Genomic DNA, 53,817 nt, shown 5'->3' on the forward strand with positions numbered 1-53,817 from the left:
GGGCTTCTGGTGGCGGCCTTTGCGGGCGGCAGTGCGGCGGGCTATGGCGTGCGCAGCTATCTGTCACGGGACAGGGACGGGTATACCGGGCCAGAGGTTATCACGATGGAGTCCGATAATGGCCCCGCTCGGCGCATCGGGGGCAGGCGCCAGAAATTCCTGAAACGCCCCGGCACCTGACGGACAGACCGGCAATTTGGGATGGGGCGGGACCACCACAACCGTTGAGGCAACTCATTCCCGAGGACCTGTATATACAGGTGGGCGCCAGGTAACCGGGCCAGGACCCGGACAGAGCCAGCTCCCTCGGATTTGCTTAAGGCCACCGGAATTTGACCTCGTCACGAGAAGGGCAGAACCCGCCTGATCACAGACATAGGGCGGTGGTCGGGGTCGCGCAAGGCTTGTCAGATGTTCCCGAATTGTTCAAACTGTCCCCATGCCTGACGACAGCGCCTTGACCCTGCTTCCCGGCCAGCTTCTGGCCCGTGGCGTCTGTCGTCACCTGCGCGATCTGGGCTTTGCCTGTGTGGAAGAACTGGTGCCGACCCCGGGGCTTCGGGTGGACGTGATGGCCCTTGGGCCAAAGGGCGAGATTTGGGTGGTGGAATGCAAGTCGAGCCGCGCGGATTTCACGTCAGACCGCAAATGGCAGGGCTATCTTGACTGGTGCGACCGGTTCTTCTGGGCGGTCGATTCAGGCTTCCCGGCCGAAATTCTGCCCGACGACACAGGGCTGATCTTCGCCGATGCCTATGGCGCCGAACTGGTGCGCGAGGGGCCAGAGGCGCGTCTTGCGGCCGCCCGGCGCAAGGCGGTGATCCAGAAATTCGCCGTCCACGCGGCCTTGCGTTTGCAGGCGTTGCGCGATCCGGGGGTCAGCCCCGCGGCGTTTTAGGCGGTTTGGCGCCCTTGTCCGCGACGGCCCGCGCCCGGGCCGCGGCCGCCCGGATCTCTTCCGCGATCTCCTCGGCCTCTTCGGGCGAGAAATCCATTGGAAGCTCCACGCCGTCGCTTTCGACATAAAAGCGCACCATGCCAAGGCTCGTCGGCCCGATCTGGAGATTGGCGGCGAATTCGCTTTGCTTGTCGATGCTCATGGCGCGGCACCTTCCGGTTGTTGTGGCGATTTCGCCTAGCGCGTTGCCGGGCTGCTGGCAAGAGCAGGGGGCAGGTCAGGGTGATATTGTCCTCGGGAACAAGGCGCAGGGGACGCCCGGCCAACAGTCTTTTCTGTGGCAAACGGGGCTTGCATATGCGGCGCAGGAACGGTAAATCGCCCGAACAGTGCCGCCTTAGCTCAGTTGGTTAGAGCGCTGGATTGTGGATCCAGAGGTCCCCCGTTCAAGCCGGGGAGGCGGTACCATTCCCTCAGTTTCTGGCGAGTTGTCTTGCGCGGCGGGACGTTTCGTTGGACATCTTCCGATGAAGGGAGATGCCGATGCTGGACGGTGCGATGCGCAGGCTGATTGACCCGCCCCTCAACCGTTTGGGGCAGGGGCTGGCGCGGAAGGGCGTGACGGCGGATGCGGTGACGCTGACGGGCCTTGTGTTGGGGTTGAGTGCGGCGGGGGTGATCGCGCTGGGGGCGCCGGGACTGGCCCTCTTGCCTTTGCTGGCCAGTCGGGTTGCCGATGGTCTGGACGGTGCCGTGGCGCGGGCCACGCGGAAAACCGATTTCGGCGGATACCTCGATATCGTCTGCGATTTCCTGTTCTACGGCGCGGTGCCGCTGGGATTCGTGGTGCTGGATCCCACCGCCAACGGCGCGGCAGGGGCGTTCCTTCTGACGAGTTTCTATTTCAACGGCGCGACTTTTCTGGGCTTTGCCATCCTCGCCGAGCGTCGGAAGATGGAGACAGCAGCGCGCGGGGTGAAATCGCTCTACTTCACCGGCGGCCTGCTGGAAGGGACGGAGACCATTGCCTTCTTCGTCGCGCTTTGCCTGTTCCCGGGGTGGTTCGCGCCGTTGGCGTGGGGCTTCGGGAGCTTGTGCTTTGTCACCGCGGTTTCACGGGTGCTGCTGGCGCGGAAGGTGTTTCCGGCGGGGTGAGCTTCTCCAGGCCGATTGGCGCAGTGCTTGCCCCTCAGGGCCTCCACCCCAGAAAGTTCGCAATCAGCCGCAGCCCTGTCGCCTGGCTTTTCTCCGGGTGGAATTGGGTGCCGATCATGGTGCCGCGGCCGACGATGGCGGTGACCGGGCCGCCATAGTCGCAATGGGCCAGAAGATGCGCCGGGTCCGCCACGCGGAAGTGGTAGGAGTGGACGAAATAGGCGTGATCGCCCGTCGCGATGCCCTCCAGCACCGGGTGGGCGGCATCCACCACCAGATCGTTCCAGCCCATATGCGGGACCTTCATCGCCGGATCCGAAGGTTCGATCCGGACGACCTCTCCCCCGATCCAGTCGAAGCCGGAGGTTTCTTCGTATTCCAGCCCGCGGGTCGCCATCATCTGCATGCCGATGCAGATGCCGATGAACGGGCGGCCGCCGGCTACGACGGCCTCTTCGATCGCCTCGAACACCCCGCGATGATCAAACAGCGCCCGGCGGCAGGCAGGAAAGGCACCGTCACCGGGCAGGACGATCCGGTCGGCGCGGCGGATTTTGTCGGGGTCCGAGGTGACGGTGACTTCCCCCGCGCCGGTTTCACGCGCGACACGCTCAAACGCCTTCTGGGCCGAGTGCAGGTTGCCGGATTCATAATCGACGATAGCCGTCAGCATCGGTTATAGCGCCCCCTTGGTAGACGGGATCGCATCGGCCTTGCGCGGGTCGGTTTCAACCGCTTCCCGCAGGGCGCGGGCGACGGATTTGAAGGCGGCCTCGGCAATGTGGTGGCTGTTGAGCCCGTGCAGCGCATCCACGTGCAACGTGATCCCGCCATGGGTGGACAGCGCCTGAAAGAACTCCCGCACCAGTTCGGTATCGAACCTGCCAATCTTCTGGGTCGGGAAGTCCACGTTCCAGATCAGGTAGGGACGGCCGGAAAGATCCAGCGCCGCGCGCACCAGCGCATCGTCCATCGGCAGCAGGCAGGACCCGTAGCGGCGGATGCCCCGCTTGTCGCCCAGCGCCTGTGTCAGGGCCTGGCCCAGCGCTATCCCTGTATCCTCCACGCTGTGGTGGTCGTCGATATGGGTGTCGCCGGTACAACGGATGGTCATGTCGATCAGCGAGTGGCGGGCAAGCTGGTCCAGCATGTGATCGAAGAAGCCCACGCCCGTGGCCATGTCATAGACGCCCGTTCCGTCGAGATTGACCTCGACCGCGATGTCCGTCTCCGCTGTCTTGCGCGTGATCTTCGCCGTCCGCATGGGGCCTCCACCGTGTTTGCCGGGCGCTTATAGGCTGCGCGGAAGGCTTATCCAAGGCTCTCCTTTCGCGTTCCTTCTGCCGCTGTGGGGGGCATCATCCGGGCGCAGCGCGTGCGACTTATTTCTTTCGCGGTTCGCCGGTACCCTGCATAGTTGAACCATGGGTGGGTGATACACATGACCTTGTTCTTTGCGTCATCTCGTTGGCGGGGGCCCTGTCGGGCTCTGTCACCCCAGACTACGAAACCGACGTCGTGTCTTGATCGTAAGGCGCAGGAGATCGGGCGGAACGTCGATACTACCGGGCTGGACGCGCTTCAGTAAGGCGCGGTGCGGGTCGAGAGACTGCTACTATTCGAAGGAGAGATTTGATGCTGGATGCCGTGAAAACCGTGCTTTCGAAGTACGCCACCTTTTCAGGCCGTGCACCGCGCGGCGAATATTGGTGGTGGGTGCTGTTTGTCTTCATCGTGCTGTTCATCACCGGGATGATCGATGCCGTCATCTTCGCGCCCATGACGGGGGGCGGGCCGGATGCTGGGCAGCCTTTGTCGTTCCTCGTGTCTCTGGGGCTGCTGCTGCCGAACCTCGCTGTGGGTGTCCGGCGCCTGCATGACATCGACAAGTCGGGCTGGTGGTTGCTGATCGGGCTGATCCCGATCCTCGGTGCGCTGGTGCTGATCTACTTCTTCGTTCAGAAGGGCACCGAAGGTGGCAACCGCTTTGGCTGAGGGCGTATTCGGCTTGATGGCGGGCGGCACTCTGCTACCGTCGCCCGGCATCACGCCGAAGGAGAAGCGCCATGACCACCTGCGTTTTCGTGCAATTGCAGTGCCGCCCGGGCAAGACCTACGAGGTGGCCGAGGAAATCGTGCTGCGCGAGATCCATTCAGAGTTGTACTCGACCAGCGGTGAGTTCGACCTGCTGCTAAAGCTCTACATCCCCAAGGATCAGGATGTCGGCAAGTTCGTGAACGAAAAGCTGCTGGATATTCCCGGCATCGAACGCTCTTTGACCACGCTGACCTTCAACGCGTTCTGAGGTCGGGCTTCTCAGACGGCGATATCTTCGCGGGGGACAGGGCGCGACCGGCCGTCTTCGTCGATGGCCACGAAGGTAAAGACCGCTTGCGTCACCTGTTCGCACCATTCCTGGCAGCGGGGGCGGTGCCATGCACGCACCTCGATCTTCATCGAACTGGTGCCAAGCTTGACGAGCTTGGCGTAAAGCGAGACCTCATCGCCGACCTTGACGGGTTTGAGGAACTGCATGCTGTCCACGGCGATGGTTGCCGCGCGTCCGCGTGAGACGCGCGCCGCCACGTTGCCGGCGGCAAGGTCCATCTGCGACATCAGCCATCCCCCGAAAATGTCGCCTGCGGGGTTGGTGTCGGCGGGCATGGCGATGGTGCGGATCACCGGTTCGCCGCCTTCGGGGGTCAGATCGCTCATGCGTGGGTTTCCCTGTCTGCACGGTTCGGGGGGCCTATACCCGGTTGATGCGGTGCCGCCAAGACGATGATGGCCCGTGGCGCCCGCAGGGCGGTGATGTCGCAAGCAAAAAGGGGCGCGGCAAAGCCGCACCCCGCAATAATTTCATCCTGAAGGTAGATCAGGCTGACCGGCGCCTGGCATGGGCATAAAGACCGCCCAGCCCGAGCAGGAGCAACGGCAGGCTTGCCGGCACCGGGACGTCCACAGAACCTTCGCCCAGCCAGTCGGCAATGTTCTGGGCGAAGATGCGGTTGTCATAGTCGTTGAGGTAGAGCGTATCGTCGTTCCAGTTGCTGTCGAGGATCACCAGGACCTCTCCCGCGCCCACGCTGTAAAGCGCGGCCAGCCCGTTGCTGAAGAGCATCGTCGGACTGCCGGTGTTGTTGAGCACGCTGCCGCACCCATTCAAAACGCTCGTCACGCCGGCCGTCAGGGTGTTGGCAACGAGGGTCGAGCCGACGTCAGTGTTGCAGGCGGGGGAGTAGCCGCCGCCGACAACGCTCATCAAAGAGTTGTTCCAGCTGGTCCAAGAGCTGTTCTCGCCGAACATCACCGCCTTCTTGCCGCCGGAAACGAACGCCTGAATCGAGGCGATTTCAGTGCCAGACAGGCTGCCGCCAAGTTCCTGGTCGACAAGCAGGGCATCATAGGCCCCGATGGTGTCAAAGCTTGCTACGCTTGTCACGCTGTGCTGGGCGTCGATCATGCCGGTGAAGGTTGCCCAGCGGAACCCGCCGTAGATATTGTCTGCATAACCGCCCTGCGGAGTCTGGGTCAGAATGCTGGCCGCCTCGGCCGCCGTCCCGGACCCGATGGCGAGACCTGCTGCGACAGCAGCGGAAGGAACTGTGCTGTTAAGCAGCGTCTTGATGTATTTCATGGTTTTTCCCCCGATCAGGCTTAATGCAGCCAGCTTACACCAATAGCTTACCATGATTTAAGCAAGTCGGCCAATTCTGATTCTCTGGTGAGAGGCGCCGCGGTGACAGGCCTGATGTGGCGACGTTGGCAGGAAAGAGATGCCGGATGGGCCGCACCGGTACAAAGAAACGCCCGGTCGGTCGACCGGGCGTATTCCGCCTGTGAATCGCGGTGTTTGGGGAAAGGCCGTTCTGCAGTGGGCATGCGTCCCGCGGACCGCGTGTTGGGGGTCAGGCGTCGACGGGTTGTTTCACGACCGCCTTTTTGCGGGCCGTCCGGGGTTTGGCTGCGGCCTTCGGTTTCGCGGCCTTGCTGCGCGACGCGGTCTTGGCAGGCCGGTCGGTGGCCAGACGGTTGCGGGCGGCTTCCCAGTGATCGAGGTCGCGTCCCTCTGGCTGGCCCTCTTCCAGCCACAGGTAAAAGGCGGCGGTGCGGATGTGGTCTTCGGGGATCTGAGATGTGGACATGTCATTCACCAGATTTGCGTTCGGCATCAAGGCGCGCCGCATCGCGCGCGCTATCGCAACCTTAAGGCGAGCCTTGGCGAACTGTCTATTGCAATCTCTGGTGATTTCTGGAGCGGGCGATGAGATTCGAACTCACGACCCTTACCTTGGCAAGGTAATGCTCTACCCCTGAGCTACGCCCGCATCCGCGAAATGACCGCGGGGTTTTGCCCCGCATGGCAACCGCTTTTCGCAGTTACCCTCTCTGGAGCGGGCGATGAGATTCGAACTCACGACCCTTACCTTGGCAAGGTAATGCTCTACCCCTGAGCTACGCCCGCATCCGAGAGTGGGGTGCGGTCTAAACGTGAATTGCGAGGGCTTCAAGAGAAAAAATGACCCGTCGCGGACGATCCGTTGGGCGTGGGCGGCGCGACCTTGCGGGGTCGTCGCCGCCATCGCCATTTGTCCCGTCACTCGAATTCGATCAGCAGGTCCTTGGCGTCGATCTGGGCGCCGGGGCTGACATGGACGGCCTTGATGGTGCCATCGCGTTCCGCATGCAGGCCGGTTTCCATCTTCATTGCCTCGATGGTCAACAACAGATCGCCGTCCTTGACCGTCTGACCCGGGGAGACAACGACCGAGGCCACCGCACCGGGCATCGGCGCGCCGACATGGGCCGTATTGCCAAGCTCGACCTTGGGGCGTTTGGCAACGGTGGCCTTGGCCTTGCGGTCGGGAACGCGGATCACGCGCGGCTGGCCGTTCAGTTCGAAGAACACCCGCGCCTCGCCGTCCTCGTTCGTGTCACCCACGGCCTGCAGGCGGATTTCCAGCGTCTTGCCGGGATCGATTTCCGCCGTGATCTCCTCGCCCGAATCCATCCCGTAGAAGAAGGTTCGCGTGGGCAGGGTGCGCACGGGGCCGTATTGCGAATGGCGTGCGGTGTAGTCGGTGAAGACCTTGGGATACATCAGGTATCCGTGCACATCCTCACTGTCGAAGTCGAGTTCGGGGAACTTCTCTTTCAACTCGCCCCGGATGGCCTCGTAGTCGGCCGGGTCCAGATGCTTGCCCGGCCGTTCCAGGTTCGGGGCCTCGCCCTTGAGAATCTTCTTCTGGATGCCTTCCGGGAACCCGCCCGGCGGCTGCCCCAGATTGCCGCGCATCATGTCGACGACGGAATCGGGGAAGGCGACGTCCTTGTCAGGGTCTTCCACCTCGGCACGGCTCAGGCCCTGGCTGACCATCATCAGCGCCATGTCGCCCACAACCTTGGATGACGGTGTCACCTTCACGATGTCGCCGAACATCTGGTTTACGTCGGCATAGGTTTCGGCCACCTCGTGCCAGCGATCCTCCAGCCCCAGACTGCGCGCCTGTGCCTTGAGGTTGGTGAACTGCCCGCCCGGCATCTCGTGCAGGTAGACCTCGGACGCCGGGGCCATAAGGCCCGATTCAAACGCGGCGTATTGCGCGCGCACCTGTTCCCAATAGTCGGAGATCTCGCGCACCGCCTCCATCTCGATGCCCGTATCGCGGTCGGTATTGCGAAGGGCTTCCACGATTGAGCCGAGGCAGGGCTGGGACGTCCCGCCCGAGAACGCGTCCATCGCGGCGTCGACCGCATCCACCCCCGCATCGGCCGCCGCCAGAATCGTGGCGCCCGAAATCCCGCTGGTGTCATGGGTGTGGAAATGGATCGGCAGCCCGACCTCTTCCTTCAGCGCCTTGACCAGAAGCGTGGCCGAGGCGGGTTTCAGAAGGCCCGCCATGTCCTTCAGCCCGAGGATATGGGCGCCCGCATCGCGCAGCGCCTTGCCCATCGCGACATAGTATTTCAGGTCGTATTTCGCGCGCGCGGGGTCGAGGATATCGCCGGTGTAGCAAATCGACCCCTCGCAGACCTTGTTGTTCTCGATCACCGCGTCCATCGCGACGCGCATGTTTTCGACCCAGTTCAGGCTGTCGAACACGCGGAAGACATCGACACCGGTTTCGGCCGCCTGCTTGACGAAGCCACGCACGACATTGTCGGGATAGTTCGTATAGCCAACGCCGTTGGAGCCCCGCAAGAGCATCTGCGTCATCAGGTTGGGCATCCGTGCGCGCAAGTCGCGCAGGCGCTGCCACGGGCATTCCTGAAGGAACCGATAGGCCACGTCGAAGGTGGCGCCGCCCCAGCATTCGACGCTGAAAAGCTGGTGCAGGTTGTGGGCATAGGCGGGGGCGACGCGGATCATGTCGATCGACCGCATGCGCGTGGCCAGCAGCGACTGGTGACCGTCGCGCATCGTGGTGTCGGTCAGCAAGAGCTGCTCTTGCTCCGCCATCCAGTCGGCCACGGCCTGCGGTCCGAATTCATCGAGGATCTGGCGGGTGCCGGGCACATAGGCCTCGCGCCGGTTTTCCGGCGGGCGCGGGGTCTTGATGTCCCCCGGCGGCTGGGCGCGACCCTCGGTCTCGGGGTGCCCGTTCACTGTGACATCGGCGATATAGGTCAGGATACGCGTGGCCCGGTCGCGCCGCTTCTGGAACTGGAAAAGCTCCGGCGTCTGGTCGATGAACTTGGTGTGGTATTCGTTGTTCAGGAAGGTCGGGTGCTTCAGCAGGTTCTCGACGAAGGCGATGTTCGTGCTGACGCCGCGAATCCGGAACTCGCGCAGCGCCCGGTCCATCCGGGCAATGGCCGCCTCGGGCGTCGGGGCCCAGGCGGTGACCTTTTCCAGAAGGCTGTCGTAATAGCGGGTGATGACTGCGCCGGAATAGGCGGTGCCGCCGTCCAGCCGGATGCCCATGCCCGTGGCGCCGCGATAGGCGGTGATCCGGCCGTAGTCGGGGATGAAGTTGTTCAGCGGATCCTCGGTCGTGATCCGGCATTGCAGGGCGTGGCCCGAAAGCTCCACGTCATACTGCGTGGCGACGCCGGTCGCCTCGACCAGACTTTTCCCCTCGGCAATCAGGATTTGGGCGCGCACGATGTCGATGCCGGTCACTTCTTCGGTGACGGTATGTTCGACCTGCACTCGGGGGTTCACCTCGATGAAGTAAAACTCGCCCGTCTCCATATCCATCAGGAATTCGACGGTGCCCGCGCATTCGTAATTCACCGCCTCGGCGATCTTCTTGCCAAGGCTGCACAGATGTTCGCGCTGGGCGGGGGAGAGGTACGGCGCGGGGGCACGTTCCACGACCTTCTGGTTGCGGCGTTGCACCGAACAGTCCCGTTCCCACAGGTGATAGATGCTGCCGTGGCTGTCGCCGAGGATCTGTACCTCCACATGGCGGGCCCGGGTGATCATCTTTTCCAGATAGCCTTCGCCATTGCCAAAGGCGGCCTCTGCCTCGCGCCGACCCTCGCGAACCTTGTCCTCCAGTTCTTCGGGGCCGTTGATCGGGCGCATGCCGCGGCCGCCGCCGCCCCAGGACGCTTTCAGCATCAGCGGATAGCCGATTTCCGCGGCCTCCTTGCGGATCGCGTCCATATCGTCGCCCAGGACCTCGGTCGCGGGGATCACGGGCACGCCGGCCTTGATTGCCACCTTCCGCGCACTGGCCTTGTCGCCCAGCGCCCGCATGGTGTCGGCCTTCGGGCCGATGAAGGTGATGCCCTCGGCCGCGCAGGCCTCCACGAAATCGGGGTTTTCCGACAACAGGCCATAACCGGGGTGGATCGCGTCCGCGCCGCACATCTTGGCCACCCGGATGATTTCCTCGATGGACAGATACGCCTGCACAGGGCCCAGCCCCTCACCGATCTTGTACGCCTCGTCCGCCTTGAAGCGGTGCAGGCCCAGCTTGTCCTCTTCGGCGTAGACGGCGACGGTGCGTTTGCCCAGTTCGTTGGCAGCGCGCATGACGCGGATGGCGATTTCACCACGGTTGGCGATGAGGATCTTCTGGAACTCGGGCAAGGGCGGGATCTCCTTGGGAACTGTCCGTGCGGATACCGGCAACGGCGTAAGGTCGTTTACCGGTATATCTTGGTATGCCAAAGGCGCAAGAGGCCGCGGCCTTCGTCGGTACGCTCAAGCCCCTTGTCACGGCCCGCGCCCGATGGTCGCACAAATAATGCCCGATCCGGAAAATCCCGGACCGGGCATCAGAACGGTTTGCGCAGGTTGTCAGACCGCGGCCAGCGCCTGCTCCAAATCCGCGATCAGGTCCGCTGGATCCTCGATTCCGATCGACACCCGAACCACGTTGGGCGCGGCCCCGGCGGCAACCTGCTGTTCCTCGGTCAACTGCCGGTGGGTGGTGGAGGCCGAGTGGATCACCAGGGATCGTGTATCGCCCAGATTCGCGACATGGCTGAACAGGTTCACCGAATCGACGAACTTCACGCAGGCATCATAGCCGTCCTTCAGCGCGAAGGTGAAAAGCCCGCCAGCCCCCTTGGGGCAAATCCGTGCGACCCGGTCGTTATAGGGGGAGGACGGCAGCCCGGCATAGGTGACCGCCGCGACCTTGGGGTGCTTTTCAAGCCAACCGGCCACCTGCATCGCATTGGCGACATGGCGTTCCATCCGCAAGCTCAGCGTCTCGATTCCCATCAGCGTGTAATGGGCCGCCTGCGGGTTCATCGTCATGCCCAGATCGCGCAATCCGATGGCGATGCCGTGGAAGGTGAAGGCAAGCGACCCGAAGGTCTCGTGGAACTTCAGCCCGTGATAGGCGGGTTCCGGCGCGCTGAGCGAGGGGAACTTGTCCGAGGCCGACCAGTCGAACTGCCCGGAGTCGACGATGGCGCCCCCCATGACCGTGCCGTTGCCCGTCAGGTATTTCGTGGTCGAATGCACCACCAGCGTCGCGCCATGTTCGATGGGGCGGCACAGGTAGGGCGTGGCAGAGGTGTTGTCGACGATCAGCGGCAGGCCCGCTTCGGCGGCGATCGGCGCGATGGCGTCCAGATCGGTGATATAGCCGCCGGGGTTAGCGATCGCCTCGCAAAAGACCGCGCGGGTATCGTCGTCGATGGCGGCCTTCACGGCATCCAGGTCGTCGAAATCCACGAACTTCGCCGACCAGCCGAACCGCTTGATCGTCTGTGCGAACTGCGTGACCGTGCCGCCATAAAGACGCGTCGAGGCCACGACATTCTTGCCCGGACCCATCAGCGGGAACAGCGCCATGATCTGTGCCGCGTGGCCGGACGAACAGCAGACGCCGCCTACGCCGCCTTCCAGCGTCGCGATGCGTTCGGCCAGAACCGCCACCGTGGGATTGGTCAGCCGTGAGTAGATATATCCCACTTCCTGAAGGTTGAAGAGCGCGGCGGCATGGTCTGCGTCGCGGAACACATAGGCCGTGGTCTGGTAGATCGGCGTCTGCCGTGCCCCCGTGGCCGGGTCGGGCCGCGCACCCGCATGCACCTGCAACGTGTCGAAGCCGTATTTTGGCGTGTCGTTCATCGGATCGCCTCCCTGCTTTCCCAATTTCGCCAGCAATACGAGATTGACTCCGGCGCGGCAACATCGCCGCGCGGCAGGGCGAAGTGTCGCGGGCGCATTTCTCAGTCGCCTAGGATCAGCGCGCCATTGTCCGCCTGCAAGGCGGGAATGCCGGGAACTTTGGCAAGTGCGCATCGGCGGGTCGAAAACCTGCTCCAGAGATTTGCTTTTCTCGAATTCCGAACACGCCGACTTCCAGCCAGCGGCCAGACTGGATCGAAAAAAGCCTTCAGCGTCTCTTCCTTTTTCAGGTTGCCCGTCCTATCTGAACACACCGCCGAAATTGCCGCCAAATCCCTCCGACGGCATCCTTTTCCGATTGGCACTGGCAATTTCCGGATCGATTTCCATGGCGCGCCGAAAGCTCGCGCGGGCTTCGGGATGCCTGCCGATTTTTTCAAGAGCCGAACCAGAATGATACCATGCCAGGGCGTAGTCTGGATCGATCTCGGTTGCGCGCCGGAACTTCTCTGTGGCCTCTGCAGGCCGCTCGAGATCGGAAAGGGCCTTGCCCCACCTGTACCACGCCAGAGCGAACTGTGGATCGATTGCGGTGGCGCGTTCTAAACTCTCTACGGCCTCTTCATACCGCTCCAGAATCGCGAGCGCGTGGCCCATACCGGCCCATGCCGGAGCGTAAAGAGGATCGATCTCAATCGCCTGTCGGAATTTGCCGATGGCGTCGTACTCGTGCTCCAAATCGCCAAGAACATTTCCCCAGTTGCTCCAGGGAAGCGCAAAGTCGTCCAGACCGTCAGCATCGCTGAATGCAATCGACTTCTGGTACCACTGGATCGCAGCGTCCCGGTCTCCGCTGTCCGCCGACAAGATGCCCAGCAGGTTCGCTGCCCATGCCCGCTGCGGATGGCCGCGGGCAATGAGATCGCGTGCGAGGCGCGAGGCGGCGGACCTGTCGCTCGTGTCCTTGTTCTTGTGAAACACCGCCAGCGTGTAAGGATCGATCACCTTCATGGTTTCCATCGCCGCGCGATGGAAATAGTCGCCCGGGCTATGACCGCCGACGAGGCCGACATTGCGCACTTCCATGCCTTCCGGAGCGAAGATGCGCAGGCGTAGGCGTAATCCGGCCCAGTCGCATCGCGCCGTCTCGCAAACAACCTCCCCGGCGATACGGGTCTGCGGCAATCCAAGAAGCGTGCGCAGCATCTGCGTCAGCCCTTGGAGAGACAGGCCGGTGTCCGGATCGACGACGTCGATCTGGCGGCCAATTGTCGTCAGTGATGCCTGATCCTTGAAGGTGCCAGAAATCGTCTGAATGTCCGTGATCGCATCCCACAGCCGGTGCGCCGCCACCGTGCCGGAGAGCCCGCGCGCGGTCAGTTGCGGCGGCAGTCCGATTTCCTCGATGATCACCGGATTGCGGCGCAACTCGATTCCCGTCAGCGCCACCAGCGCGACAACCACCGAGATAACCGTGAGATTGACGACAAGCGTGCGCAAGAAGATGAGAATGTCACCTATCCGGCGTACCGGGACAGTCAAGACGTAAAGGATGCGGTGCCACATCGGCACGGGTTTCCGTTGCGCCTCCTCCTCCGCGGTTACCAGCCGGACCGGGCCGTAGGTGACTTTGATGAGCGGCTCGTCAGACATGACCCGTTCTCTCCCCCTTATTCAGAGTTTCCACCGGAAGGCGAGGGTCTGTCGAGTCCGGTTTTCCCGCGGCTGTCTTTGCAGTGTTACACCGCCCCGAGACGGGAAAGAATGCTGCGGAACTCGGGCATCTGCTCGGCGCCCAACCCGGCTTGTGGGGCAACCGGCAGGCCACAATCGAAACCCTGCAGCTTCAGCCCGGCCTTGATCGCGGCGGCGAGGTTGTATTTGGCAAAGGCCTCGTTCACCGACCAGAGTTGCCGCTGCAACTCCATCGCGGCATCCCACTCCTTCGCCTGGCAAAGGCGGTAGAGCTCCACGCTTTGCGCGGGCACGATGCAGGAGGGCCCCGCCATCCAGCCCAGGCCGCCGATCATCATCACCGCCACGGTGATGTGCGAGGACGCTGCGAATACGCCGATCCGACCCTCCGTCCGGTTCAGAACACTCAAGAGCCGCCCGGTATTGGTCGAGGCGTCTTTCAGGTAAGCGATGCGCGGATGGTGGCTAAGCGTTTCGATGGCAGACAGCGTCAGATCGGACCGTTGAAAATTGGGGTTGGTGTAGATGGTGACTGGCAGGTCGGTCGCGTCGGCGACGGCGGTGAAATAGTCCACCACGCCGGCCTCGGGCACCGGGAAATAGGCCTCCATCACCGCGAGAATGCCATCGACCCCAAGCGCGGCCCAGTCCCGCGCCTGATCTGCTGCATCCATCGTGGCGGTCGAGGCGACGCCCGCGATCACGGGAACGCGGCCCGCCGCGGCCTGAACGACAGTTTCGATGACGTCGCGTTTCTGCTCTCGCGTCAGATACGCAAATTCGCCGGTGGAACCGAGAGGGCAAAGCCCATGCACGCCTTTGCCGACCAGGTGATCGCAAAGCCGCGCCAGCATGTCCCGGTCGACGGTTCCGTCTTCTCTGATCGGCGTGGCGATATAGGGGATGACCCCATGCAATCCGTTCGGCATCCGTACCCTCCTTTGGCCTGCGCGCAGAGTGCCGCGCTCGCCCCAGAGACGGAAGACTGTCAGACGAAAAACGGGGGGAAATGGTGGGCGACCCTGGAATCGAACCAGGCGTGGGTCTCCCCGGCGGAGTTACAGTCCGCTGCCGCACCTTGCAGCACGTCGCCCTAAGTGGGGGGCTGAATACGCGGGGCGTGCGGACCCGTCAACAGGAAAATCCCTTGCGTCGGGCGGATCGGCCTTTCATGGTGCGCGCCTGTCTGAGACGGGGACGAGAATGGCGAAAAAGCCCCAATGGGTGATCGACAAGGAACGCGGGCGCCGCGCCGCTGCGGCCGACACGCTGTGGCTGTTCGGGCTGCACGCGGTCCGCGATGCGCTGATGAATCCCGCGCGGGAAAAGCTGCGCCTGGTGGTTACGCGCAACGCGGCTGACAAGCTGGCAGAGGCCATCGCGGCGGGCGGTATTGCGCCAGAGTTGTCGGATCCCCGCAAGTTCGCCGCGCCGCTGGAAGAAGGGGCGGTACATCAGGGTGCGGCGCTGGAGGTCCGCCCGCTCGACTGGGGGAAACTGGCCGATCTGTGCGCCCCCGGCGACGGTGCACCCGTTGTCGTTCTGCTCGACCGGGTGAGCGATCCGCACAATGTGGGGGCGATCCTGCGCTCGGCCGAGGTTTTCGGTGCGCGCGCCGTCATTGCCCCCCATCGCCATTCCGCGCCAGAGACCGGGGCTTTGGCCAAGACGGCCTCCGGTGCGCTGGAGCGTCAGCCCTATCTGCGGGTGACCAACCTTGCCCGCACGATGGCGGCGCTACAGGATCTGGGCTATGTTCTGATCGGGCTGGACGGCGACGCCGAGGTGACAATTGGCGCTGCGCTTCGTGAAACAACGCAACGGCCCGTGGGGCTGGTTCTGGGGGCCGAGGGGCCCGGCCTGCGCCAGTTGACGCGAGAGAGCTGCGACGGGCTTGCAAAGATCCCGGCGCAGGGCGCGTTCGGGTCGCTCAACGTCTCCAACGCGGCGGCGGTTGCGCTCTATGCGGCCTCGGAGCGCGAAGCCGGATGAAAGCGGGTGCACAGCCTCCACATCACAGTTCGATGATTGGACTGGAACCAAATGCCGCAGTTCCTAGTTATATGTTCGAGGGATGGGACCACGGAACGGTTCTGTCCTGCTTCACTGTCCCTCGTTCCGCAACTTGCGCCCGGCAGGCTTTGCCGGGCGCTTTTTTGTGATACGGTCTGCCTATGGGTGGGTATTCCGATGAGTTCCTGAAGAAGGTACTGACCGATGCACGGGTCATCGCCGTGGTCGGTGTGTCACCCAACCCGATCCGTCCCAGCCACTATGTCGCGCGGTATCTGGCGCTGCGGGGCAAACGGGTGATTCCGGTCAATCCGGGGCATGCGGGTCAGCGGCTATTCGGGGAAGAGGTCTATCCCGACCTTGCGGCCATCCCGTCGGACGTCCCCGTGGACATGGTCGACATCTTCCGTCGGTCGGACCATGTACCGCCCATCGTGGACGATGCCTTGGCGGCGCTGCCGCAGTTGCGCACGGTCTGGATGCAGATCGGGGTGCGCCACGCCGCGGCCGCCGAACGGGCCGAAGCGGCGGGCGTTGAGGTGATCCAGGACCGCTGTCCGAAGATCGAGTATCAGCGGCTGTTTGGCGAGTTGCGGATGGGCGGTTTCGCCACCGGGATCATATCGTCAAAGCTCTGACCGCGGCTATTTTCGCGCGGCCTTTTCCGTGATTCCGCTGGTGCCCTCGCGCCGTTCCAGTTCGGCAAACACGTCGTCAAGTGTCACGTCGCGGGCGGCCAGCATGACCAGCAGGTGGTAGAGGACATCCGCCGCCTCGGCCGTCAGCTTTGCGCGGTCGTTCTTCACCGCCTCGATGATTGCCTCGACGGCCTCTTCGCCGAATTTCTCGGCGCATTTCTCGGGCCCCTTGGCGAACAGCTTCGCCGTCCACGAACTTTCGGGATCGGCGCCCTTGCGCGAGACGACGGTCGCGGCGAGGCGGTCCAGAACGCTCATGTCAGCCTCACCGGGATGCCGGCCTCGGCCATATGCGCCTTGGCCTCGCCAATCGTGAATTCGCCGAAATGGAAGATGGAGGCCGCCAGAACCGCGCTTGCGCCGCCCTCCGTCACGCCCTCGACAAGGTGGTCGAGCGTGCCAACCCCACCAGAGGCGATCACCGGCACGTCCACGGCATCCGAGATTGCCCGGGTCAGCGGCAGGTTGAAGCCTGCGCGCGTTCCGTCGCGGTCCATGCTGGTCAACAGGATCTCGCCCGCGCCTTTGGCGACCACGGTCTTGGCGAATTCCACCGCGTCGATGCCGGTGGGCTTGCGCCCGCCATGGGTAAAGATTTCCCATTTTCCGGGGCTGACGGTCTTGGCGTCGATCGCGACCACGATGCATTGGCTGCCGAACTGCTCTGACGCCTCGCGCACCACATCGGGGTTGGCCACGGCGGCAGAGTTGAAGCTGACCTTGTCCGCGCCCGCCAAGAGCAGGGCGCGCACATCCTCTACCGTGCGGACACCGCCGCCCACGGTCAGCGGCATGAAGCACTGTTCGGCGGTCCGCTGCACCAGATCATACATAGTGCCGCGGTTTTCATGGGTGGCATGGATGTCGAGGAAACAGAGTTCATCCGCACCTGCGGCGTCGTACGCTTTCGCGGCCTCTACCGGGTCGCCCGCATCCACGAGATTGACGAAATTGACGCCTTTCACGACGCGGCCGTCGGCCACGTCAAGGCAGGGGATGATGCGGGTCTTCAACATTGGCGGGCTCCTTTGTCCGCGTCTTAGCGCGGCTTGGCATCGGTGGGAAGCGGGGCGCTGCCCCGCACCCCGGGGTATTTTCGCCAAGAAGAAGAGCGCGTCGATGTCCTAGGCGGTGAGGGCGGCAAGCGCCGCGCCCAGATCCAGCGCGCCGTCATAGAGTGCACGGCCCGAGATCGCGCCCGCGATAACGCCCGTGTCGCGCAGGGCGATGAGGTCGGCCATCGACGATACCCCGCCCGAGGCGATCACCGGGATCGAAACGGCGCGCGCCAGTGCTTCGGTCGCGGCGATGTTGGGGCCGGCCATCGCACCGTCGCGGTCGATATCGGTATAGATCAGTGCCGCGACCCCGGCGTCTTCGAAGCTTTTCGCCAGGTCGGTCACCATGACGTCGGTCTCTTCGGCCCAGCCTTTCGTCGCCACACGGCCGTTGCGCGCATCGACGCCCACGGCGACCTTGCCGGGGAAGGCGCGTGCGGCCTCGCGCACCAGATCGGGATTTTCAACCGCGACGGTGCCGAGGATCACGCGGGCGAGCCCCTTGTCCAGCCATCCCTCGATCGTTGCCATGTCACGGATGCCGCCGCCAAGCTGGGCGGGCACATCCGTCGCCGCAAGGATCGCCTCCACCGCCGCGGCATTGACGGGCTGGCCCGCGAAGGCACCGTTGAGATCCACCAGATGCAGCCACGCACAGCCCGAATCCTGAAACGCCCGGGCCTGCGCCGCTGGGTCGTCGCCGAAGACGGTGGCCTTGTCCATCTCGCCGCGCAACAGGCGCACACACTGGCCGTCTTTGAGGTCGATGGCGGGGTAGAGGATCATGGATGGGGTCCTTGCCTTTGAGATCGCGCTGCTTATGCCCGAACGGGCGGGGATTGCAACGGACCGGACCGCGACGCTTGCGCCAAGGGCGGCGACTCGGCCAGACTGCGGCCAGTTCAGGGAGGCATATCATGCGACATTTCTTGGTGGCCCTTGGCCTTGCCGCTGCGCTGGCGACACCCGGCGCTGCCGATCCGGTCGAAGGCCTGTGGCAAACCCGTCCGGATGACGACGGGAATTTCGGGCATGTTCGGATCACGCCCTGTGGGGCAAAGCTCTGCGGTACGCTGGTGACCGCCTTTGGCCCCGACCGCAAGCCGGTTGAGTCCGATACCGTGGGCAAGCGCATCGTGTGGGATATGGAACCACTGGGCGACGGGCGCTACGGCAACGGCAAGGTCTGGGCCCCGGACCGGGACAAGACCTACAATTCCAAGATGGAGTTGGAGGGCAACAGGCTGGCCGTGTCGGGTTGCGTGCTGGGCATCTGCCGCGATGGCGGGAAATGGCTGCGGGTGAAGTAGCGCTCAGTCACCGATCCGCATGGTTTGCCGCAACGTCCCGTCCATGTCGTAGATCAGGATCTGGTCGTCCGCAGTCACGATGGCAAACCAGTCGCGGCCGCGGGTAAAGGCCGTGGCCGTGGCGCCGTCGGGCAGGGCGACTTGGTCCGGCAGGGTCACCGTGCCACCCCCCGGCATGCGGATGACAAAGAGCGCGACGATCACTAGAAAGCCTGCAATCATCGTCACCATCAGAACGGTGACGAGTACGCGCAGGAGTTTCAGGTTCGGGGGCAGACCCGCGTCCTGGGGAGTATCGTCCATGTCCATGTCTCGCCGCCTGACCGTCACCATCGGGCCGAACCCGCCCGAGCGTCTTGATAAGGCGCTTGCCCGCGATGTGCCAGAGGCGGAGGGCCTCAGCCGGTCGCGTCTTGCGAAACTGATCGCGGCCGGTGGCGTGCGCCGGTTCGGCACGGTGCTGGACGACCCCAAGGCGAAGGTCGCCGAAGGCGATGCGATTGAGCTGGCGTTCTGCGACCCGGTCGAGGTCGCGGCCCGGGCCGAGGCGATTCCGCTGGCGGTCGTCCATGAGGATTCGCACCTGATCGTTGTGGACAAGCCCGCCGGCATGGTGGTGCATCCAGCACCCGGTACGCCCGCGGGTACGCTGGTCAACGCGCTTCTGGCCCATTGCGGCGACAGCCTCTCCGGGATCGGCGGTGAGAAACGGCCCGGGATCGTCCACCGGATCGACAAGGAGACGAGCGGCCTTCTGGTCGTGGCCAAGACCGACAAGGCGCATGCGGGGTTGGCCGCGCAGTTCGCGGCCCACAGTGTCGAGCGGCACTACCGGGCGGTCGTGCATGGCGTGCCCGATCCGGGCGATCCGCGGCTGCGCGGTCTGCCAGGCGTCAGTTTCGAGGCCGGGGGCGTTCTGCGCATCGCCACCCAGATTGGTCGCCACCGGACCGACCGGCAACGGCAGGCGGTGCTGGCCGCAGGCGGACGGCATGCGGTGACGCGGGCGCGGGTCGTCGAAAGTTTTGGGACGCCGGGGGCGGCGGCGCTGGTCGATTGCTGGCTGGAGACGGGGCGCACGCATCAGATCAGGGTCCACATGGCCCATGCCGGGCACGCACTGATCGGCGACCCCGTTTACGGCGGGCGGCGCCGGTTGTCGGAACGCGCGGTGGGGTCGGCGGCAGCCAGCGCGGCGGCCGCATTTCCGCGGCAGGCCCTGCATGCGGCAACGCTGGGGTTCGTCCACCCCGAAACGGGCGAGACGATGACGTTCGAGTCCCGCCTGCCTGACGACCTGCAGGAACTTTTGGCCAGCCTGCGTGGTTGACATGAAAAGCAATCCCGCGTGAGCGGATGCAACTTTTACCGATTTTCGACGGATTCCCGTTCATACTCCGTAACAGGATGTAAATGGGCATAACTTGAACCGATCGGTTCAGTTCTTAAATCGTTAAGCAAGATCAAGGGAGCGACAGGGAACCATGAGCAACTACGCCAATCTTCCGGCCCCGTCTCCGGAACAGGGGCTGAACCGGTATCTGCAGGAAATCCGCAAGTTTCCGCTGCTGGAACCGGAAGAGGAATACATGCTGGCCAAACGCTGGGTGGACCATCAGGACACCGAGGCGGCGCACAAGATGGTGACGTCGCATCTGCGCTTGGCCGCGAAGATCGCGATGGGCTATCGCGGCTACGGTCTGCCGCAGGCGGAAGTGATCTCCGAGGCCAATGTCGGCCTGATGCAGGCGGTCAAGCGGTTTGACCCTGAAAAGGGCTTCCGCCTTGCGACCTATGCGATGTGGTGGATTCGGGCGGCGATCCAAGAATACATCCTGCGGTCGTGGAGCCTTGTGAAGCTCGGCACGACCTCGGCCCAGAAGAAGCTGTTCTTCAACCTGCGCAAGGCCAAGGCGCGGATCGGTGCACTGGAAGACGGCGATCTTCGCCCGGAAAACGTGGCGCGCATCGCAAATGACCTGAACGTGTCCGAGGACGAAGTCATCGCGATGAACCGGCGTCTGTCGGGGGGCGATGCGTCCCTGAACGCGATGGTCGGCGGCGACGGCGAGACCACGACCGAGTGGCAGGATTGGCTTGAAGACGAGGACGCCGATCAGGCCGAGGCCTATGCCGAGCGCGATGAGATGGAGAGCCGTCGCGAACTGCTGGTTCAGGCGATGGAGGTTCTGAACGACCGCGAAAAAGACATCCTGATGCAGCGGCGCCTGCGCGATGATCCCGTGACGCTGGAGGATTTGTCGGGCGTCTACAATGTCAGCCGCGAGCGGATTCGCCAGATCGAAGTCCGCGCTTTCGAAAAATTGCAGAAGCGCATGACGGAACTGGCAAGTGAAAAGGGCATGATTGCCTCTGCGTAAATCGGGATGTGACGTCGCGTTTTGACGTTCACGGCGATTGCCGCTAAAGACAAATCCGGGCCCGTTTTGTGTTCAGCGGGCCCGTGTTTACGAGTGTTTGGTTGGTACGATGGACATCACCGAATTGCTTGCCCGCATCAGGCGGGCGGCTGACCTGTATGATATAGACGCCTTCGAAGAATTGGCGCTCGAACTTGGACGGGTACGCGCTGCCCTGTCCGACACAGCCGCGGAACGATCTGCGGACATCATGGAAGAGGTGGCGACGCTGCGCCGCCGCCTTCAGCAAAGCACGCCGCATCTTCATGAACATCGTCGGCGAGGTATGTCGCCGTCCGGCCCGTTACGGAAACCGGATCTGGACGCAGTCGAGGCGCTGTTTTGCGCCATCGGGCGCGGGGTGGTCGAAGCGGTGCGCCCGCTGCTTGATACCGCCACTGTAAATGCGTGGAATGAGAGACTGCGGCGAACGCCTCTGCTTCATGCGCTCATGGTTCCGGGGCGGTCACCGGCCATGCTGCGGCTGTTGCTGGAGGCGGGGGCCGACCCGCGGATCGGTACGCCCGACGGTCTTACGCCGCTTCATGCGATCGCCGCCTATCCCGGCGGCAGGGAGCCCGACAACCAGACCGCGGCCCTTGCGCAGATGCTGGTCACAGCCGGGGGGGATATTCATGCCGTCAGCCAACCCTATGGCTGGACCCCGCTGCAACGCGCCCTGATGGAGGGAACCGCGGGTGAGGTTGGCGCGCTTCTGCGGGCCGGGGCGGACCCGAATGCGCCCTTTGGCGAACAGTCCCAACCCTGGTTCACACCGGGCCGGTTGCCGCTTCAGGTCGCGGGGGCCGATCCCGCGAAAGTGCGGCGGTTGCTGGATTACGGGGCGCGCCCCGATTTGCGCGACATGCAGGACGGTACGGTCAACGGCTATCTTGAGGACGTTCTTGCCCGTCACATGGCCGCCAATCTGGACGATGACCGGGACATTCCCGCGCTTGAGACCTCGCTTGCCCTTCTGCGCGACTGGCCGAAGCGGTCATAGAGAACGCGGCCACGCTCAGGGCAGAATCGCAAGCCAGACCCAGACGGTCAGGATCGACATTGCCGTTCCGATCAACACCGAAGACGCGGCGACGCGCCGCGCGGCCCCGTACATGTTGGCGAAGATGTAGGAGTTCACGCCCGGCGCCATCGCCGCCGTCACCACGGCGGAACGGAACTGGCTTTTGTCCAGCCCCAGCCCCGTCCCCATCAGCCACGCCACCGAAGGATGCAGCACCAGCGACACCGCGCAGGCAAAGGCGATGACGCGCAGGTCGCCCTCTGGCCGATAGCGCACCAACACCCCGCCAAGGCCGAACAGCGCAGCCGGCAGCGCCGCCCGGATCATCATGTCGAGCGCGTCGGTGAAGACACCCGGCAGGGCAAGCCCGGTCAGGTTGACGATCAGGCCCAAAGAGATCCCGACGATCAGCGCATTTCGGAACATCGCCCGCAGGATCGAGCGAGAGGTGCGCACGAGCCCCGCGCCGCGATTGCGCACGATCTCCATCGCCGTCAGCCCCACGCCGTAACAAAGGGGCGAGTGAATCGCGATGATCGCGTAGTTGGGCTCCAGCGCATCCGCCCCATAGGCCCTTTCGGTGATCGGCAGGCCCAGCAGGAGCGAGTTGGAGAAAAGCCCGATGAAGCCGATGGCGACGCTGTCCTCCCAACTTCGGTTGAACAGAAGTCGCGCGCCGGTCAGCCCCACGCCGAACCCTGTCAGCGCGCCGGTGTAGAAACTGACCAGAAGCCGCCAGTCGAAATTCTGCGCAAGATCCAGCGATGACACGGCGCGGAACAGCAGGCAGGGGATGGCGAAATTCTGGGTGAATTTCATCAGCCCTTCGACCCCGGAATCGGGAAACACGCCACGGCCCACGGCGACCGCCCCAAAGCCGATCACGAGGAAGACCGGAAGAATGACCTCCAGCAGCGCCTGCATCAGGCGGGCAGGGTCAGGACCATCCCGTCATAGGCGGGGGTGATATGGTCCGGGGTTTCGGTGGCGACGGTGTCGTAGTCCATGTCGATATGCATGTTGGTCAGGACCGCGCGCTTCGGGGTCAGACGGTCGATCCACTCCAGCGTCTTTTCCAGATGCAGATGGGTCGGGTGCGGGGTGTAGCGCAGCGCGTCGATCACGAGGATATCCAGTCCCTCCAGCAAGGCCCAACTGTCCTGTCCCATCTCGACCACATCGGGCAGGTAGGCCAGTTGCCCGATGCGGAACCCCAGCGCATCGATGGCGCCGTGATTGACCCGGAACGGCACGAAGGTGATCGCGCCCCCCGCGCCATCGATGGTCACAGGCCCGTCGATGGTGTGCATTTCCAGAATGGGCGGGTAGGGGGATCCTTCGGGTTGCACGAATGCGTAGCCGAAGCGGGAATAAAGCGCCTCTTGCGTCGGTCCGTCGGCCCAGACGGGCAGTCGGTGGCGCGTGTTGAACACGATCTGGCGCAAATCGTCGATGCCGTGCACATGGTCGGCATGGGCGTGGGTGTAGACGACGGCATCCAGTTCGCCGATGCCGGCCTGCAATAGTTGTGCCCGCAAGTCCGGCGAGGTGTCGATCAGCACCCGCGTGAGCCCCCGTTCGCCTTCGCGCGTGACCAGCATCGAACACCGTTGACGCCGGTTCTTGGGATTGTCGGGATCGCAGGCGCCCCAGTGCCCGCCAAGCCGCGGCACCCCGCCGGACGAACCGCAGCCGAGAATGGTGTAGGTGAGCGTCCCGCTCACGCCGCGGCCTGCCACGCGGCGGCCTTCCAGAACAGCCGGTCGAAATTGGCCTGTGTCTGCGCGGCGAAGGCGGTGTAGTCCATCCCGAAGACGTCGGCCCCCACACGGGCGGTGTGTGCGGTAAAGGCCGGTTCGTTGCGCTTGCCGCGATGGGGCGGCGGGGCAAGATAGGGCGCGTCGGTTTCCACAAGGATCCTCTCCACCGGGGCGGTGGCAAAGATCTCCCGCAACTCTTGCGATTTGGGAAAGGCCGCGATGCCCGACATCGACAGGTAGAAGCCTAGGTCGATCGCAGCCCTTGCCAGTTCCGCGCTGGAACTGAAGCAGTGCATGACGCAGGTGTATGCGCCCACGCGGTGCTCCTCTGCCAGAATGCGGGCCATGTCGTCGTCCGCGGCGCGGGCATGGATGATCAGCGGCAGGCCTGTTTCGCGCGCGGCGGCGATGTGGATGCGCAGGCTGTCCTGCTGCACCGAGGCACTTTCGGCGGTGTAATGATAGTCAAGCCCCGTTTCGCCGATGCCGACGAATTTGGGATGCCGGGCCAGCGCGACCAACTCGTCGACGGTGGCCATCGGTTCCTCTGCGGCGCTCATCGGGTGGGTGCCCGCGGCGAAGAAGACCGGGTCATAGGTGTCGGCGATCTCGCGAACCTGCGGAACCTGCCGCAGGCGCGTGCAGATGGTGACCATCCGCGTCACCCCGGCTGTGACGGCGCGGTCGATCACCTGATCCAGTTCGTTGGCGAAGTCGGGAAAATCCAGGTGGCAGTGGCTGTCGGTGATCTGGGGTGTGTCGTCGGTCATGCGCTCGCCTCAGGCAGCCAGCCGGCCTGCCGTCTCGTCCATCCTCAGGACCGTATCAAGGATGAGTGCGGCGGGGTCAAGGCTGACGGCCCGGCCCTGCCGTGCGCGGGCGCTCAGGAGCTGCGCGGCCTCGGCCCATCCCCGGGCGGCACCGGGCGAGGGCGCAAGGCGCAGCAGCATCTCGGCCTCGCCGGTTGCGGCTTCGGGCGGGGGTGTTCCGGTGGCGCCGGTGCGGGCCAGCCGGGCCATCAGCATCTCGATCAGCCGAAGCGTCAGGTCGAACCGCGCCTCGGCGCCACGAGCGGCGGCGGTCTCGGCCAGCTTGATCGCCCTCGGGCGGTCAAGGCGCGGATGGCCGGCGAAAAGCGCCACAAGGTCGCCGTAGAGCACCATCCCGTCAAGTTGCAGAAGCCGGATCGCCTCGCCCACCGATCCGCCTGCAAGTTCCGCCAGCGCGGCGGGATCGCCCGTGACTGTCTGCCCCGCCTGCTCCAGGGCTGCGGCCATGTCGGCAGGGGCAAGCGGGGACAGGCGCAATTCGCGGCAGCGGGAACGGATCGTCGGAAGCAACCGGGCGGGCTGGTGGCTGATCAGCACCAGCGTGGCGGCTTCGGGCGGTTCTTCCAGCATCTTCAACAGCGCGTTGGCGGCGTTGGGGTTCATCTCATCGGCGGAATCCACGATCACCACCCGCCGCCCGCCGCCCGCGGCGGACAGCCCGAAAAAGCTGCGCAACTTGCGCACCTCGTCCACGGTGATCACGGTTTTAAGCCGTTTCTTGTCCTCGTCCCAGGCCCGGCGCAGCAGGAATACGCCGGGGTCCGACAAGGCCGCGATCCGGCGCGCGACCGGATGATCGGCGGGGGTGTCGAGCGTCGTGGGGGCAGGGGGGCTGTCGCCGAACAGACCGCCCGCGTCATCGGGGGACGGTTGCGTCAGCAGGAACCGCGCCAGGGCCCAGGCCAGCGTCGCCTTGCCCACCCCGCGCGGGCCGGTCAAGAGCCAGCCGTGATGCATCCGCCCGCCGTTGAAGGCCTCAAGAAAGGCCTGCCCGGCGCCATCCTGACCGATAACGGCGCGCGTTTCGCGGGGATGGGGTGCCCCCTCCACGCGGTCGGGTTCGGGGATCTCGATGTCGCTCACCGCAACTCCGCTTCGGCAACGCGGGCGACATGCTCGGCCACCGTATCCGCGGGCCGGTCGCCATCGATAACGTGGCAGCGGTCGGGAAATTCCTTCGCAAGTTCCAGGAACCCCCGGCGCATTCGGAACTGCATGTCCTCGCCGAAATCCTCGAATCTTTCCTCGGTGCCCTTGCGCGCCTTGGCCCGCGACAGGCCCGTGCCGGGGGGAATATCCATGATGAAGGTCACATCCGCCTCGCGCCCGATCATCAGCTTGTGCAGCACATCGACGGTGGGGCGCAGATCGCCACGGGTTATGCCCTGATAGACCCGCGTGGAATCCACGAACCGGTCGCAGATCACCACCGCCCCGACCGCAAGCGCCGGCAGGATGGTCTTCTCAAGGTGGTCGCGGCGGGCGGCGGTGAACAGCAAAAGCTCGGTTTCGGCCGACCACCTGTCGGGGTCGCCCTCCAGCACGAGGCTGCGGATTTCCTCTGCCCCGGGGCTGCCGCCCGGTTCGCGCGTGTGGATCACCTGATAGCCGCGGGCGCGCAGATGGTCGGCAAGTCGTGCCGCCTGCGTGGATTTTCCCGACCCGTCGATCCCCTCGAAGGTGATGAGGCGTGCGCCGTAGCTCATGTCAGAGACCTGTGGCCTCCCGTCCGATGCGGATCAGGACCTCGGTCGCGGTGCGCAGCCGCGGCACGAATCCGCCCCGTTCGACCCCTCTCGCGGCGACGAGCGGCACGCGCAGGGGCGCCATGTCGGGCCGGGTGATGACCAGTTCGCCCAGTTGCTGGCCCTTCTCGATCGGGGCGAGAACCGGGTTGAAGAACGTGACCTCGGCCTCCAGCGCGTCGCGCACCACGGCGGGGTAAAGGATGTCGACGTCTTCCGGCGCGACAAGGCCCACCTGCTCGATCTCGCCCATCCAGACATCGGCCTCGGCCAGTCGCTCGCCCTCGCGCAGGATCTTGCGCTGGACGAATTGCCGGAAGGACCAGTTGATGATCCGCTCGCTTTCCTCCGCCCGCTCGGTTTCCGAGGCAAGGCCGGAGACCACGAAGGTCACCCGCCGCCCGCCCTGAAGGGCCGACCCGACAAGCCCGTAACCCGCCTCGGACGTATGGCCGGTCTTCAGCCCGTCGGCCCCGATCCCCAGACCCAGAAGCGGGTTGCGGTTGAACCGGTTCTGCGGCGCCCGGCCGTCGAAGTCGAATTCCTTCTCGCCGAAATAGCCGTAGTATTCCGGGAACTCTTTGATCAGGCGCTGGGCGAGGATGCCCAGATCGTGCATGCTCATCCGCTGGTTGGGATGGGGCCAGCCGCTGGCATTGGCGAAGGTGGAATTGGTCATGCCCAGCACGCGGGCACGCTCGGTCATCAATCGGGCAAAGGCTTCCTCGGTCCCGGCCAGCCCCTCGGCCACGACCACGCAGGCGTCATTGCCCGATTGCACGATGATGCCGCGGATCAGGTTTTCCACCGTCGGCCGGTCACGCTCGTTCAGGAACATGGTGGAACCGCCCATCGACATCGCCTTGGTCGAGACCGGAAAGCGCGTCTCAAGCGTGACCCGCCCGTCGCGCAGCGCCTCGAACAGCATGTTGAGCGTCATGAGTTTCGACATCGATGCCGGCGGCATGGGTTGGTCGGCATTCTTTTGCAGAAGCACCGTGCCCGAGGACTGGTCCACCACATAGGCCGCCCGGGCCCGCGTTTCGAATGCGGCATTCGCGGGCAGGGAAACAAGAAGAAGCCATAGGGCGGAGCTGACAAGGGGCAGAAGGAAGGAAGGTCTCATCGCTGTCTCACGCATGATGTGTCGGCCGATCGGTTTCATGATGTCACGCAGGGCATCGGGAATGGTCTGTCAGCACACCCCTTGGGGGAGGCGCCACATATCCGGGTGTGCACCGCTTTGCCGCCCCGGGCAACAGGGGAAAGGGGCGGTGAAGGCCGGCATCCTGTTCGGGCAAGGGTCCGGGGGCCTCGCCTGTTGCCGCCGCATCGGGTGCCGCCGGGGTCGGCTTCGGGCGCAGCGCCGTCACCGACAGGTCCGCGGGTTGCCCGGGCAGCATGCCCAGGGCCGCAGCGGCCTCGGCCGACACCTGCAAGGCCGGGCCGGCCGTGTGCCGCGCACGTCGAAACAGCGCGCCGACGACGCTGTTGCCATTGGCGGTGTTGCGAATGATCACCCGCTCGGGGTCTTGGGCGTTCGGATGGGCGACCCAAACGCCGCCAAGGGATGGTCGGCCATCCCAAAGCCCTGTCTCGGTCGTCTGGAAAACATCGGGCCGTTCGATATCCGTCGGCTTCACCGCCTTGGTCGTTGTCGCAGCCTCACTCGGCACGCTGGGCTCTCCGGCAACCGGCGTGTCCTGCGGCTGGCATCCGGACACAAGGATTGCCGCGCCGATCACGACGACCCACCGCGCGATCCGGTTTGCCCGCATGCTTCGCCCTCTCGCAGCGCGGTCTGCCCGCGCCTGTTCTGTGCCAATCGTTTCCGGCTGCAGGCACCTGCTGCCCATCTGCCTGCATGAGATGATATCCCTGACATGGTTTCATTGAAAGTTGTCCAATACAACCGCGGTTGGCAACGTTCCGCCGGGCGCCGCAAACGGCGGAAGCCGCAGTCCCACTGGTGGAGCGGTTGGTGGGAGGCGCCGACACTTCACCCAAACCACTGGTCTTGAGACTTGGCTGCCAAAGCGGTAGAGACAATCGCGTGCGCGCCGGGTTTTGGCCGCATATCCTCGTGCGGGTAGGTGGCCGAGCGGTCGAAGGCTCCAGTCTTGAAAACTGGCGGGCGTGAAAGCGTCCCGGGGGTTCGAATCCCTCCCTACCCGCCATCGCGACATCTTGGATCGATGGGGCGCGTGAATAGCCGGGCCGTCACTCCTCATTGGCCCGTCATCTTCTTCGACTTTTGAGCTATGCTGCTTCTGGTTGTTTCGGAATTGTCTCAGGCGGACACATGGACTTGCTTCGGAAACGTACCGGCTTCTTGCGAGCATGACTGGCTGGCAAGGGCACGGAGGATATTGCAGAAGTGGACAACAGCCCAGTTCGCCGCGTCAGCCGCGACAGCGTGCCTTCACTGTGGGAAGTCCTCATCGACGCGCGCGGCATAGCGGCCCATGAACCGGTGCGGACCGCTATGCCCGATCTCGGTCTCGCAATCGAGCCAGACCTCGCCGCCACATCCTCTGACCCATCGGTGACTGAAGGCCTGATCGGTATGACCGAAAAGCGTTCCGTCGGCGACGGGGCCGTGGCTCCAGAAATCGTGCCACAGAAGGTCGCGATGGCCGGGCAGCCGCGCCATGTCGGGATAGGGGCGCGCGACGCCCCGGGCGACCATCCGTTCCGGCACTTCGCGCGAAATCAGGGCCAGCCCGGGACCGGTGGCCGGAACGGTGATGAAACCCTCCCGGCGGCGCGGAACCCATGTGAGCCCTCCCCAATCCGTGATCTGATGGTTGTAGGTCAGGCTTTGGGCGACGATCTCGGCGGTTCCGGCCTCGGGATTTTCGCGGAAGAGGCGCCACAAGCGCCCCCAGTCATAGTATTTCTGCGCATAGGCGGCCGCCACGAAATCGGCGCCGAAGCCGATCAGCCGCCAGACCGCGGCCGGTGCAAAGATCATGTCGCTGTCCAGCATCAGCATGTGGCTGAACCGGGTTTCGGTCAGGAAACGGCTGGTCAGGTGGTTGCGCGATACCGTCTGGTCGGCACAGTCATAGGTGGCGAAGGCGAAGGGAACGCCATGTCCCTGCAAATCCTGCGTCAGGTCAAGCAGGCACTGCACCGTGTCGAGCGCGACCTGCCCGCGTGCTGCCATTGCCAGCATCAGGCAGAGCGGTCGCGGCGTTTCGTCTGACGATGCGGGATCATAGGTCATAGATCTTGATTTCCGTCGAGACGGCGCCCCCGGCCAGCCGGTCGATGGCCGCCTTGAGTGCCGAGCGCCGATCGTTCAGCGCGATGATCCGGCGGGCCAGCGCCGTGAAGTCCGGGCCATAGTCGCCCCGTCGCTCCGCACTGCGGATCCTGTCTTCGGCGGTCCACAGATCCGCGTTCACCCGGGCCAGTTTCACCTCTTCCGCAAGCCGCGGCAGGGGCAGCCGGGCTCGCTGCGCCGCCAGTGCATCGCGGGCCGAGACAAGGGCCGTCTCTTGGGGGGCATGGGCAACCTTGAGTTCGAGGATCGACAGGCGGTCGGCAAGTTCGCCCGGGCCGATGTCGATCCTGATCGGTGCCAGCGCGATTACGGGCGCGGGTGGTGCGGTGTCCTGCGTCATCCGCGCTGCACTGGCCGTACAAGGGTTTGTGGGCGCCGTTCTTCGGCCGTCTTCATCAGCGAGAAGGTCTGGTTGACGTAGTTCACAACGCCTTCGATCTCTCGCAGATAGGTATCTAACGCCTCGGACCGCTCAGCCTCCACCAGTTGAACCGGGCGCGTCGCGGGCTCGGTTTCGAACTGAACGTAGAAAAGCGGTTCGCCCCGGCGCAGGATCAGCGGCTTATCGGGCTCGTGCCACTCGAAAGCCCAGGTCAGGGGGCGCGGCCAGACATGGATCGGAAACCGGCCCGACAGCGTCAGACCCGGCAGCGGGTCGGGGCGGTAGTGCTGAAACGGCGGAAGCTGGGCCATATAGACTGTCTCGTCGGCGACGAACAGATAGGGCAGGCGCAATTGCAGCACCGGCCGTTCGGGATGGCGCCATTCCTCGCGCGGGCTGACCACCACCAGCCGGTCGAGCGCCTGGCCCCGCATGGGCGACATCGCCCCGGAAAGATCGGTTACGGCGGGGTCCCCGAAATCGGTTTCCGAAAAGCCGAGTTTCAGATCGAAGGGACAGGCGACCTCGAACAGGCGGCTTTCAAGGTTCAGAATGGCCGGGCAGGCGCTGGCGGACTTGGCGTGGCGGCGCCCCCCGTGATCTGCCCGAACCCGCCGCGGCGGATCGTAAAGCACCGCCCCCTGCCGTTCGGTCAGCAGCCAGCCGACGGTCACCGGCCCTGTCTCCGCCCGCGAGGGTTCGATATCCACGTGGAGCAGGATCATCCGGGCGGCTTCAGCCGATCTGGGCGGCAACCCAGGGCGGCGCCTTGACCCATCGGCCGAGCTTGCTGTCCAGATAGAGCCCCGTGCGGCGATTATAGACGATCGTGACCGGTGCGCGGGTGACGGGATCGGTGATCCGCTGGGTGACGACCTCGGCGCCAGATGCAGAAGCGTTGGCGGTGGCCGTGTTCATTCGTGCGCCACCGAAGAACGTGTTCATGTTCGACCCGGCGTAAATGGTGTGGAACTGGCCACTATCGCCGGCATAGATCGTGTGAGACAGTCCGCCATCGCCGGCGTAAATCGTATCTATGTTCAGGCCGCCTGCCGCCTGTCCGGGCCGGATACCGGGCTGGGTAACGCGGCCCCCCAATTTGGAAATGTCGCCGCCGACAGAGGGTCGTTTACGATAGACCATGGCCGAATATCCATTTTAGTTAATAAAAGTGTAACCTCGCTCTTCAATCCGGGCAAACTATTTGTGCGATCGGTCCGGGGCGCCGGATTGACGGGCATCGGCTTACCCCGCCAGTCCGTCCCGAATTTGCGCGACGGGATCGCGCCAGTCGCCTTGGCGAACCTGTCGAAAAAGCCGCATCGACGGATACCACGGAGAGTGGTTGCCGGTTCCGGCGAAGTACCAGAAGGGCGCGCGATCCAGCAGCAGCCAGACCGGCACACCCAAAGACCCAGCCAGATGCGCGACTGCGCTGTCGGTCATGACCACAAGGTCGAGCCGCTGCACCAGGGCGGCGGTCTCGGCAAAGTCGAAGTCGTGGCAGTCGATCAGCAGATCGCCAAGCCCGGCCTCGGAAAGCTCTGCCTGCGGCGGTCCCTTTTGCAGGCTGTAGAGTTGCACGTTGGGCAATTCGACCAGCGGCAGGAAATCCGCAAGGCGCGCCGACCGCTGGCGATTTCCGCCATAGGTTATGCTGCCCGACCAGATCAGCCCGATCTTGCGCCGCCCCCGTGCCCGGTCCATCAGCGCATCGAGCCCGTCGAAGGGACGCGGGGTGAGCCTTGCCGCGCGCGGATCGGGCGCATCGAGCCCGAGCAGGACGGGCACCGAAAGGGCAGGGACCCAGAGATCGGTGTCATCGGGCAACGTGCTGCACTGCGCTGCAACCCCCTCCAACCCTGCGAAAAGCGCGGACAGCGCCGGGCGCTCCAGCAATCGCACCTCGGCCCCCTGATCAGCGAGCCGCGGCAGGAAGCGCATCGACCAGATGACGTCCCCGTGACCGCCCTCCGGCACGACAAGCAGGCGTTTCCCGGACAGCGCTTCGCCGGTCCATCGCGGGAGGGGCAGCGGCGCGAATTGCGGGTCGATACCATGGCGACGTTCGAAAAGCGGCCAGCCGTGGGCAAAATTGCCAGCCCCGAGATGGAGCATCGCGGCCCCATAGGCCGCGGCATCGTCGGAAGGGTCTTGGGCAAGAATGGCGTCGAAGGCATCGGCCGCGCCGGGTGCGCCGGCACGGGCCAGCGCCAGAGCCTCTTGCAGAGCTGCGTCGCAGTCATCGGGTGCGGCAGCACGCCAGGCCGCGGCCGTTTCCGCCGCCGCTGTGGCGCGTCCCATCTCGCCAAGCAAATGGGTCAGGCGCGCTAGAACTTCCGGGGACCCCGGCGCCAGCGCCCGTGCCCGGGCAAGTGCGCCCAGAGCCGCGGTCTCACGCCCCATTTCCAGATGCGCATCGGCGATCAGCACCCACGGCTCGAACCTGTCCGGGCCGAGTTCCAGACTTGCCTCTGCCAGTGCCTTTGCACGGTCGAACTGCGCCCGGTCATAGGCGCGCAGCGCCATCGCGTAGAGCGTCTCTGCGCTCACGCGAAGCTGGCTCCGGCCGGAAGGTACACCTCGTCCTGCCCGAGGAACGCGGCCGCCCCATAGCCATGGCCCGCCATGAAGCGCGCGATTTCGGGAGAGCCGGCATTGTTTTCCACGATCCAGGCGCCGACCGGCACGCGGTCGAACGGGAAGCCGGCCAATGCGGCCATCTCTCCGCCCTCGATATCGAGTGAGACGAGGTCAAGACAGTCGATGCCCGCCATGTCGACGATATCCGCCAATGTCCTGACCGGCACCGGGTGGAGCCGTTCCCGGTGCCGCGGGTTGGCGCGGACGGCGGTAAGAAGCGTGGGCTCATAGCTGGACATCAGGCCGCTCATCTGCGTGAACCCCGCCTCCACCTCAACGAATGTGGCTGTGCCGGTCGCGGCGCCGGCGGCAAGGTTCAGGCAGGTGCAGCTTCGCGCCGCTCGGGCCAGATCGAACTGCCGCTGCGCCGGCTCGATCAGGATCCCGGTCCAGCCGCGGTGCCGTTCGAAAAAGAGCGTGTTCGATCCGGTGGTCCCGTCATAGCCGCCGATATCCAGAAAGACACCGCCGCGGCACTCCCGGAAAAACCGGGAGTCCAGCAGACAATCCTGCCCGGCCTGGCTGGCAAACTCCCGGTAGGCCCCCTTTGCCTTCAGCCTTCGCCAGACCGCCGCCGCCTCGGCCCCTGCGTGACGGCTTTCCGGAATGGCCGCCGGAAAGCCCTGCGCGGTGAATGATCGGCCCGACGTTGATAGGGCGTTGTCGTCGAAGATGGCCATTCCGAAATCAGTCTAGCTTGGCAGGGGCAGGTGGGTTGGTCCGTGTCCAAGCCTAGTGCATGACGCGGTCTTGCGCTATGGCTGCGGTCGCCAGCAGGTCGGGGCCTCAGTGCGAAACACGACACCGGACGGCTTCGGCCCTGCCTGAATATGGACCGTTTCGCTCGGCCTCAGCCACGGTCAGGTGGGGAAGGGCGCAGGTTCTTGCGTGAGCGGGGTTTCGTGGGATTGCATCGCGCTTGACCCGTCACAATACCCTTCAAGATACATGAGAAGACGCGAGCCTTGCCAAGACGATGTGAGGCGATCCCCCTTGGGAAATGCCGTTATTGTAAGGTCATAAGGAAGTAGACGCCCGAGAAAAGCCAAGCGCCTGCACTCCGCGTATGGCTCCCTCCCGACTTACCATGACGCAGTCGGCGCAGCCGCCGTCAAAGCTGAACGGGGACCATCGTTCCAAGCAATGTGGCGATATGGGCCGTGTCCTGCCCGTCTTCGCTGAAAACATCCGCCCGGACCACGAACAACCGTCGCCCCGGTTTCAGAACTTCGCCACGGGCGACGATGCGTTGGCCCTTGCCCGGCACCATGAGGTGGATCTTCATCTCTGCCGTCATCACGTCATGGCCCGGTGGCATCAGGCTCATCGCTGCATAGCCTGCGGCAGTGTCGCCAAGCGCGAAGGTCAGCCCGGCATGGGCCACGCCGAATTGCTGGCTGAACTCTTTCCGAAACGGGGCGGCGACCACCATCTTTCCGGGTTCGAGAGAGACGATCTCTGCCCCCATGGTCGACATGATCGCCTGACAGGAGAAGCTTTCCCGAACGTTCTTTTCGAAATCGGGATTACGGGCTGCAAAGGTCATGGAGGCGGTGTCTTCGCTTCAAATTCGCGTCAACGGTAACCATCCTGCGTGGCGCTGTATACCATTTTGACTCGTTCGGGTTGAAAATTGTGTCAACTCTATGCAGTTTTTGTGGCGTTGGTCCGGTCGTGTTTTTGGGACTGCGCTGTGTAACTGGTTGAAGAGTGTCGGGTGGTCTGCCATGGTCGAGGACTTCCTCCGGGCGTTATCGAAGCCCATAAATCTTCTGCTTTGGATCGTGTTTTCGGTCTGGACGACGTTGTCGGGGCCGTTTGGCACGTATGAAACCGCAACTCTGGGGGAGCGCGCCACGCACTGGCCGCTGATCGCGGGGCTGTTCGTGGTTGTTGCCGTTGCGGTTCGGGTGGCGGCCGGCCGATACCTCGCGCATTTCAATCCTTGGCAGACCGCCGTCTTTATCGCTTCCGTACTTGCTGCGTTGTTGTCCGTTCCGACGTTTCTCATGGCCAGCGCGATGCTTCCGCCAGAGGTGACGCCACCGACGCTTGACGGTGTTCTGATCGCTGCGGCTTCGGTTTTGTCGATTTCGCTTGGCCTTCGGGCGCTGTATCATGTCGTGCCGGTTGCACGCCCCGTGGCGACCGCGTCGCCGCCCCCGCTGATGCTTCGCTTGCCATCCCAGAAACAGGCGCCGCTGATCCGCCTGACATCGTCGGATCATTATGTGCGGGTCGTTACCGAGCGCGGTGAAACCGACCTTCTTATGCGTTTTGCCGATGCGATTTCCGAACTTGGCGAGGTCGAGGGCGCACGGGTGCACCGCTCCCACTGGGTTGCGCGGTCGGCGGTCGAAGGCGTCCGTCGCGACAGCGGGCGCGTCATGATCCGTACCCGGGACGGGGCCGAGGTGCCGGTCAGCCGCACCTATCAACGCGTGCTGGACGACTGGAACCTGTGATCGCGGCCAAGGGGAGCGCGCAAATGCGTGGCCCCGTCAGGACGGCGATAGCGCCGGGGCCCATCAATGCCGACAGGGCCGGGGCGTTTGCCGCCAATCCGCCGGTATAGGCGCCGAAGGCAGGCAGTATGATCCGGCGGTCATCCGCCAGGAAACAGGGGCGCGACACGCGCCGCCCGCCGATGGGCAGGGTCGCTTTGGGATGAAAATGGCCGGAAACCTCGGCCACGCAGTCCGCCTCGGCCTCATGGCGGAAGGTCAACGGTGCCTCGTACAACTCGGCCTTTTGGGTGCCGCCCGGCAGCGTGGGGCCGGGGTCGTGATTGCCTGCAATCCAGACCCAGTGCCGCCCGGCCATCAGGCGTAACAGGCGCTCCTCTAACCCCGGTGGCAGCATCCCTGCGGCCCTGTCATCGTCGAAACTGTCGCCAAGACAGATCACGGTGGCGGGGCTTGTGTGCGCCACCTCATCCTCCAGCCGGCTCAGCGTCTCGGCGGTGTCATAGGGCGGCAACAGCGTGCCGCCCCGGCGGGCGATCCGTTCCGCCTTGCCCAGATGCAGGTCGGAGACGACCAGAAGGTGCCGTTCCGGCCACCAGAGCGCCCCGGAGGCGCGCGCGAAAAGCGAGGCCCCGGCAAGGGCGAGGACGAAATCGTTCATGCTTTGTTTCCAGCGCATCGCGCTACGGAATGCAAGGGGTCACGAAAGGCCGGCCTCTGCCATCAACCGCTCTGCCGCTTCATCCAGCAGCCTTTGCTCGGCCGCGCCCTTGATCGGGATCCGCCCCGCTTCCAGAAACAGCGGCGCGGCAAGGGGCGTGACCCGGGGGCGGCGGACATGGTCGATACGGCCCCGGATACGCGCCAGCATCCCCTCGATCCGGCCGAAATCCACAAGGCCCTTCATCGCCTCTTCGCGCGTGATGTCCAGCATCAGGTGGTCGGGGTCGTATTTGCGCAGGGTGTCGTACAGGATGTCGGACGAAAAGGTCGCCTGCCGCCCGCTCTTGCGGCGGCCGGGATGGTTGCGCTCGATCAGCCCCGCGATCACGGCCGAGGTGCGGAAGGTCCGCTTCATCACCGCGTTGCCGGCCAGCCAGCGCTCGAACGCCTCGCGCAGGCCCGCGCCATCCAGCAGAGCGGCGGGGTCGGTGACCTCCTCCAGTCCCCAGACCAGCGTGGCGTAGTCGGTGGCCACGAAACCCAGCGGGTCGAGCCCGGCCGCTTCCATCCGCTGGGTCAGCAACAGGCCCAGCGTCTGTTGTGCGTTGCGCCCGGCAAAGCCGTAGATGCAAAGATGCGCGCGGCCGTCATGGGGGAAGGTCTCCACCAGCAGGCGGTCGCGATCGGGCAGGCGCGAGACGGTGCGCTGGAGCGTCAGCCACTCGGCCGTGTGCGCGGGCAGGTCGGGCCAGTCGGGCTGTTCAAAAAGGGCAAGGATTCGGTCGGCAAGCTGCGTCGAGGTCGCGAACTTGGTGCCCGCGAAGACGGCGATCTTTGGCTCGCGGCCGGGGGTGCGGCTGACCTCTACAGTCATTTCGTTCAACCCTTCATAGCGGACGATCTGCCCGCCGATCAGGAAGGTATCGCCGGGGGTCAGCGTCGCGGCGAAGGCCTCCTCCACCTCCCCCAGCGGGGTTCCGCCCCGCGCCGGTTTCATGCGGACCTTGAGGGTTTCTTCCTCGACGATGGTGCCAAGGTTCATCCGGATCTGACGTGTCGCGCGGGGGTCGCGCAAGGCCCAGCACCCATCGGGCGCCTGTTTCAGCCGCTGCCAGCGGTCATAGGCGCGGAGCGCGTAGCCGCCCGTTGCGGCGAAATCCAGACAGGCATCGAATTGCGCGCGCGAAAGCTGGGCGTAAGGCCCCGCGGTGGCGATCTCGGCATGGAGCGCATCGGCGTTGAACGGTCCCGCGGCGGCGGTGGCAAGGATATGCTGGCACAGCACGTCGCGGGCGCCGGGGCCGCGCGGGTCTCCGTCCAGGTCGTTTTCGCGCACGGCCTGCAGGGCGGCGACGCATTCCACAACCTCGAACCGGTTGGCGGGCACCAGCCGCGCCTTCGACGGGGCATTGTAGCGGTGGTTGGCCCGCCCGATCCGCTGCACCAGCCGTTTGACGTTTTTCGGCGCGCCGACCTGAATCACCAGATCGACATCCCCCCAGTCGATCCCGAGATCGAGCGAGCCGGTACAAACGACGGCCCGCAACTGCCCCGAGCTCATCGCGGCTTCCACCCTTTCCCGGGCCTCGCGCGACAGGCTGCCGTGATGGATCGCGATGGGCAGATCACCGGTATTGGCCAGCCACAGGTCGTGGAAGAACAGCTCTGCCTGTGCGCGGGTGTTGTGAAAGATCAGGGTGGTCTTGTGCCGGGCCACGGCCTCAAGCACGGCGGGAATGGCATAGCGCCCGCCGCCGCCGGCCCAGGGGGCGGGGGTATCGGTGTCCAGCATCGCGATATCGGGGGCGGGCCCGGGATCGGCATTGACGATCTCGCAGGGCTGCGGGTGGGGGGCGAGGAACCGGCCCAGCGCGGGCGGATCCTCCACCGTCGCCGACAGGCCCACGCGGCGCAGACCTGGGCAGAGCGTTTGCAGGCGGGCCAGCCCAAGCATCAACTGGTCCCCGCGTTTGGACTCCGCCAGCGCATGGATTTCATCGACGATGACCCGCTTCAGCCCTGCAAAGATCCGCGGCGCGTCCTCATAGCTCAGCATCAGGGCAAGGCTTTCGGGCGTGGTCAGCAGGATATGCGGCGGATCGGCCCGTTGGCGGCGACGCTGGGTATAGCCGGTGTCGCCCGTTCGATCCTCCAACCGGATCGGCAGGGCCATCTCGGCGACCGGCGTGCCAAGGTTGCGCCGGATATCCGCCGTCAGCGCCTTCAGCGGCGAGATGTAGAGGGTATGCAACCCCGGCGCCGGGTCTTCTGCCAGATCGATCAGCGAGGGCAGGAACCCCGCCAGCGTCTTGCCGCCCCCGGTGGGTGCGATCAGCAGCACGGTTTGGGCATCGGCCCGCGCCAGAAGTGCCGACTGATGGGGGTGGATCGACCAGCCGCGGGCGGCAAACCAGTCGTGGAAGAGGGGCGGCAGGTCCATGAGGCCGAGATAGCGCGTTGGAACGGCAGTGGCAGTACCGGAAACCGCCCCTATAGCGGCCAGAAGAACGGGATAAGAGCGGAGGCGAGCAGGCCGATGCTCAGATTCAGGGGAATGCCCACCCGCATGAAGTCGGTGAAGCGGTAGCCCCCCGGGCCATAGACCATCATGTTGGTCTGGTACCCGATGGGCGTTGCAAAGCTCGCCGATGCGGCCACCATGACCGCCACGACCAGCGCGCGGGGGTCAAGCCCCAGCGCCTCTCCCAGCCCGATGGCGATGGGCGTGACGACGACCGCGACGGCATTGTTCGACACAAGTTCCGTCAGGATCGAGGTCAGCAGGTAGATCGACCAGACGATCAGGAAGGGCGGCAAATGCCCAAGGGCCGGCGCGACCGCATCTACGATCATGCTGACCGCGCCGGACGCCTCCAGCGCCGCACCGACCGTCAGCATCGCGAAGATCAGCGCGAGAAGCCGGCCGTCGACAAACGAAAACGCCTCATCCGCATCAACGCAGCGGGTCAGAAGAACGATGGCGACCGCAAGCACCGACAACTGAAGGATCGGCGCGACGCCCATGGCTGCCAGCACGACGATGCCCAGAAGTGCTGCGATGGCGATCGGGGCCTTGGTGCGGCGATAGGCCTGCCCCGCGGGCTGGGAGATGTCGACAAGGCCCTGATCCGCGGCCAGCCGCTTGATATCGGCCGGCGCGCCTTCCAACAGCAGAGTATCGCCCACCTTGACCACCAGGTCGTCCAGTTGCCGCCCGATATTTTGGTTGCGCCGGTGCGCGGCCAGCACATAGACCCCGTATTTCCGGCGCAGGCGCAGGCTGCCCAGCGTCTGGCCGATCATCTTGCAGCCGGGCGAGATCAGAACCTCCACCGTCGAGGTCTCCACCGCCGACAACTGATCGACGCGGCGCAGGCTCTTGTTGCGTTGAAGGGACAGAAGCTCGGTCACGGCGGAGCGCAGGATCACCCGGTCGCCGACCTGAAGCTCCACGTCCTTGAGGTTCCGGCGCAAGGATTCGTTGTCTCGAATCACGTCGATCAACCGCACGCCTTCGCGCTTGAATAGCTGCACGCCCAGAACCTCACGCCCGATCAGGTTGCTGTCGGGGGGGATCACCGCCTCGGTAAAGAACTTCATCTTGGACTTGTCGGACAGCAGATCGGCCATGCTGTCGCGATTGGGCAGAAGACGTCGGCCGAAGAAATACAGATACACCATCCCCCAGGCGACGAGGATCAGCGCGAGCGGCGTGATCTCGAAGATGGTGAAGGGCGCAAGGCCCTGGCTGCGCGCCACGCCGTCGACCAGCAGGTTGGTCGAGGTGCCGATCAGCGTCAGCGTGCCGCCAAGGATCGCGGCATAGCTGAGCGGGATCAGCAGTTTGGAACTGGAGATCCCGAGGCTGCGCGACAACTGCACGAAGACGGGGATCATCACCACCACGACCGGTGTATTGGACACGATGGCCGACGATCCGATGACGAAGGTCATCAGGGCCGCGATCGCGCGCTTGGGGCTGTTGCGCACGTTGCGCTCTGCCGTCTGCGTCACCCAGTCGAGCGCCCCGGTCCGGACCAGCGCGCCCATGACAAGGAACATGGCTGCAATCGTCCAGGGCGCCGGGTTGGACAGAACCGCCAGCGCATCGTCATACGGCAGGATACCCAGCGCCAGCATCACCGTCGCACCGGTAATCGCGATGACGTCGGCGGGATATTTCTCTCGCACGAGGAAGAGAAACATCGTCGCCACCACGAGGAGCGAGAGGATCGCCATGCCGGCCGGGGGAAGGGAAAGCGGTATCATTCTTGGCGCCGTCTCGAAATTCAGGGACTGTCGTCAGCTTGGCCCGGAACGGGGCCGGGTGGCAATTGCGGCCGGGGCTGGACAAGAAACAGCCCCGCAAACATCGCCGCCATCGCCATCCATATCCACCCTGAATAGGTTTCCTGCAACAGCAGCATGGACCAAAGAACGCCGAATCCGGTTACCAGATAGGCAACTTGCGCCGCGAATACCGCGCCCGCCCGTGCAACCAGCCAGACATAGGCGGAATAGACGGCGGCATGCACACTGGACGAGGTCACGATGGCAAGGTCGGGCAGACCCCATGGCGGCAGCGGCGATATCCATTGCCCCGAGATCAGCGCCAGCACCAGCGCCGCGGGCAGGCCGATCAGCGAGGCCCCGAGCAGAAGCCGGATCGCATCCAGCCCGCGAGTACCGAGCCGGGCGACCACATTGCCCTCGATCCCGTAGAAGACCGGCGCGACCAGCGCGAGCGGAACGAAGGCCAGCATCGCGCGGTCGGGCAGGGCCTCTCTCGGCCCCACGATCAGCACGACCCCGGCAAGGCCGAGCAGAAGACCCCATAGGCGTACCGGCTCGATCCGCTCGTCGCCGATGGCCAGCGCAATGGCAAAGGCGAACATCGGGACAGAGGACAGCAGGATCGCGATCAGCCCCGCGGGCAGATAGACCGCGGCCTGATACGACGCCGCGTTCGGCAGCAGCGTGCCGACCGCCGCGATAATGGCGTAAAGGCCCAGATGTCCGCGCGAAAACGGCACGGGCTGGCCGCGCAGCAACACGACAGGCCCCAACAGGGCGATGCCGATAACGAATTGCCAGAAGATGATGCCGAAGGGGCGGTAGCCGTCGGAGACGGCGATCTTGGTTAGTGGCGTGGTCAGGCCCCACCCGGCCCCGGCGACCGCCAGCATCGCCACCAGCAGCCAGCGCCGCGGGATCACGGCTCTGCCTGTTCCAACCGTCCGCCCTGGCGGATCATGCGGACACGGGTTGCACGCCCCGTCCGGTCGTCGGTTTCGACATAGACACCGGAAAGCGTCGCCTCTCCCATCGCGGGGGTAAAGCGCGATTTCGGCATGCCGGTGATGAAGCGGCGCATCGGTTCGGCCTTTTCCATGCCGATGACCGAGTCGTAGTCCCCGCACATGCCCGCATCGGTCAGATAGGCGCTGCCGCCGGGCAGGATCTGCGCGTCGCCCGTGGGCACATGGGTGTGGGTGCCGACGATCAGGCTGGCGCGGCCATTGCAGAAATGACCCATCGCCATCTTCTCCGATGTCGCCTCGCAATGCATGTCGACGATGGCGGCCTGCGCCAGCCCGCCCAACGGATGGGATTTCAGCACCGGTTCGATGGCCGAGAACGGATCGTCAAAGGGGCGTTTCATGAAGACCTGCCCCAGCACCTGCGCGACCAGAACCTTGCGCCCGCCCCGGGCCGTGAACAGGCGCGCGCCCTTGCCCGGCGCGCCCTTGGCATAGTTCAGCGGGCGCAGGATGCGGGGTTCCTGCTCGATGAAGCTGAGCATGTCTTTCTGGTCGAAGGCATGGTCGCCCAGCGTCAGGCAATCGGCCCCGGCGTTCAGCAGGTCGCGCGCATGGGCGGGCGACAGGCCCGCACCCGACGTGGCGTTTTCGCCATTGACGACCACGAAATCCAGATCCCACGCGTCGCGCAGTTGCGCAAGCCGTTCGGCAACCGCCACGCGGCCCGCGCGGCCCATCACATCACCAAGGAACAGTAGCTTCATGACAGGTTTCCCTAGGCTCCACCGGCCGGCAGGGCAAGGGAATTAACGTTCGATTGTCTCATTCTCGGTGACGATGGCATCCAGTTTCCGATCCGTGGGTTCTGTCGGTATGCGCGGCAGTTCCTGCGCAGCATAGGCCAGCCCGATGGTGCGGATCGGGCCCAGTGCCGCCAATGCCGCAATGGTCCGGTCGTAGAACCCCCCGCCATAGCCCAGCCGATTGCATGACCTGTCGAAGGCCACAAGCGGCACGATCAGGATCTCGGGCACCATCGGCATGGCGGTCGCCGGAACGGCGGCGCCAAACGGGCCGTCGACCAGTGCACATTCCGGCGTCCACAGATGGAATGACAGGGGGCGGCCTGGCGCTTCGATCACCGGAACGCCCACCGGACCTTGCCGGGAGAGGTCGGCCATCGCCGGTCGGGGGTCGATCTCGCTCCGGATCGGCATGTAGCCTGCGACGGGACGGCCGTACTCTGCGGCCAACATCTCAACCAGCCGATCACAGGCCGCGGCCCCACGTTCGGGCGCGTGCGCCGCCTTGCGCCGGGTCAGGGCCAGCTTGCGCAGATCGGCCTTTTCGCCCGCTGTCACAGCAGAACCGCGGAGGCCAGCCCGAGGAAGACGAAGAAGCCCACCACATCGGTCACCGTCGTCACGAACGTGCCGGAGGCAAGCGCCGGGTCCACCCCGAACTTGTCGAGCGTCACGGGGATCAGGATGCCCGCCAAGGCCGCCACCGCAAGGTTCACGACCATGGCCACCGCGATCACCATGCCCAACTGGCCCGACCCGAACCACAACAGACCGACGATCCCCATGGTCACCGCGAACAGAAAACCGTTGATCAGCCCGACCGCCAGCTCGCGGCGGACGACCCGCCAGACGTTGGACCCGGTGAGGTCCTTCGTGGCCAGGGCCCGGACCGCGACGGTCAGGGATTGTGTGCCGGCATTGCCGCCCATTGACGCCACGATGGGCATCAGGACGGCCAGCGCCACGACCTGGGCCAGCGCGGTTTCGAACTGCGCGATCACGATGGAGGCGATAATCGCCGTTAACAGGTTGACGAACAGCCACGGCACACGCTGGCGCGTGGTTTCGATCACCCGGTCGCTGAGGCTGCTTTCGCCGACACCGGCCAGCCGCAGGATGTCTTCTTCATGCTCTTCGTCCAGCACGTTCATCGCGTCGTCGATGGTGATGACACCAACCAGCCGCCCGCCGTCATCCACCACCGGGGCAGAGATCAGGTGATACTGGTTGAACGCATAGGCGATTTCCGACTCGGCCTCCTCGACCGGAATGGTGCGAAAGCTGTCCTCGAAGATCGAGGCCAGCTTGACCGAACGCTTGGAAGACAGCAGCTTGCCCAGCGTCACATAGCCCACCGGCCGGATGCCGGGATCGACGACCACCACATGGTAGAACTGATCGGGCAGCTTTTTCTTGTTGGCACGCAGGAAGTCGATGGTTTCGCCCACGGTCCAGTGCTCAGGCGCGCTGACGACCTCGCGTTGCATCAGGCGACCGGCGGAGTATTCCGGATAGGTCAGCGCCTGTTCGACGGCGACCCGTTCGGCCACGGGCAGTGCTTCGAGGATCGCGTCCTGCTGTGGCTTGTCGAGATCCTCGACAAGGTCGACGACATCGTCGGAGTCCAGTTCCCGCACGGCCTCGCTGAGGATCTCGCGCGGGAGGAAGGAAATCACCTCCTCGCGGACGCCCTCATCCAGTTCCGACAGGATTTCGCCGTCGAGGAACGGCGCGCCAAGCAGCAGGATTTCACGCCGGTGTCCGGAATCGACCTGTTCCAGAAGGTCGGCGATGTCGGCAGGGTGCAGCGGTTCGAGAAGCTCACCCAGCCGCGGCTGATCGCCCGCTGCCACGGCAAGCCGGATCGCAGCCACGATGCGGCTGTCCAGCGCATAGCCCTCATCAGCGGGGGCGACCGTTTCGGATTCGACCTCGTCCATTTCAGCCCTGATTGCCGTTTCGCCTGTACCTTAGCCAAAGGATGCGGCGGAAAACAGGGCCGGATTTCCGCAACGGGTCAGTTCGACGTTGCGGCCCGCGCGGGGTGGGCCGCGCCGCATGGCGCAGGCCCGGGGATGTCTTGTGGCGGCGCCGTCAGCCCTTGTTGGCCAGCGCCTTGCACCAGGCTTCCATTTCCTTGGTCGCCACTTCCATCGGCGGTTCCATGAAGGTGATGTGGAACCGGTCGCCCAGATCGGCCACGCCGATGGAACGCGGACGCACCGCCAGCACATGCGCATTGGGAAGCGCCACGCCAAAGCAGAAGACGATGTTGCGGGCATCCTTGATGGTGTCGGCGATGGTGCCCTCGATCGACGTCGTATGGCTGTAGTGGTCGAAGGTGGCGATATAGGCGACCTTGGGATGGGCGTCGATCTTGCCTTTCAGGTCTTCGATGATCGCGTCGACACTGTCGAAGGTGGTTTCCGTCTTCGGCAGGTCGAGGTCGAAGACCGGGTATTTTTCCATCAGCAGGGTCTGTTTCATGGGGGCTCTCCGAGAGAAGGTGACGGGATATGTCCTGACGGCCCTCTTTGGGGCAGGCGGGCCGCAGTGCCAAGTGACTAGGTCACAGAAGCGGCCAAGCGAAGCAAAAGCCATATGGCCGCAGCCACGCCCAAAGCCCACGCATAGCCCCAGAGCGCCCAGATGCAGAAAAGCCCCGCGAAGATCGCGAAGAACCCCGTCACGACAAAGGCACGGGTGTAGTTCTCAACCGGTGTGACGGGGCGCTGCGACATGGGGCAAGTGTGCCACGGAACGCCCGCGCTGTGGAGCCGCCCTGTGCCGTTATCCCCGGGCCGCGGCCAGTGCCTTGGGCAGTTCCTCCTCCAGCACGTCAAGCTGGTCTTCGGGGGCGGCGGAGATGCGGATACAGCGGTCAAGCGGCGCCACGCCGGGCATCCGCACGAAGACATCGCGCTGGGCCAGTTCCTCCAGCAGGCGGCGGGCGAACGCGCCGTCGGCGCCGCAATCCACCGTCACGAAGTTCGTGGCAGAGGGCAGGGGCGTCAGAGCGTTGTCAGACACGATCCGCCCGATGCGTGCGCGGGCCTCGGCCACCTGTGCCTTGACCTCGGCCAGCCATGCCTTGTCGCCGAGCGCGGCCAGCGCCCCCTCCTGGCTGATCCGACACATGCCGAAATGGTTGCGCACCTTGTCGAAGGCCGCGATCAACGGCGCGGCCCCGATCGCATAGCCGACGCGCGCGCCCGCCAGCCCATGCACCTTGGAAAAGGTGCGCACCCGGATCACGCGGGGGTCATCGGGGGCGATGGCGGGCGCGCTGCCCTCGGGCGCGAATTCGACATAGGCCTCGTCCAGAATCATGAGCGTGCCGTCAGGCACCGCGTCGATCATCGCCTGCACCCGGTCGGACGGCAGCCAGCTGCCCATCGGGTTGTCGGGGTTGGACAGGTAGACGAGCTTCGCGTCGACCTCGGCGGCCTTCGACACAAGCGCATCGGGGTTTTCGTGATCGGCGGCATAGGGCACCTTGTGCAGCACCCCGCCAAATCCGGTCACGTGGTAGTTGAAGGTCGGATAGGCGCCGTCCGACGTGACCACCGTATCGCCCGGCGACACCGTCAGCCGCACGAGGTATCCCAGCAGACCGTCGATCCCCTCGCCGATCATGATGTTTTCGGTCCCGACGCCCAGGTCGGCGGCCAGCGCCTCCCGCAGATCGTGGTTCTGGGCATCGCCGTATTTCCACGCCTGATGCGCGGCGTCTTTCATGGCGCCCACGGCCTTGGGCGAGGGGCCGAACATGCTTTCATTTGCACCCAGTCGCGCGCGGAACGGGTTGCCGCGCTGGCGTTCCAGCGTCTCGGGCCCGACGAAGGGCACGGTTGCGGGCAGACGTTCGACAATCGGGGTGTAACGCGGACCAGTCATGAATAAAAGCAAACTGCAAAAACAACCGCGGGGCAAGAGGCCGGTCTTGCGGTCGTTCGACCCGCTGCCTACCGTCGGGCCAAAGCCAACCCCGAGGATCCCATGACCGCCCCCCAGATGCTGACTACCGCCGAAGGCCGCCGCCTCGCCTATCACAAAACCGACGGCGCATCGCCCGGTGTCGTCTTCCTTGGCGGCTTCATGTCGGACATGGACGGCACCAAGGCCGTGCATCTGGAAGGCTGGGCCAAGGCGCAGGGGCGGGCTTTCCTGCGGTTCGACTATTCCGGCCACGGGCAAAGCGACGGGGCCTTCACCGACGGCTCTATCGGCGATTGGGCGGCCGATGCGCAGGCCGTGATCACCGCGCTGACCGAGGGGCCACAGGTGCTGGTCGGCTCCTCCATGGGGGGCTGGATCGCGCTTTTGCTGGCGCGCGCGATGCCGGAAACGGTGGTGGGCCTTGTCGGCATCGCCGCCGCCCCCGATTTCACCGAAGACAGCATGTGGGCGTCGTTTGGCGATCAGCAGCGTCAGGCACTGATGCGGGACGGGCAGATCGAGATCCCGTCAGACTATGGCGACCCGTACCCGATCACCCGCCGCCTGATCGAGGATGGGCGGGAAAACCTGGTGCTGCGCGATCCCCTGCGGCTGCCTTTCCCGGTGCGCCTGTTGCAAGGGACGGCGGATGCGGATGTGGACCGGTCGGTCGCGCTCCGCCTGCTGGATCATATCGAAGGGGCAGATGTCCGGCTGTCGCTGGTCAAAGGCGCAGATCACCGGTTCTCGGAGCCGGAGAACCTGGCGCAGATCGAGACGGCAATTGCGGAGGTTCTGCCGGGGTGAGACATCTCAGGCGCGCCGCATCGCGGGGCCGAGCCGATACTCCGGGCGTGGTGATGTGCCAGCGATCAACGCCCGTGGTTCGGCGAACTGGAGCGCCGGGCCGCGCGATTGGTGCCGGCCGAGCCCGCAATGCGCCGGCTTGGGAAGACCCCGACGCGGTACCCTGCGGGCAAAGACCCTTGGTACCGCGCCGGGACGGTCACTCCCCGGAGTGAGGGCGGCTCACACCGTCCGCAGATGCGGCTTGCTTGCCCGCGGGGTTGCCGAATTCGCATCGATGAATTCCAGCACCAACGGGCGGATGTTGTTGCGCCAACTTTTACCGGCGAAGATGCCGTAATGGCCTGCGCCCGGTTCCAGGTGGCTGGCCTTCTTCTCGTCCGGCAGGCTGGTCAGCAGGTCCAGCGCGGCGATGCACTGGCCCGGGGCCGAGATATCGTCATTGGCGCCTTCCACGGTCTTTACCGCCACGTCGGTGATCGCGGCGATGTCCACGTGGCGCCCGGCGACCTCGAACCGGTTCTGGGCGATCTCGCGATTCTTGAAAATCCGCTCCACCGTTGAGAGGTAGAATTCCCCAGTCATGTCCATCACGGCGAGGTATTCGTCATAGAAGCGGTTGTGCTTGTCGTGATCGCCCGCCTCATCCTTGGCCACGCGCATGATCTGTTCCGAGAACGCGCGGCTGTGGCGTTCGGAATTCATCGACATGAAAGAGGTCAGTTGCAGCATGCCCGGATACACCAGACGACCGACGCCGGCATATTTGAACCCCACGCGTTGAATCACGAACTGTTCTAGCTGGCCCATGGTCACGCGGCGGCCGAAATCGGTGACGTCGGTCTTGGCGGCATCGGGATCGATGGGGCCGCCGATCAGTGTCAGGGTCCGGGGCTGTGCCTCCGGCTCCTCCGCGGCAAGATAGGCCGTGGCGGCCAGTGTAAGCGGCGCGGGTTGGCAGACGGCAATCACATGGGTGTCGGGCCCCAGATGGCGCATGAAGTCGGCGAGGTAGAGCGTATAGTCCTCGACATCGAACTTGCCCGCCGAAACCGGGATGTCGCGCGCATTGTGCCAGTCGGTGATGAACACCTCGCAATCGGGCAGAAGGCTGGCCACGGTCGAGCGCAAGAGAGTGGCATAATGTCCCGACATCGGCGCGACCAAGAGCACCCGGCGGGCCTTTTGCGGGCGGCCATGAACCTGGAACTGGATCAGGTCGCCAAAGGGACGTTCGACGATCTTTTCCACCGACACGATATGATCGCGCCCGTCCGCGCCCACCACGGTGTTGATGTTCCAGTCGGGCTTGGCGATCATGCGGGCGAACGTGCGCTCGGTGACCTCTCCCCATGCGGCGACCAGACGAAAGAAGGGATTGGGGACCATGGCCACCGCGGGATAGGATCCCATGGCCAGCGCCGATGCGCCCAGCCATTGATTTGTGTTGCGCACGGTTTCCATCAGATCGTAGGTCGTCATGTATTTCATTCGCCACTCCTTTTCCGATAGTATATCGGAGACGCAGGGCAGCGGACGCCGGGGAGGTGGCGATGCTGCACACGCAAAGGTACGGGGGAATCCACGTCGTGACAACAGAAGATGACGTTCAGCCGACCAAGCTGGAACGGCTGAACGAGAACATTGGCCGGATGGAAGAACTGACCGAACGGCTGGTCGGGGCCATGTCGCGCAAGCGGACGATCGATCCGAACCTGCAGGGGCCGGGGCACGATCTCTACATGAAGGCGGCCGCCGCCTACATGGCGGAGATGATGCAGAACCCCTCCAAGCTGATCGAGCATCAGGTGTCATATTGGGGCAAGGCCCTGAAGCATTTCGTCGAGGTGCAGGAGACGCTGGCCAAGGGCAAGTTGCAGGCCCCGCCCGACAATACGCCCCCCGATCCGCGGTTTTCGAACCCGCTGTGGCAGACGCATCCCTATTTCAACTTCATCAAGCAGCAATACCTGATGAGCGCGGAGGCCATCGCCAACGCGGTAAAGGATGTCGAGGGGTTGAACCCGCGCGATGCGCAGAGGCTGGAATACTTCACCCAGCAGATCGTCGATCTGTTCTCGCCCGCGAATTTCCTGGGCACGAACCCCGAGGCGCTGGAACGCGCGGTCGAAACCGACGGCCAGTCCCTTGTGGACGGTCTTGAGAATCTGGTGCGCGATATCGAGGCCAACAATGGCCAGATGCTCGTGACGCTGGCGGACAAGGACGCCTTCAAGGTGGGCGAAAATCTGGGCACCACGCCAGGCAAGGTCGTCTATCGCAACCGGATGATGGAACTGATCCAGTATGCGCCCAGCACTGAAACCGTGCATGCGACGCCGTTGATCATCTTCCCGCCCTGGATCAACAAGTTCTACATCCTCGATCTGAACCCGAAGAAATCGCTGATCAAGTGGATCGTCGATCAGGGCTACACCGTTTTCGTCGTGTCCTGGATCAACCCCGATCCGTCTTATGCCGAGATCGGCATGTGCGATTACGTTCAGGACGGATACATGACCGCCATCGCCGAGGCCAAGCGCATCTGCGGCGAGGACAAGGTCAATGTGGTGGGGTATTGCATCGCCGGCACGACGCTTTCGCTGGCCCTGTCGTTGATGCAGAAACACGATGACAAGTCGGTTCGGTCGGCCACCTTCTTCACCACGCTGACCGATTTCTCGGATCAGGGGGAGGTCGGCGTCTTCCTCGACAACGATTTCGTCGACGGGATCGAGCGCGAGGTGACCCAGAACGGCTATCTCGACAGTTTCTTCATGTCGCGCACCTTCTCGTACCTGCGGTCGAACGACCTGATCTATCGGCCCGCCATCCGCAACTACATGATGGGCGAACGCCCGCCGGCCTTTGACCTGCTCTACTGGAACGGCGATTCGACCAACCTGCCGGCCAAGATGGTCGTGGAATATCTGCGCGGCCTGTGTCAGGAGGACCGGTTCGCGAGCGACGGGTTCGAGATCTGCGGCGAAGTGGTCAGGATTTCCGACGTGAAGGTGCCGGTTTGCGCCATCGCCTGCGAGACCGATCACATCGCGGCCTGGCACGCCTCCTACGAAGGTGTGCGCAAGATGGGTTCCACCAGCAAGACCTTCATCCTGTCGCAGTCGGGCCATATCGCGGGGATCGTGAACCCGCCGGACAAGAAGAAATACGGTCACTACACCAACGATGCGCCGATGAAAGACCTGTCCGCAGACGACTGGCGCGCGGGCACCGAGTTCCACGAAGGGTCGTGGTGGCCGCGCTGGGACGACTGGCTGAAGAAGCGGTCGGGCAAGCAGGTGCCGGCCCGCGTTCCGGGCGCGGACGGGACAACCATTCTTTGCGATGCCCCCGGGACCTATGTGACTGGCGCAAGGCCGCTCTGACTTTTCTCCGCAAAATTTTGCTGCAGCGCGGCATTTCTTCTTGAAATGCTGCACTGCAGCGTGTATCTAGGTTGCAGGATACAGCAGAGAGCGGGGTCCACTTCCCGCGCAAGGAGAAACCACATGGCTGACGCACAAGATTTCACCAAGATGATGCAGGACATGATGTCGGCATTCTCGATGGACCCGAACGCGATGCAGGATGCGTTCAAGACCCAAGCCGCCCTGGCCGAGAAGATGTCCAAGGTTGCCCTCGAAGCCGCCGAGAAGTCGACCGAGATTTCTGCGAAATGGACCAAGGACACCCTGACCAAAGTTGGTGAAGTGGCCACCGTCAAGGACGAGCCCGCCGACTATTCCAAGGCGATGACCGATTTCGCGTCGGCTTCGGCTGAAATGGCTGCCGAAAACATGGCTGCCTTCGCCGAGGTTGCCAAGAAGGTTCAGATGGAAACCGTCGAGCTGATGCTGGCCGCTGGCAAGGACTTCTCCGAAGACGCCACCTCGGCCATGAAAAAGGCGACCACGAAGGCGACCACCGTTGCCAAGAAGGCGACGACTGCCGCCTCTGCCTAATAGGCTACGAAATTCCCGCGACTCCTCCTCCCTGTCGACGGGTTAAACTGGGCGGGCACGCTGTGCCTGCCCTTTCTTTTTGCCGCGCGTGCGCCTAAGGTTGCTGCGCTGCAACGTAAGGTAGTTTGTCCCGGGGAGGGCCCATCTTGACCGAAGCGACGAAACCGCTGCTGATCAAGCGTTATGCCAGTCGTCGTCTCTACAACACGGAGACGAGCGACTATGTCACCCTGGAGGATATCGCCAAGGTGATCCGCGAGGGGCGCGAGGTGCAGATCGTCGATCTGAAAAGCGGCGACGACCTTACCCGCCAGTATCTGCTGCAAATCATCGCCGAGCATGAAAGCAAGGGCGAGAGCGTGCTGCCGATCAATGTGCTGACCGATCTGGTGCGCAGCTACACGACCTCTGCGCAAAGCGTCGTTCCGCAATTCCTGGCCACAAGCTTCGAGATGCTGCGCGAAAGCCAGTCGAAGATGATGGAGAACATGGGCCGGATGTCGCCGATGGGCGCGATGCCGGGCTTTGAGGCGATGAAGGCCCAGCAGGAGGCGTTTCTCAAGGCGATGACCGGGGGATGGCCCGGGGCATCTGGACCCGGGCATGAGGATTCGGAGCCGGCTGACGACCTTGACGACATCAAGCGGCAGTTGGCGGAGTTGCAGGATAAACTGGCGAAGCTGAACGGGTAGGGGCGGCGGCCCCTCCCTATCCGGTAATCCCGTCGAACACCGCGCTCAGCGCCTCTTCAAGCTTCTCGAACATCTCGTCCATCTGTGCTTCGGTCAGGATAAAGGGCGGGCACAGGACAACGGACTGCCCCAGCGGCCGGCAGATCAGCCCGTGGTCGGTGCAGGTGTTGGCGATGCGTTCGCTGACGGACAGATCGGCGGGAAACGGCGTCTTCGTCTCCCGGTCCGCCACGGCCTCCAGCGCGCCCATCAGGCCCTTGCCGCGGATCTCCCCGATATTGGGATGTTCGGCCAGGCGTGCCATTCCGGCCTCGAACCGGGGCGTCAGGGTGCGGACATTGTCCAGAAGACCCTCGTTCAGGATCACGTCGATGGCCTTCAGCGCGATGGCGCAGCCCACCGGGTGGCCGGAGGCGGTGAAGCCGTGGGGGAATTCCTCGACCTCTTCGGCGGCGGCGTGCAACCGGTCTGACAATTCCGGCCCGAGGATCACGGCCCCCATCGGGAAATAGCCCGCGGTCAGCGCCTTGGAGCTGATGATGGCGTCGGGGGTGAAGCCGTAGGTCTGGCATCCCCAGACCTCGCCGGTGCGCCCGAAGCCGCAGATCACCTCGTCCGCGACCAGCGGAATGCCGTGGCGGCGCAGGATCGGCTGGATCGCCTGGAAATAGCCCGCACTCGGCGGAATGACGCCGCCCGCGCCCATCACCGGTTCCGCGAAAAAGCCCGCGATGGTGTCGGCGCCTTCACGGGCGATCACCTCCTCAAGTTCGCGTGCCATCCGCGCGGTAAAGTCGGCCTCGGACTCGTCCGGCCGCCCCTCGCGCCAGTAATGCGGGCAGGTGAGGTGAATGAAGTCGGGCAGGGGCAGTCCGAACATCTCGTTATACGGCTTGCCGGTCATCGAGGCCGAGACGGCCGTGACCCCGTGATAGGCGTTCTTGCGGGTCAGGATCTTGCGCCGTTCGGGCTTGTCTTCGGCGCGGGCAAGAAACCACAGCATCTTGACCAGCGTGTCGTTCGCCTCTGACCCCGAATTGGTATAGAAGACCCGGCCGCGGTCGAAGGGGGACACCTCGATCAGTTTTTCAGACAGCATCACGGTCTGGTCCGACATCCTCCCGAAGAAGGCGTGATAGCCCGGAAAGCGTTCGTATTGCGCCTTGGCCGCAGCGGCGAGGCCGGGATGATCGAAACCCGCCACCATGTTCCAGAGCCCGGAATTCGCGTCGAGGTAACGCCGCCCCTCGGTGTCTATGACATAAGGACCCTCGCCATGGGTGATGACCACCGTGCCGCGTTCCTTGACCGACGGCAGGTCGGTGAAGCCATAGAAGGTGGCAGCCTCGGCGCGGGCTTGCCAGCTTTGGTGGGCGGTGTCGGGCATGGGGGCTCTCCTGAACGCGGAACGTGCCGCACGCTATCGCCGGGCGCGGTTCCGTGCAATCGCCGTTGCACCATCGGGCCGCGCACCGTAGCGTCCCGGCCAAGCGCAACCGCCGGAGAAAAAGATGGCCCCGTCGCCCGGCCGACTGACCCTGTGGGGAACCGAGGTCTTCGTTGCCGCAGCCGAAGAGGGCACCCTGTCGGCCGCGGCGCGGCGGTTGGGGGCGAGTGTTTCCGCCGTTTCCCAGCAGTTGTCGGCGCTGGAGGCCGCATTGGGGGCCACGCTTCTGGATCGCAGCGCCCGCCCCTTGGCCCTGACCGCGGCGGGAGAGACCTTCCTGCGCCGGGCGCGGACCATCCTGTCAGAGGCGCAGGCCGCCCGGGCAGAGATCGCCGCGCAGGACCTGTCATCCCTGCCGCTTTTGCGTCTGGGGATGATCGAGGATTTCGAGGCTGACGTGACGCCCCGGTTGCTGTCCGAGATGTCGGATGAACTGACACGCAGCGCGTTCCAGTTGGAAACCGGGCCAAGCCATCGGTTGCTGGGGCTGCTGGATGCGCGCGCACTCGACGTGGTGGTGGCTGCCGATCCGGGGCGTGCGGCGCAGTGGATGGAGGTGCATCCGCTGCTGGACGAACCCTTCGTGGTGGCCGCGCCGCGTGGGCGGATTGATCCGGCGGGCGACGTGCCGGCGCAATTGCTGACGTTGCCCTTGGTGCACTACACCCAACGGCACCAGATGGGCCGCCAGATCGCCGAACATCTCGCCCGGCAAGACTGGAGCCCGACGTCCCGCTTCGAATTGGACAGCTACAACGCCATTCTTGCCATGGTCGCGGGCGGGGCCGGATGGTCGATCCTGACGCCCTTGGGCTGGCTGCACGCACGCCGGTTTCAGGCGGATGTGGACCTGCTGCCCCTGCCGGTGGCGCCGCTGTCCCGGCGGATCGTTCTGATCGCACGGGCCGGCGTTCTGGGGGAGATGCCGGGGCGCATGGCCGACCGGCTGCGCCCCTTGCTGCAAGAGATCGTGGTGAGCGAAGCCACGGCACGGCTGCCATGGCTTCAGGGGGCGCTCAAGGTTCTTTGAGGGGCAAGGCCCTCTCGTTCTGGGGCACGCACCCGGCCGACGAAGGGGGCGCTCAAGGTTCTTTGAGGGGCAAGGCCCTCAGGTGCCGTAGGCACGGGTTTCGGCCTTCACCGCCTCGGCCGCGTCAAGCAGTGCATTGGCGATGAAATCCAGATCGGGCTGCTGCAACCGCGCGGGCAGGCGCGTGTCGCAGGCGCGCATCAGCATGGCGCGGGTCTTGGGCAGATCGGGCGTCGGGCCGTCGATGAACTGCCAGTTCCAGAAGGCGCGGGCATTGTCCTGGCTG

Annotated in this window: 59 protein-coding genes, 5 tRNA genes and 1 other RNA gene (2 of these 65 running past the window's edge); 19 read left to right on the forward strand and 46 right to left on the reverse strand. The window is 64.7% G+C overall.

Features of this window, described 5'->3' with window-relative positions:
• On the forward strand, positions 1-180 hold the 3' end of the coding sequence (locus tag RGUI_RS17885) for a hypothetical protein (RefSeq protein ID WP_081535414.1). 384 nt of this gene lie to the left of the window's left edge; 180 of the gene's 564 nt are visible here — the last part of the coding sequence; its start codon lies beyond the left edge, outside the window; it ends in the stop codon at positions 178-180.
• Positions 181-205: 25 nt separating this feature from the next.
• On the opposite strand, the gene ssrS is transcribed toward RGUI_RS17885, so the two are convergent.
• Positions 206-362, reverse strand: a non-coding RNA gene (ssrS, locus tag RGUI_RS17890) — 6S RNA.
• 77 nt (positions 363-439) lie between these two features.
• Between ssrS and RGUI_RS17895 the strand changes: the two genes are divergently transcribed.
• Entirely contained in the window at positions 440-898 is a 459-nt protein-coding gene (locus RGUI_RS17895) for an MmcB family DNA repair protein (protein WP_081535415.1), read from the forward strand.
• Here RGUI_RS17895 and RGUI_RS17900 read toward each other — a convergent pair.
• Positions 879-1,100: a DUF6324 family protein gene (locus RGUI_RS17900; RefSeq protein WP_081535416.1), complete on the reverse strand. Its 222-nt coding sequence runs from the start codon at positions 1,098-1,100 to the stop codon at positions 879-881. The genes RGUI_RS17895 and RGUI_RS17900 overlap by 20 nt on opposite strands.
• Positions 1,101-1,289: 189 nt before the next feature.
• Here RGUI_RS17900 and RGUI_RS17905 point away from each other — a divergent pair.
• Together RGUI_RS17905 and RGUI_RS17910 are read left to right on the forward strand one after the other, a co-directional pair.
• A tRNA-His gene (locus RGUI_RS17905) sits at positions 1,290-1,366 on the forward strand.
• A 75-nt stretch (positions 1,367-1,441) separates the two neighbouring features.
• Positions 1,442-2,053 (forward strand): CDP-alcohol phosphatidyltransferase family protein, encoded by a 612-nt coding sequence (locus tag RGUI_RS17910; RefSeq protein WP_081535417.1) that lies wholly within the window; start codon positions 1,442-1,444, stop codon positions 2,051-2,053.
• A gap of 34 nt (positions 2,054-2,087) precedes the next feature.
• On the opposite strand, the gene hisH is transcribed toward RGUI_RS17910, so the two are convergent.
• Both hisH and hisB read right to left on the reverse strand, forming a co-directional pair.
• Entirely contained in the window at positions 2,088-2,726 is a 639-nt protein-coding gene (hisH, locus tag RGUI_RS17915) for an imidazole glycerol phosphate synthase subunit HisH (protein ID WP_081535418.1), read from the reverse strand.
• A gap of 3 nt (positions 2,727-2,729) precedes the next feature.
• Positions 2,730-3,317 carry an imidazoleglycerol-phosphate dehydratase HisB gene (gene hisB, locus RGUI_RS17920; protein ID WP_081535419.1) on the reverse strand — a complete coding sequence of 196 codons (588 nt, stop codon included), beginning with the start codon at positions 3,315-3,317 and terminating at the stop codon, positions 2,730-2,732.
• A gap of 371 nt (positions 3,318-3,688) precedes the next feature.
• Here hisB and RGUI_RS17925 point away from each other — a divergent pair, with 371 nt between their 5' ends.
• Both RGUI_RS17925 and RGUI_RS17930 read left to right on the forward strand, forming a co-directional pair.
• A complete protein-coding gene (locus tag RGUI_RS17925) occupies positions 3,689-4,048 on the forward strand; it encodes a DUF805 domain-containing protein (RefSeq protein ID WP_081535420.1) in 360 nt (119 codons plus the stop codon).
• A gap of 71 nt (positions 4,049-4,119) precedes the next feature.
• Positions 4,120-4,359 (forward strand): Lrp/AsnC ligand binding domain-containing protein, encoded by a 240-nt coding sequence (locus RGUI_RS17930; RefSeq protein WP_081535421.1) that lies wholly within the window; start codon positions 4,120-4,122, stop codon positions 4,357-4,359.
• 11 nt (positions 4,360-4,370) lie between these two features.
• Here RGUI_RS17930 and RGUI_RS17935 read toward each other — a convergent pair whose 3' ends face one another.
• The 10 genes from RGUI_RS17935 to RGUI_RS17980 form a co-directional block, all read right to left on the reverse strand.
• Positions 4,371-4,769, reverse strand: a complete 399-nt coding sequence (locus RGUI_RS17935) for an acyl-CoA thioesterase (RefSeq protein ID WP_081535422.1) — start codon at positions 4,767-4,769, stop codon at positions 4,371-4,373.
• Between the two features lie 160 nt (positions 4,770-4,929).
• Entirely contained in the window at positions 4,930-5,691 is a 762-nt protein-coding gene (locus RGUI_RS17940) for a VPLPA-CTERM sorting domain-containing protein (RefSeq protein ID WP_172841188.1), read from the reverse strand.
• 271 nt (positions 5,692-5,962) lie between these two features.
• A complete protein-coding gene (locus RGUI_RS17945) occupies positions 5,963-6,199 on the reverse strand; it encodes a DUF2934 domain-containing protein (RefSeq protein ID WP_172841189.1) in 237 nt (78 codons plus the stop codon).
• 108 nt (positions 6,200-6,307) lie between these two features.
• Positions 6,308-6,382: transfer RNA gene (locus RGUI_RS17950), tRNA-Gly, on the reverse strand.
• Positions 6,383-6,444: 62 nt separating this feature from the next.
• Positions 6,445-6,519, reverse strand: a tRNA-Gly gene (locus RGUI_RS17955).
• Between the two features lie 132 nt (positions 6,520-6,651).
• Positions 6,652-10,095, reverse strand: coding sequence for a pyruvate carboxylase (locus RGUI_RS17960; RefSeq protein WP_081535425.1), 3,444 nt, complete (start codon positions 10,093-10,095; stop codon positions 6,652-6,654).
• A gap of 210 nt (positions 10,096-10,305) precedes the next feature.
• Positions 10,306-11,592, reverse strand: coding sequence for an O-acetylhomoserine aminocarboxypropyltransferase/cysteine synthase family protein (locus tag RGUI_RS17965; RefSeq protein ID WP_081535426.1), 1,287 nt, complete (start codon positions 11,590-11,592; stop codon positions 10,306-10,308).
• A gap of 300 nt (positions 11,593-11,892) precedes the next feature.
• Entirely contained in the window at positions 11,893-13,245 is a 1,353-nt protein-coding gene (locus RGUI_RS17970; RefSeq protein WP_081535427.1) for a tetratricopeptide repeat protein, read from the reverse strand.
• 86 nt (positions 13,246-13,331) lie between these two features.
• Positions 13,332-14,216: a dihydrodipicolinate synthase family protein gene (locus RGUI_RS17975; RefSeq protein WP_081535428.1), complete on the reverse strand. Its 885-nt coding sequence runs from the start codon at positions 14,214-14,216 to the stop codon at positions 13,332-13,334.
• Between the two features lie 81 nt (positions 14,217-14,297).
• A tRNA-Tyr gene (locus tag RGUI_RS17980) sits at positions 14,298-14,381 on the reverse strand.
• Positions 14,382-14,490: 109 nt separating this feature from the next.
• On the opposite strand from RGUI_RS17980, the gene rlmB reads away from it, so the two are divergent.
• The gene (gene rlmB, locus RGUI_RS17985) at positions 14,491-15,279 is read left to right on the forward strand and encodes a 23S rRNA (guanosine(2251)-2'-O)-methyltransferase RlmB (protein ID WP_081535429.1); all 789 of its coding nucleotides are present in this window, start codon (positions 14,491-14,493) and stop codon (positions 15,277-15,279) included.
• A gap of 182 nt (positions 15,280-15,461) precedes the next feature.
• On the forward strand, positions 15,462-15,938 hold the full coding sequence (locus RGUI_RS17990; RefSeq protein ID WP_081535430.1) for a CoA-binding protein: 477 nt from the start codon (positions 15,462-15,464) through the stop codon (positions 15,936-15,938).
• Between the two features lie 6 nt (positions 15,939-15,944).
• Here the strand turns inward: RGUI_RS17990 and RGUI_RS17995 are convergent, their stop codons facing one another.
• The 3 genes from RGUI_RS17995 to hisA form a co-directional block, all read right to left on the reverse strand.
• The gene (locus RGUI_RS17995) at positions 15,945-16,256 is read right to left on the reverse strand and encodes a phosphoribosyl-ATP diphosphatase (RefSeq protein WP_081535431.1); all 312 of its coding nucleotides are present in this window, start codon (positions 16,254-16,256) and stop codon (positions 15,945-15,947) included.
• Positions 16,253-17,014 (reverse strand): imidazole glycerol phosphate synthase subunit HisF, encoded by a 762-nt coding sequence (gene hisF / locus RGUI_RS18000; protein ID WP_081535432.1) that lies wholly within the window; start codon positions 17,012-17,014, stop codon positions 16,253-16,255. The genes RGUI_RS17995 and hisF overlap by 4 nt, the downstream gene beginning before the upstream one ends.
• A gap of 108 nt (positions 17,015-17,122) precedes the next feature.
• On the reverse strand, positions 17,123-17,842 hold the full coding sequence (gene hisA / locus RGUI_RS18005) for a 1-(5-phosphoribosyl)-5-[(5-phosphoribosylamino)methylideneamino]imidazole-4-carboxamide isomerase (RefSeq protein ID WP_081535433.1): 720 nt from the start codon (positions 17,840-17,842) through the stop codon (positions 17,123-17,125).
• A gap of 131 nt (positions 17,843-17,973) precedes the next feature.
• On the opposite strand from hisA, the gene RGUI_RS18010 reads away from it, so the two are divergent.
• On the forward strand, positions 17,974-18,366 hold the full coding sequence (locus RGUI_RS18010; RefSeq protein WP_081535434.1) for a DUF2147 domain-containing protein: 393 nt from the start codon (positions 17,974-17,976) through the stop codon (positions 18,364-18,366).
• A 3-nt stretch (positions 18,367-18,369) separates the two neighbouring features.
• Here the strand turns inward: RGUI_RS18010 and RGUI_RS18015 are convergent, their stop codons facing one another.
• Positions 18,370-18,669, reverse strand: coding sequence for a DUF6476 family protein (locus RGUI_RS18015; protein ID WP_081536162.1), 300 nt, complete (start codon positions 18,667-18,669; stop codon positions 18,370-18,372).
• Here RGUI_RS18015 and RGUI_RS18020 point away from each other — a divergent pair.
• Positions 18,668-19,696, forward strand: coding sequence for an RluA family pseudouridine synthase (locus RGUI_RS18020; protein ID WP_081535435.1), 1,029 nt, complete (start codon positions 18,668-18,670; stop codon positions 19,694-19,696). The two genes, RGUI_RS18015 and RGUI_RS18020, sit on opposite strands and share 2 nt — an antisense overlap.
• A 154-nt stretch (positions 19,697-19,850) precedes the next feature.
• Positions 19,851-20,747, forward strand: a complete 897-nt coding sequence (rpoH, locus tag RGUI_RS18025; protein ID WP_081535436.1) for an RNA polymerase sigma factor RpoH — start codon at positions 19,851-19,853, stop codon at positions 20,745-20,747.
• A gap of 43 nt (positions 20,748-20,790) precedes the next feature.
• On the opposite strand, the gene RGUI_RS21770 is transcribed toward rpoH, so the two are convergent.
• Positions 20,791-21,060, reverse strand: coding sequence for a hypothetical protein (locus tag RGUI_RS21770; RefSeq protein WP_172841190.1), 270 nt, complete (start codon positions 21,058-21,060; stop codon positions 20,791-20,793).
• A gap of 12 nt (positions 21,061-21,072) precedes the next feature.
• Here RGUI_RS21770 and RGUI_RS18030 point away from each other — a divergent pair, with 12 nt between their 5' ends.
• Positions 21,073-21,789: an ankyrin repeat domain-containing protein gene (locus tag RGUI_RS18030; protein WP_172841191.1), complete on the forward strand. Its 717-nt coding sequence runs from the start codon at positions 21,073-21,075 to the stop codon at positions 21,787-21,789.
• Between the two features lie 15 nt (positions 21,790-21,804).
• On the opposite strand, the gene RGUI_RS18035 is transcribed toward RGUI_RS18030, so the two are convergent.
• Genes RGUI_RS18035 through RGUI_RS21935 form a run of 7 tightly spaced genes read right to left on the reverse strand, consistent with a single transcriptional unit; the run spans position 21,805 to position 27,923 of the window.
• Positions 21,805-22,734 (reverse strand): AEC family transporter, encoded by a 930-nt coding sequence (locus RGUI_RS18035; RefSeq protein WP_081535438.1) that lies wholly within the window; start codon positions 22,732-22,734, stop codon positions 21,805-21,807.
• Positions 22,734-23,534, reverse strand: coding sequence for an MBL fold metallo-hydrolase (locus tag RGUI_RS18040; RefSeq protein ID WP_081536163.1), 801 nt, complete (start codon positions 23,532-23,534; stop codon positions 22,734-22,736). The genes RGUI_RS18035 and RGUI_RS18040 overlap by 1 nt, the downstream gene beginning before the upstream one ends.
• Entirely contained in the window at positions 23,531-24,340 is an 810-nt protein-coding gene (locus RGUI_RS18045; RefSeq protein WP_081535439.1) for a TatD family hydrolase, read from the reverse strand. The genes RGUI_RS18040 and RGUI_RS18045 overlap by 4 nt, the downstream gene beginning before the upstream one ends.
• A gap of 9 nt (positions 24,341-24,349) precedes the next feature.
• The gene (locus tag RGUI_RS18050; RefSeq protein ID WP_081535440.1) at positions 24,350-25,483 is read right to left on the reverse strand and encodes a DNA polymerase III subunit delta'; all 1,134 of its coding nucleotides are present in this window, start codon (positions 25,481-25,483) and stop codon (positions 24,350-24,352) included.
• On the reverse strand, positions 25,480-26,106 hold the full coding sequence (gene tmk, locus RGUI_RS18055) for a dTMP kinase (protein ID WP_081535441.1): 627 nt from the start codon (positions 26,104-26,106) through the stop codon (positions 25,480-25,482). Before tmk ends, RGUI_RS18050 begins: the two co-directional genes overlap by 4 nt.
• A 1-nt stretch (position 26,107) precedes the next feature.
• The gene (locus RGUI_RS18060) at positions 26,108-27,271 is read right to left on the reverse strand and encodes a D-alanyl-D-alanine carboxypeptidase family protein (protein ID WP_081536164.1); all 1,164 of its coding nucleotides are present in this window, start codon (positions 27,269-27,271) and stop codon (positions 26,108-26,110) included.
• A gap of 43 nt (positions 27,272-27,314) precedes the next feature.
• Positions 27,315-27,923, reverse strand: coding sequence for a hypothetical protein (locus RGUI_RS21935; protein ID WP_081535442.1), 609 nt, complete (start codon positions 27,921-27,923; stop codon positions 27,315-27,317).
• A 309-nt stretch (positions 27,924-28,232) separates the two neighbouring features.
• Here RGUI_RS21935 and RGUI_RS18070 point away from each other — a divergent pair.
• Positions 28,233-28,322, forward strand: a tRNA-Ser gene (locus RGUI_RS18070).
• 245 nt (positions 28,323-28,567) lie between these two features.
• Here the strand turns inward: RGUI_RS18070 and RGUI_RS18075 are convergent.
• The 7 genes from RGUI_RS18075 to RGUI_RS18105 all read right to left on the reverse strand — a co-directional run bounded on the left by RGUI_RS18075 (position 28,568) and on the right by RGUI_RS18105 (position 34,005).
• Positions 28,568-29,374: a hypothetical protein gene (locus RGUI_RS18075; RefSeq protein ID WP_081535443.1), complete on the reverse strand. Its 807-nt coding sequence runs from the start codon at positions 29,372-29,374 to the stop codon at positions 28,568-28,570.
• The gene (locus RGUI_RS18080; protein ID WP_081535445.1) at positions 29,364-29,774 is read right to left on the reverse strand and encodes a DUF6165 family protein; all 411 of its coding nucleotides are present in this window, start codon (positions 29,772-29,774) and stop codon (positions 29,364-29,366) included. Before RGUI_RS18080 ends, RGUI_RS18075 begins: the two co-directional genes overlap by 11 nt.
• A complete protein-coding gene (locus tag RGUI_RS18085) occupies positions 29,771-30,541 on the reverse strand; it encodes a hypothetical protein (protein ID WP_081535447.1) in 771 nt (256 codons plus the stop codon). The genes RGUI_RS18080 and RGUI_RS18085 overlap by 4 nt, the downstream gene beginning before the upstream one ends.
• 10 nt (positions 30,542-30,551) lie before the next feature.
• Positions 30,552-30,959, reverse strand: a complete 408-nt coding sequence (locus RGUI_RS18090) for a hypothetical protein (RefSeq protein WP_081535449.1) — start codon at positions 30,957-30,959, stop codon at positions 30,552-30,554.
• 102 nt (positions 30,960-31,061) lie between these two features.
• Positions 31,062-32,369, reverse strand: coding sequence for a hypothetical protein (locus tag RGUI_RS18095; protein ID WP_081535451.1), 1,308 nt, complete (start codon positions 32,367-32,369; stop codon positions 31,062-31,064).
• A complete protein-coding gene (locus tag RGUI_RS18100) occupies positions 32,366-33,139 on the reverse strand; it encodes an FkbM family methyltransferase (protein ID WP_081535453.1) in 774 nt (257 codons plus the stop codon). Before RGUI_RS18100 ends, RGUI_RS18095 begins: the two co-directional genes overlap by 4 nt.
• A gap of 431 nt (positions 33,140-33,570) precedes the next feature.
• On the reverse strand, positions 33,571-34,005 hold the full coding sequence (locus tag RGUI_RS18105; protein WP_081535455.1) for a PaaI family thioesterase: 435 nt from the start codon (positions 34,003-34,005) through the stop codon (positions 33,571-33,573).
• Positions 34,006-34,186: 181 nt separating this feature from the next.
• On the opposite strand from RGUI_RS18105, the gene RGUI_RS18110 reads away from it, so the two are divergent.
• Entirely contained in the window at positions 34,187-34,924 is a 738-nt protein-coding gene (locus RGUI_RS18110; protein ID WP_172841192.1) for a LytTR family DNA-binding domain-containing protein, read from the forward strand.
• Here the strand turns inward: RGUI_RS18110 and pdeM are convergent.
• The 10 genes from pdeM to RGUI_RS18155 form a co-directional block, all read right to left on the reverse strand.
• Complete coding sequence (gene pdeM / locus RGUI_RS18115) at positions 34,881-35,585, reverse strand: ligase-associated DNA damage response endonuclease PdeM (protein WP_081536165.1); 705 nt, start codon at positions 35,583-35,585, stop codon at positions 34,881-34,883. The genes RGUI_RS18110 and pdeM overlap by 44 nt on opposite strands.
• Positions 35,586-35,624: 39 nt before the next feature.
• Positions 35,625-38,027, reverse strand: a complete 2,403-nt coding sequence (locus tag RGUI_RS18120) for a ligase-associated DNA damage response DEXH box helicase (protein WP_081535459.1) — start codon at positions 38,025-38,027, stop codon at positions 35,625-35,627.
• A 50-nt stretch (positions 38,028-38,077) separates the two neighbouring features.
• On the reverse strand, positions 38,078-39,856 hold the full coding sequence (locus RGUI_RS18125) for an SLC13 family permease (RefSeq protein WP_081535461.1): 1,779 nt from the start codon (positions 39,854-39,856) through the stop codon (positions 38,078-38,080).
• Positions 39,857-39,876: 20 nt separating this feature from the next.
• Complete coding sequence (locus RGUI_RS18130) at positions 39,877-40,803, reverse strand: DMT family transporter (RefSeq protein WP_253798609.1); 927 nt, start codon at positions 40,801-40,803, stop codon at positions 39,877-39,879.
• Positions 40,800-41,612 (reverse strand): TIGR00282 family metallophosphoesterase, encoded by an 813-nt coding sequence (locus RGUI_RS18135; RefSeq protein WP_081535463.1) that lies wholly within the window; start codon positions 41,610-41,612, stop codon positions 40,800-40,802. Before RGUI_RS18135 ends, RGUI_RS18130 begins: the two co-directional genes overlap by 4 nt.
• 42 nt (positions 41,613-41,654) lie before the next feature.
• A complete protein-coding gene (locus RGUI_RS18140; protein WP_081535465.1) occupies positions 41,655-42,209 on the reverse strand; it encodes a 5-formyltetrahydrofolate cyclo-ligase in 555 nt (184 codons plus the stop codon).
• Entirely contained in the window at positions 42,206-43,591 is a 1,386-nt protein-coding gene (gene mgtE, locus RGUI_RS18145; protein ID WP_081535467.1) for a magnesium transporter, read from the reverse strand. The genes RGUI_RS18140 and mgtE overlap by 4 nt, the downstream gene beginning before the upstream one ends.
• A gap of 154 nt (positions 43,592-43,745) precedes the next feature.
• The gene (locus RGUI_RS18150; RefSeq protein ID WP_081535469.1) at positions 43,746-44,138 is read right to left on the reverse strand and encodes a DUF6858 family protein; all 393 of its coding nucleotides are present in this window, start codon (positions 44,136-44,138) and stop codon (positions 43,746-43,748) included.
• A 77-nt stretch (positions 44,139-44,215) separates the two neighbouring features.
• Positions 44,216-44,392 carry a hypothetical protein gene (locus RGUI_RS21560; protein WP_156883024.1) on the reverse strand — a complete coding sequence of 59 codons (177 nt, stop codon included), beginning with the start codon at positions 44,390-44,392 and terminating at the stop codon, positions 44,216-44,218.
• A gap of 49 nt (positions 44,393-44,441) precedes the next feature.
• Positions 44,442-45,548, reverse strand: a complete 1,107-nt coding sequence (locus tag RGUI_RS18155) for a pyridoxal phosphate-dependent aminotransferase (protein WP_081536167.1) — start codon at positions 45,546-45,548, stop codon at positions 44,442-44,444.
• A gap of 102 nt (positions 45,549-45,650) precedes the next feature.
• Here RGUI_RS18155 and RGUI_RS18160 point away from each other — a divergent pair, with 102 nt between their 5' ends.
• Complete coding sequence (locus RGUI_RS18160) at positions 45,651-46,397, forward strand: alpha/beta fold hydrolase (protein ID WP_081535471.1); 747 nt, start codon at positions 45,651-45,653, stop codon at positions 46,395-46,397.
• A 222-nt stretch (positions 46,398-46,619) separates the two neighbouring features.
• Here the strand turns inward: RGUI_RS18160 and phaZ are convergent, their stop codons facing one another.
• Positions 46,620-47,888 carry a polyhydroxyalkanoate depolymerase gene (gene phaZ / locus RGUI_RS18165; RefSeq protein ID WP_081535473.1) on the reverse strand — a complete coding sequence of 423 codons (1,269 nt, stop codon included), beginning with the start codon at positions 47,886-47,888 and terminating at the stop codon, positions 46,620-46,622.
• Between the two features lie 161 nt (positions 47,889-48,049).
• On the opposite strand from phaZ, the gene RGUI_RS18170 reads away from it, so the two are divergent.
• From RGUI_RS18170 to phaR, 3 genes are all read left to right on the forward strand, one after another.
• Entirely contained in the window at positions 48,050-49,786 is a 1,737-nt protein-coding gene (locus RGUI_RS18170) for an alpha/beta hydrolase (protein WP_253799223.1), read from the forward strand.
• 123 nt (positions 49,787-49,909) lie between these two features.
• Positions 49,910-50,362, forward strand: coding sequence for a phasin family protein (locus RGUI_RS18175; protein WP_081535477.1), 453 nt, complete (start codon positions 49,910-49,912; stop codon positions 50,360-50,362).
• A 146-nt stretch (positions 50,363-50,508) separates the two neighbouring features.
• The gene (gene phaR, locus RGUI_RS18180) at positions 50,509-51,054 is read left to right on the forward strand and encodes a polyhydroxyalkanoate synthesis repressor PhaR (protein ID WP_081535479.1); all 546 of its coding nucleotides are present in this window, start codon (positions 50,509-50,511) and stop codon (positions 51,052-51,054) included.
• Between the two features lie 16 nt (positions 51,055-51,070).
• Here the strand turns inward: phaR and RGUI_RS18185 are convergent, their stop codons facing one another.
• Positions 51,071-52,441, reverse strand: a complete 1,371-nt coding sequence (locus tag RGUI_RS18185; RefSeq protein WP_081535481.1) for an aminotransferase — start codon at positions 52,439-52,441, stop codon at positions 51,071-51,073.
• Positions 52,442-52,565: 124 nt separating this feature from the next.
• Between RGUI_RS18185 and RGUI_RS18190 the strand changes: the two genes are divergently transcribed.
• Entirely contained in the window at positions 52,566-53,531 is a 966-nt protein-coding gene (locus RGUI_RS18190; protein WP_081535483.1) for a LysR family transcriptional regulator, read from the forward strand.
• A 78-nt stretch (positions 53,532-53,609) separates the two neighbouring features.
• Here the strand turns inward: RGUI_RS18190 and RGUI_RS18195 are convergent, their stop codons facing one another.
• Positions 53,610-53,817, reverse strand: the final stretch of a protein-coding gene (locus tag RGUI_RS18195) for a DegT/DnrJ/EryC1/StrS aminotransferase family protein (RefSeq protein WP_081535485.1). It continues 992 nt past the right edge of the window; only the last 208 of its 1,200 coding nucleotides appear in the window; the start codon falls outside the window, past its right edge; its stop codon occupies positions 53,610-53,612.

The organism is Rhodovulum sp. P5, from assembly GCF_002079305.1.
Classification (GTDB): Bacteria; Pseudomonadota; Alphaproteobacteria; order Rhodobacterales; family Rhodobacteraceae; genus Rhodovulum.

Bases quoted from the DNA above. Each gene is read 5' to 3' on its own strand.
- RGUI_RS18015 (WP_081536162.1), bottom strand. From the start codon at position 18,669: ATGGACGATACTCCCCAGGACGCGGGTCTGCCCCCGAACCTGAAACTC.
- RGUI_RS21560 (WP_156883024.1), bottom strand. From the start codon at position 44,392: ATGTCGCAGCGCCCCGTCACACCGGTTGAGAACTACACCCGTGCCTTT.
- RGUI_RS17940 (WP_172841188.1), bottom strand. From the start codon at position 5,691: ATGAAATACATCAAGACGCTGCTTAACAGCACAGTTCCTTCCGCTGCT.
- RGUI_RS18155 (WP_081536167.1), bottom strand. From the start codon at position 45,548: ATGACTGGTCCGCGTTACACCCCGATTGTCGAACGTCTGCCCGCAACC.
- RGUI_RS18090 (WP_081535449.1), bottom strand. From the start codon at position 30,959: ATGGTCTATCGTAAACGACCCTCTGTCGGCGGCGACATTTCCAAATTG.
- hisB (WP_081535419.1), bottom strand. From the start codon at position 3,317: ATGCGGACGGCGAAGATCACGCGCAAGACAGCGGAGACGGACATCGCG.
- RGUI_RS17975 (WP_081535428.1), bottom strand. From the start codon at position 14,216: ATGCCGAACGGATTGCATGGGGTCATCCCCTATATCGCCACGCCGATC.
- RGUI_RS17995 (WP_081535431.1), bottom strand. From the start codon at position 16,256: ATGAGCGTTCTGGACCGCCTCGCCGCGACCGTCGTCTCGCGCAAGGGC.
- RGUI_RS17990 (WP_081535430.1), top strand. From the start codon at position 15,462: ATGGGTGGGTATTCCGATGAGTTCCTGAAGAAGGTACTGACCGATGCA.
- RGUI_RS18120 (WP_081535459.1), bottom strand. From the start codon at position 38,027: ATGGACCTGCCGCCCCTCTTCCACGACTGGTTTGCCGCCCGCGGCTGG.
- RGUI_RS17935 (WP_081535422.1), bottom strand. From the start codon at position 4,769: ATGAGCGATCTGACCCCCGAAGGCGGCGAACCGGTGATCCGCACCATC.
- RGUI_RS18160 (WP_081535471.1), top strand. From the start codon at position 45,651: ATGACCGCCCCCCAGATGCTGACTACCGCCGAAGGCCGCCGCCTCGCC.
- RGUI_RS18035 (WP_081535438.1), bottom strand. From the start codon at position 22,734: ATGCAGGCGCTGCTGGAGGTCATTCTTCCGGTCTTCCTCGTGATCGGC.
- hisF (WP_081535432.1), bottom strand. From the start codon at position 17,014: ATGTTGAAGACCCGCATCATCCCCTGCCTTGACGTGGCCGACGGCCGC.
- phaZ (WP_081535473.1), bottom strand. From the start codon at position 47,888: ATGAAATACATGACGACCTACGATCTGATGGAAACCGTGCGCAACACA.
- RGUI_RS18100 (WP_081535453.1), bottom strand. From the start codon at position 33,139: ATGGCCATCTTCGACGACAACGCCCTATCAACGTCGGGCCGATCATTC.
- RGUI_RS18085 (WP_081535447.1), bottom strand. From the start codon at position 30,541: ATGATCCTGCTCCACGTGGATATCGAACCCTCGCGGGCGGAGACAGGG.
- RGUI_RS18150 (WP_081535469.1), bottom strand. From the start codon at position 44,138: ATGAAACAGACCCTGCTGATGGAAAAATACCCGGTCTTCGACCTCGAC.
- rlmB (WP_081535429.1), top strand. From the start codon at position 14,491: ATGGCGAAAAAGCCCCAATGGGTGATCGACAAGGAACGCGGGCGCCGC.
- RGUI_RS18185 (WP_081535481.1), bottom strand. From the start codon at position 52,441: ATGCCCGACACCGCCCACCAAAGCTGGCAAGCCCGCGCCGAGGCTGCC.
- RGUI_RS17945 (WP_172841189.1), bottom strand. From the start codon at position 6,199: ATGTCCACATCTCAGATCCCCGAAGACCACATCCGCACCGCCGCCTTT.
- RGUI_RS18010 (WP_081535434.1), top strand. From the start codon at position 17,974: ATGCGACATTTCTTGGTGGCCCTTGGCCTTGCCGCTGCGCTGGCGACA.
- hisA (WP_081535433.1), bottom strand. From the start codon at position 17,842: ATGATCCTCTACCCCGCCATCGACCTCAAAGACGGCCAGTGTGTGCGC.
- RGUI_RS18125 (WP_081535461.1), bottom strand. From the start codon at position 39,856: ATGATACCGCTTTCCCTTCCCCCGGCCGGCATGGCGATCCTCTCGCTC.
- RGUI_RS18175 (WP_081535477.1), top strand. From the start codon at position 49,910: ATGGCTGACGCACAAGATTTCACCAAGATGATGCAGGACATGATGTCG.
- RGUI_RS17965 (WP_081535426.1), bottom strand. From the start codon at position 11,592: ATGAACGACACGCCAAAATACGGCTTCGACACGTTGCAGGTGCATGCG.
- RGUI_RS18045 (WP_081535439.1), bottom strand. From the start codon at position 24,340: ATGACCGACGACACACCCCAGATCACCGACAGCCACTGCCACCTGGAT.
- RGUI_RS18060 (WP_081536164.1), bottom strand. From the start codon at position 27,271: ATGAGACCTTCCTTCCTTCTGCCCCTTGTCAGCTCCGCCCTATGGCTT.
- RGUI_RS18080 (WP_081535445.1), bottom strand. From the start codon at position 29,774: ATGACGCAGGACACCGCACCACCCGCGCCCGTAATCGCGCTGGCACCG.
- RGUI_RS18190 (WP_081535483.1), top strand. From the start codon at position 52,566: ATGGCCCCGTCGCCCGGCCGACTGACCCTGTGGGGAACCGAGGTCTTC.
- RGUI_RS17900 (WP_081535416.1), bottom strand. From the start codon at position 1,100: ATGAGCATCGACAAGCAAAGCGAATTCGCCGCCAATCTCCAGATCGGG.
- RGUI_RS17925 (WP_081535420.1), top strand. From the start codon at position 3,689: ATGCTGGATGCCGTGAAAACCGTGCTTTCGAAGTACGCCACCTTTTCA.
- RGUI_RS18110 (WP_172841192.1), top strand. From the start codon at position 34,187: ATGGTCGAGGACTTCCTCCGGGCGTTATCGAAGCCCATAAATCTTCTG.
- RGUI_RS18030 (WP_172841191.1), top strand. From the start codon at position 21,073: ATGTCGCCGTCCGGCCCGTTACGGAAACCGGATCTGGACGCAGTCGAG.
- RGUI_RS17970 (WP_081535427.1), bottom strand. From the start codon at position 13,245: ATGTCTGACGAGCCGCTCATCAAAGTCACCTACGGCCCGGTCCGGCTG.
- RGUI_RS17910 (WP_081535417.1), top strand. From the start codon at position 1,442: ATGCTGGACGGTGCGATGCGCAGGCTGATTGACCCGCCCCTCAACCGT.
- RGUI_RS18075 (WP_081535443.1), bottom strand. From the start codon at position 29,374: ATGACCTATGATCCCGCATCGTCAGACGAAACGCCGCGACCGCTCTGC.
- RGUI_RS17895 (WP_081535415.1), top strand. From the start codon at position 440: ATGCCTGACGACAGCGCCTTGACCCTGCTTCCCGGCCAGCTTCTGGCC.
- RGUI_RS18020 (WP_081535435.1), top strand. From the start codon at position 18,668: ATGTCCATGTCTCGCCGCCTGACCGTCACCATCGGGCCGAACCCGCCC.
- pdeM (WP_081536165.1), bottom strand. From the start codon at position 35,585: ATGAACGATTTCGTCCTCGCCCTTGCCGGGGCCTCGCTTTTCGCGCGC.
- RGUI_RS18135 (WP_081535463.1), bottom strand. From the start codon at position 41,612: ATGAAGCTACTGTTCCTTGGTGATGTGATGGGCCGCGCGGGCCGCGTG.
- RGUI_RS17930 (WP_081535421.1), top strand. From the start codon at position 4,120: ATGACCACCTGCGTTTTCGTGCAATTGCAGTGCCGCCCGGGCAAGACC.
- RGUI_RS21770 (WP_172841190.1), bottom strand. From the start codon at position 21,060: ATGTTCATGAAGATGCGGCGTGCTTTGCTGAAGGCGGCGGCGCAGCGT.
- RGUI_RS21935 (WP_081535442.1), bottom strand. From the start codon at position 27,923: ATGCGGGCAAACCGGATCGCGCGGTGGGTCGTCGTGATCGGCGCGGCA.
- RGUI_RS18170 (WP_253799223.1), top strand. From the start codon at position 48,050: ATGGAAGAACTGACCGAACGGCTGGTCGGGGCCATGTCGCGCAAGCGG.
- hisH (WP_081535418.1), bottom strand. From the start codon at position 2,726: ATGCTGACGGCTATCGTCGATTATGAATCCGGCAACCTGCACTCGGCC.
- mgtE (WP_081535467.1), bottom strand. From the start codon at position 43,591: ATGGACGAGGTCGAATCCGAAACGGTCGCCCCCGCTGATGAGGGCTAT.
- tmk (WP_081535441.1), bottom strand. From the start codon at position 26,106: ATGAGCTACGGCGCACGCCTCATCACCTTCGAGGGGATCGACGGGTCG.
- rpoH (WP_081535436.1), top strand. From the start codon at position 19,851: ATGAGCAACTACGCCAATCTTCCGGCCCCGTCTCCGGAACAGGGGCTG.
- RGUI_RS18105 (WP_081535455.1), bottom strand. From the start codon at position 34,005: ATGACCTTTGCAGCCCGTAATCCCGATTTCGAAAAGAACGTTCGGGAA.